Source organism: Modestobacter sp. VKM Ac-2984 (genome assembly GCF_026967985.1).
Taxonomy (GTDB): Bacteria; Actinomycetota; Actinomycetes; order Mycobacteriales; family Geodermatophilaceae; genus Modestobacter.
Genome location: NZ_JAPVBJ010000003.1, coordinates 359,507 through 416,179, shown reverse-complemented (window position 1 = coordinate 416,179; position 56,673 = coordinate 359,507). Strand labels below are relative to the sequence as shown.

Sequence of the window (56,673 nt, the reverse complement as noted above, 5' to 3'; positions counted from 1 at the left end):
GTCGTCCCAGGGCAGGAAGCCGACCTGGGGGATGAGCAGGAGTGCGGCGTCCAGCCCCTCCGAGCCGTAGAACTGCGTGAAGGTGCGGCGCTCGGGGTCGTAGCCGCGGGCGCACACGTCGTCGTGGATCCGCTGCCGCAGCTCCCGCCAGCGCTCGACCGGTCCGTCCAGCCCGTGCCGCTCCACCGCCTCGATCGCGCCGTTGACGCCGGCCCAGGCCAGCACCTTGGAGTGCACGAAGTGCCGGGGCTTGCCGCGCACCTCCCAGAGGCTGCTGTCCGGGGTCTCCCAGATGTCCTCCAGGTAGGCCAGCAGCTCCTTCTGCACCGCCCAGGCGTCCGCGGTGGGGCTGAGGCCGGACTCGCGGGCCAGGTGCAGCCCGTCCAGCAGCTCGCCCCAGACGTCGAGCTGGAACTGCCCGGCGGCGGCGTTGCCCACCCGCACCGGGGCCGAGCCCTCGTACCCGGGCAGCCACGGCAGCTCGTACTCCGGGATCCGCCGGGACCCGTCCAGCGCGTACATGATCCGCAGGTCGGCCGGGTCACCGGCGACGGCGCGCAGCAGCCACTCCCGCCAGGCGCGCGCCTCCTCGAGGTACCCCGTGCCCAGCAGCGCCTGCAGGGTGAAGGCGGCGTCGCGCAGCCAGCAGTACCGGTAGTCCCAGTTCCGGCTGCCGCCGAGCTCCTCGGGCAGGGAGGTGGTCGCCGCGGCGACGATGCCGCCGGTGGGCCGGTAGGTCAGCGCCTTCAGCGTGATCAGCGAACGGCGGACCGCCGGCCCCCACTCGCCGTCGTAGGTGCAGTGGCCGATCCACTCGGCCCAGAACGCCTCCGTGCTGACCAGCGCCTCCTCGGCGTCGACCGGGTCGGGCCGGGGGAGGTGCGAGGCGTGGTGGGTGAGCACGAACGGGATGCGCTCGCCGGCGGTGACCTCGAACTCGGCCGAGGTGGTGTGGTCCTCCCCGTGCAGTTCCACCGGTGTGGCCAGTGAGACCGCGTCCGGGCCGGCGACGGCGACCAGGTCGCCGTCCACCGAGCGCACCCAGGGCACGAGGTGGCCGTAGTCGAACCGGAGCACCAGGTCCAGCCGCATCGGCACCCGGCCCGACACGCCCTCCACGATCCGGACGACGTCCGGGCTCTCACCTCGTGGTGGCATGAAGTCGATGACCCGGACGGTGCCGGTCGGGGTCTCCCACTCGGTCTCCAGCACCAGTGAGTCACCCCGGTAGCGCCGGCTGGTGCAGCTGCTCCCGTCGGCCGGGGCCAGCCGCCACCGACCGTTGCGCTCGTCGCCGAGCAGGGCGGCGAAACAGGCAGCGGAGTCGAAGGACGGCAGGCACAGCCAGTCGATCGAGCCGTCCTTGCCGACCAGCGCAGCGGTCTGCAGGTCCCCGATCAGTCCGTAGTCTTCGATCCTGCTGGGCACGGGCGGTTCCTCTCGAGTGGGTCGGCCGGGGCTGGGCCGCGTCATGGCACGAAGGCGCCCAGCAGGCCCTACCGTCCTGCACCGCCCGGCAAACCCCCGCGACTGGGTGATGATCATCCGTTATCCCCAACAAACCACACTGATCAAAGAGAAGAAGAACAGAACAACAGCGCAAGTGACGGGGGACAAGGGCCCGGCTGGCCGTGGACGGTGCTAGGAACGACCGGTGGCTCCACGCCGCTCGGCGCGTCCGAAAGGGAGACGGTCCGTGGCCTACGACGCCGAACTCGCCGACCGCGTCCGCAGGGCTGTCCCGGGGGAGAGGACCGTTCGCGAGGTGCGGATGTTCGGTGGCCTCGCGTTCATGGTCGACGACGAGATGATCGCCTGCGTCTCGGCCGGTGGGGGAGCCCTGCTCGTGCGGGTGTCGCGAAGCCGAGACGCCGAGTACCTCTCGGTGACCGGGGCCCGCCGGGCGGAGATGGGCACGGGCCGCTCCATGGGCGAGGGTTGGATCGCCGTCGAGGAGGCAGCGCTCACGGACGACGGGGACCTGCAGTTCTGGATGCACGCCGTCCTGGAGCACAACGCCGAGCGGACAGCCGCGAAGGCGGCGAGGAGCTGATCGTCGTGGGTTTCCTGTCGGGGCTCCGGTCCAGCGTCCCCGCTGTCGCACCAGCCGCTGACCGCAGGAGACCGCCATGAGCACGCTGCCTGACCGACCGAACACCGCGCTCGTCGTCATCGACGTACAGCAGGGCGTGGTGGCCGAGGCGCCCCGCCGGGACGAGGTGGTGGGCCACATCAACGAGCTGGTCGAGCAGGCCCGGGACGACGGGGTGCCGGTGGTCTGGGTGCAGCACTCCGACGAGGAGCTGGCGCGGGGGAGCGACGCCTGGCAGTACGTCCCCGAACTGGTGCGAGCCGAGTCCGAGCCGCTGGTGCACAAGTCCTACGGCGACTCGTTCGAGGGCACCGACCTCGCGGACGTGCTGGCCGACCTCGCCGTGGGCCGCGTGGTGGTGGCCGGTGCCGAGTCAGATGCCTGCATCCGGTCGACCATCCACGGTGCATTCACCCGGGGCTACGACGTGACGCTGGTCGGCGACGCACACACCGCCGGCGACAAGACGGCCTGGGGTGCACCGCCGGCCGAGCAGGTCATCGCGCACACGAACCTCTACTGGCAGTTCCAGTCCGCGCCCGGGCGCACGGCCGCGGTGGTCGACACGAAGGACGTGACGTTCACCGGCTGAGCGGCCCAGTGGACATGGAGCGGCGTGAGCACCGTCCACGTGGGGGAGTCAGGTCACGACACGACTGTCGGTGAGTGGCTGCCCCACACGCGCACGGCGTGGTGCACGTCGTCTCCGGTCGTGACGTACAGCCGTGTCGGCGCACCCGGGAGCTCCTCGGCCGGGTAGCTCACCGAGGCACCTCCGCCGGAGCCGGCACACGGGACGGTGAACTGCATCTGCCACACGGATCGGTCGTCACCGATTCCGATCGTCACGGACTGTCCCGCATGCTCCTCACCGCAGTCACCTCCGACGTGCAGCACCGGGTGGTCGCCGGCGACGGGCAGTTCGACGACGTGCGAGCCGGTGTGCTCCTGCTCCAGCAGAGTGGTGGCGCCGGCATCGTCGGTCGCAGCCACGTAGGGGGCCTCGGTGTCAACAGCCATCGGCGTGGAGGGCTCCGGCGGGGACTCGGAGAGCCAGGAGCACCCTGACGTGCCGAGCAGGGAGATGGTGGCGACCAGGAGTGCCATCGACGGTCGTTGCATCGTCGCTCCTGTTCGGTGGCTGCCGCGTCAGCCTACGCACGCGAGCCTCTTCAGAACGAGCGTGCCGAGGGGGCTGCCGCCGAGAGCAGTGCACCGGTCTCTCCACTACTTGACATAATGTCGATTATCGGCGAACAGGATGAGGCTGATCAGAGCCCCTTCCGGCCGGCGACGGACCGCCGCTCGGCGCCGTGCACGTCGACCGTCGCATGTCCGTCCGTGACAGCTCGATGCGTCCGCAGTGACGTCCTGGTGTTCATCGAGTCACTGCGCCCGGCAACCACTCAGCGCGCTGCGCCCGGCACGCGCCCCAGTGCGTTGTGTCGCCGGTGCTGCCCACGACGACCGGCGGCGATCGTCTCGGCCGTCTCAGGAGACGATCTTGATGGCCCGTCGTGGTGACCGATCAGCACCGGCGGCCACCTCTCGCCGCAGGTCAGGGTCGCCCGCAGTCCTCGAGTGATCACCGGACCCGACTCCCCCTGGTCTCGCTGCACCGACCCAGAAACGTCACGTTGACGAAAAGGCACCTGTGCGCGGGGCTCGGACACTCACGGTCACCGGTTCGCGAGCTCGTTGTCGTGCGCGACTGGCGCCAGGCCGGCGCGACCACCCTCGTGGGCGACCATCGTGCGTCGGAGCTGAACGAGCTGAGCGCCGGACGCGACACAAGCCGGCGACCCCTTCGACCGCTCCCCGGAGGCCCACTTGCCCTGGTGAGATGCGTCACAGTGACGCATCCTCGGCCAGCATCGGGTGTCGGCCGCCCGTGGATCAGCCGGCGGTCTTGCCGGTCAGCCAGAGCCGGTCGAGCCGGCCGGTCGACCGGACCAGGTCGGCCAGGGACCGCTCGAGCTCGGCCTTGGTGGGCTTCTCGGTCAGCAGTGTCTGGACGTCCTCGATGGCGCAGCGCAGTTGGTACAGCCGGTCCTGCAGGCCGTCCAGCTCCGCCCGGGTCACCAGGACGACGTCCGCGGACAGACCCGCCTTGGCCGTCGCCGAGCGCTGCTCGTACGCCCGCTGCCGGCAGGCCTGGCCGCAGTAGAGCCGGGGCCGGCCCACCGACTCCTGCACCGGCAGGACGTTGCGGCACCAACCACACCGTCGCTCTTCACCCTCGGCCCGGCGTGTCCGAGGGGCCGGACGGGCCTCGACGCCCTGCTCTACAGCCACGGCAGGGACGGTAGACGCCCGGTCCGGCCGCCCGCCGCGGACACGCCCGAGCCGGTCCGCGAGAGCGGCTGCCCCGTGACCAGGACCTCCTCGGACGGGCCGTGGCGCACCGCACTAGCGTGGGGGCGTGCCGGGCTCGCGTTACGCCTTCCTCGATGGGCCGACCCCGGTGGCGATGGCCCACCGGGGTGGGGCCATCGAGCATCTCGAGAACACCCAGCCGGCCTTCGAGGCGTGCGTGGCGCTGGGCTACCGCTACCTCGAGACCGACGTCCGGGTGACCTACGACGGCGAGCTGGTGGTCTTCCACGACCCGACGCTGGACCGGGTCACCGACCAGACCGGTCGGGTCGACACCATGCACTGGCGGGACGTGCGCACGGCGCTGATCGGTGGCCGCGAACCGATCATGCGGCTGGAGGACCTGCTGGGCGCCTGGCCCGACGTCCGGTTCAACCTCGACATCAAGGCCGCCGGTGTGCTGGCGCCCCTGGCGCGCTCGATCCGCCGGCTGAACGTCGAGGACCGGATCTGCCTCGGCTCGTTCTCCGACGCCCGGATCGCTGCGGCGCGGCGCATCTTCGGCCCCGACGTCTGCACCTCCCTGGGGCCCAAGGGCGTCGCCGCGCTCCGGCTCTCCTCCTACTCACCGCGCGCCGCGGGGCTGGTGCGGATCCAGGCCGGCTGCGCGCAGGTGCCGTTGGCCCTGGGGGGCCGCCCGCTGGTCGACGAGCGGTTCATCGCCGCCGCGCACGCCCGCAGCCTGCAGGTGCACGTCTGGACCGTCGACAGCGAGGTGGAGGCCACCGAGATGCTCGACCTGGGCGTCGACGGCGTGATGACCGACCGGCCGTCGATGCTCCGCGACCTGCTGGTCTCCCGGGGGCAGTGGACCGGCGCGTGAGCGCGCTCGCCACGTGGCTCCACCCGGGCCGGCGGTGAACGGCACGGACGGCCAGCCGGACCGGTGCTGGACCGCCGCCCCCGGGACTGGCACCCTGCGCCGGTGAGCGCCGCCCCTCAGGTCGACCCCGCACCGCCGCCGCCCGACCGGGCGCTGCGCCGGGAGCGCGCCGGTTGGTACTCCTACGACTGGGCGATGTCGGTCTTCAACACCTCGGTGACGACCGTCTTCCTGGCTCCGTACCTGACGTCGATCGCCGAGGCGGCCGCCGACGCCGACGGCCGGATCCACCCGCTGGGCATCAGCGTCCCGCCCGGCAGCTGGTTCGGGTACGTGCTGTCGCTGTCGGTCGTGCTGCAGGTGCTGGTGCTGCCGATCACCGGGGCCATCGCCGATCGCAGCGGCGCCAAGCGGCAGCTGCTGGCCACCTTCGCCGGCCTCGGCTCGCTGTGCACCATGTCGCTGTTCTTCGTCGCCGGCGAGCGCTACCTGCTGGGCGCCGCGCTGTTCATCGCGGCGAACCTCTCCTTCGGTGCAGCGACCGTCGTCTACTACTCCTGGCTGCCCGACCTGGCCGGCCCGAACGAGCGGGACGCGGTGTCCAGTCGCGGCTGGGCCTTCGGCTACCTGGGCGGGGCGGTGCTGCTGGCCGGCAACCTGGCGCTGTTCTCCCAGTACGAGTCGCTCGGCCTGACCGAGGGCGAGGCGGTGCGGATCTGCCTCGCCTCGGCCGGCATCTGGTGGGCCGGGTTCACCGTGGTCAGCGTCTCGCTGCTGCGCAACCGGCGGCCGCGGGAGTCCGCCGTGGCGGTCTCCCCGGGGCAGGGGGCGCTCGCCGGGGGGTTCCGTCAGCTCGCCGCGACGTTGCGCGACCTGCGGCGGTACCGGCTGACCCTGTGGTTCCTCGGCGCCTACCTGCTGTTCAACGACGGCGTGCAGACCATCATCGGGGTGTCGGCGCAGTACGGCGCCGAGGAGCTGGACCTGGACCAGTCGACGCTGATCTCGGCGATCCTGCTGGTGCAGGTCGTCGCCTTCTTCGGCGCGATCGCGATGGGCCGGATCGCCATGGTGATCGGGGCCAAGCGGACGGTGCTGGGCAGCCTGGTGCTGTGGGTCGGCGTCCTGGTGGCCGCCTACTTCGTGCAGTCGGGCGCCGTCGTCCAGTTCTACCTGCTGGCCGTCTGCATCGGCTTCGTGCTCGGTGGCACCCAGGCGCTGTCCCGTTCGCTGTTCAGCCAGCTGATCCCGCCGGGCAAGGAGGCCGAGTACTTCGGCTTCTACGAGATCAGCGACCGTGGGACCAGCTGGCTCGGCCCGTTCCTGTTCGCCCTGACCTACCAGCTCACCGAGTCCTACCGGTACGCGATCTTCAGCCTCGTCTTCTTCTTCGTCGCCGGCGGCTGGCTGCTGGCCCGGCTGGACATGCGCCGCGCGATCGTCGAAGCCGGCAACACACCCCCGGAGCGTCTGTGACCCCCACTCCCCCCGTCGACCAGCTCGCCGCCCTCGACGCCTCGCTGGGCGTCGTCCCGGCCGCCGGTGACCGACGCCGGCATCCGGCCCCGGCCCACCTGGTCTTCTTCCACGGCCCGATGGACTGCGGGAAGTCCACCCTCGCCCTCCAGGTCGACCACAACCAGAGCCGGCAGGGCCGCCACGGGTTGCTGCTGACCCAGGGCGATCGGTCCGGCACCCCGCAGATCAGCTCCCGGGTCGGACTGCAGCGGGCGGCGGTCGAGCTGGACGCCGACACCGACGTCCGGCTGCTGGTGCGCGACCGCTGGGCCGCCGGGCACCGGGTCGACTACCTGATCGTCGACGAGGCGCAGTTCCTCACCGGCGAGCAGGCCGAGCAGCTGGCCGAGCTGGTCGACGAGTCGCACGTCGACGTCTACGCGTTCGGGCTGACCACCGACTTCCGCACCCGGCTGTTCCCCGGCACCCAGCGGCTGTTCGAGCTGGCCGACGACGTGCAGCGGGTGCAGGTCGAGGTGCTCTGCTGGTGCGGCCTGCCCGGTCTGCTCAACGCCCGGGTCGTCGGCGACGCAGTGGTCCGGGAGGGGGCCACCGTGGTCGTCGCCGACACTGCGCCGGCGCTGGAGCCCGCGGCGGCCGTGCCCCCTGCCGGGGAGGCCGCCGTCCGGTACCAGGTGCTGTGCCGGCGGCACTTCTCCCGCGGTCAGCTGGGGCCGACGCCGACCGGGCCGGGGCAGCTGGCCCTGCGCTGAACAGGCCGCCGGGCTCACCCGTCAGGGTGGTTGAGCGCTGATACATCACCCCGTGCGATGATGTGTTGCTGACGACGTGGAATCCATTTCCTTCATCTGTCGTTGACGTCTACGACACCCCGCACCGGATGCGTGAGCATGCGGCTGCCCGGGAAGTCCAGATCTGACCGACATCAGCACGAGAGGACGGTGTGCCATGGGCGAGCGTTCGCTACGCGGAAGCCGACTGGGCAGCGTGAGCTATGAGACCGAGCGCAACACCGCGCCCATCGAGCGGCAGTACGCCGAGTACCGGTGTGCCCAGGGGCACCTCGTCACGGTGCCCTTCGCCGATGACGCCGAGCTCCCCGACACCTGGGAGTGCAAGTACGACGGTTCGGCCGCCAAGCTGGTCGGGGGCGCGGAGCCGGCCCCCAAGAAGGTCAAGCCCCCGCGCACGCACTGGGACATGCTGCTGGAGCGTCGTTCGGTCGACGACCTCGAGGAGGTCCTCGCCGAGCGCCTCGAGGTGCTCCGCGGTCGCCGCACCCGCGCATCCTGAGCTGCTCTTCCAGCTGAGACGCCTCAGCTGAACGTGAACGGCCCCGGTGGGGATCCCCCACCGGGGCCGTTCCGTGTCCTGGGAGGGTCCCGGACCAGCTGATCAGGGGTCCGTGCGCTCCGCGGCGACCTCGCCCTCGATCACCGGGTGCTCCCCGCGGGTGGCCGGCCCGGCCCGGAACGGCTGGTCGGGGCCGGTGACCGGCTCGGTGCGCGTCGAGCGCACGTGCACCGGCCCGCGCAGCCGGTCCGGCAGTCGCCGGAGCAGCCCGCGGGTGATCAGGGCGCGGGGCAGCGCGCGGGTGACCGGCAGCAGGCAGAGCAACCCGAGCAGGTCGCCCAGGAAGCCGGGCAGCACCATCAGCAGCCCGCCCAGGGCGACCAGTCCGGCGTCGCCCAGGGCGCGGCCAGGTGCCCGGTGCTCCTCGGCGCGCATCCGGAGCTCCCCGAGGGCCTTGGTGCCCTGGCGGGCCAGCAGCGCCCCGCCCAGGACGGTGGTGGCCAGGGTGGCGAGGATCGTCCAGCCCAGCCCGATCCAGGAGACGACCAGGACGTAGACGACGACCTCGGCCAGCGCCCCCAGCCCGATCGCCATCCGCAGCTTCGACGTGCCTCGTGGCGCAGTGTGGCTGGTGGCCATGCGTTCTCCCTCCGCCCGCGGGGCGGTGGGTCCTCCCTACCGGAGGACCCTGGGCCGCCGCCCGTCCCGGGCTCGTGCTGGCACGGGACGGACCACCTGCCCCGGCAGCCGATCGGCCAGCCGGTCCAGGATGCCCCACCAGCTCACCCGTACCAGTGCTTCTCCAACGATCGAACCGCTCATCTTGCTCCGCCCGGTCGTGCGTTCGCTGAAGGCGATCGGCACCTCGACCACCTGGGCACCGGATCGGACCGCCCGCCAGGCCCAGTCGACCTGGAAGCAGTAGCCCTGGCTGGCGACCGCGTCGAACGGCAGCCGGGTGACGAGCTCCATCCGCGCCGCCCGGAAGCCGCCCGTGGCGTCGGCCAGCGGCAGCCGCAGCGCCCACCGGGTGTAGAGGTTGCCCAGCCGCGACAACGCCAGCCGGTGCGGCGGCCAGTCGAGCACCTCTCCCCCGGGCACGTACCGGGAGCCCAGCACCAGGTCGGCGTCGGCGAGGGCGGCCAGCAGCGCCGGGAGCCGTTCGGGTGGGTGCGAGCCGTCGGCGTCCATCTCGACCACCACGCCGTAGCCGTGCTCCTCGGCCCAGCGGAAACCGGCGACGTAGGCCGGCCCCAGCCCCGCCTTGGCGGTGCGGTGCAGCACGTGCACGCGTTCGTCGGCCGCGGCCCGGGCGTCGGCGAGCTCCCCGGTGCCGTCGGGCGAGGCGTCGTCGACGACCAGGGCGTGCGCCGTCGGCACCGCCGCGTGCAGCCGGTCCAGCACCGCAGCCAGGTTGCCGACCTCCTCGTAGGTCGGGATGACCACCAGGACCGGCCCGGGGACCTCCGGGCCGGTCACCGGCCGACGGCCCGTCGCCGGGCCAGCGCCAGGGACGCCGCGGCGAGGACGGCGCCCACGCCCAGCGCCGTCAGCACCCACTCCGGCGCCGCGCCCAGCCGCTCGGCGACGGTCGAGGAGTCCCGCTGGGCGATCTCCTCGACGAAGGTGTCGGCGGTGAACAGCTCGGAGCGCTGCACCAGCGAGCCGTCCGGGGCGACGACGGCGCTGATCCCGCTGGTCGCTGCGACCACGACGGTGCGGCCGTACTCCACGGCCCGCAGTCGGCTCATCGCCAGCTGCTGCGCGCTCTCGTCGGTGTACCCGAACGTCGCGTTGTTGGTCTGCACCACGATCATGCCGGCGCCGGCGTCGACCACGTCGGCGACCAGCCCGTCGTAGGCCACCTCGAAGCAGATGACGTCCCCGACGCGCGCCCCGCCGACGTCCAGGACGCCGACCTCGGTGCCGTGGACGAAGTCGGTGACCCGGTCGACCAGCGGGCTGAAGAAGCGGAAGAAGGCGCGGGCCGGCACGTACTCCGCCAGCGGCACGGGGTGCCGCTTGACGTAGGTGTCGCCGGGGCCGGTCACCGGGTCCCAGACGATGGCCGTGTTCGCCACGTACTCCCCCGGCAGCTGCACCACCGCGCCCACCAGAATCGGCGCGTCGATGGCGACCGCGGCGCGGGTGATCACCCGGGCGGCGTCGGCGTTGGTGTACGGGTCGATGTCGGAGCTGTTCTCCGGCCAGATGACCAGGTCGGGCTGCGCGGCCTCACCGCGCGCGACGGCGGCGGCCAACTCGAGCGTCTGGTCCGCGTGGTTGTCCAGCACCGCCCGCCGCTGGGCGTTGAAGTCCAGCCCGGCCCGGGGCACGTTGCCCTGGATGACCGCCACCGTGCGGGTGGGGCCGCCCTCGGTCAGCGACGCCCCGGCCAGCGGCAGCTCCGCCAGCACGCCCACCAGGGGGACGGCGAGCGCACCCACGAGCGCCAGGGCGGCCGCACGCCGTCCGTCCCGCCCGCGCCGAGCCCGGTGCAGGCCGACGACGGCGGCGGCCAGCAGGGTGCCGGTCAGCGCGACGGCGAAGCTCACCAGCGGGACGCCACCGTAGGCGGCCAGCGACGTGAACGGCCCGTCGGCCTGGCTGAACCCCAGCCGGCCCCAGGGGAACCCGCCCAGTGGCCAGCGGCCGCGCAGCGCCTCGGCGCCCACCCAGAGCGCGGCGGACCACAGCGGCCAGCCGGGCAGTCGCGAGGTGGCGGCCAGGGCACCGCCGAGGATCGCGAAGTACAGCGCCTCGACCACGGCCAGCGCCAGCCAGGGGAAGGAACCGACGTAGATCCCGGTCCAGGACAGCAGGGGCAGCAGGAAGACCAGGCCCAGCACCAGCCCCAGCCAGATGCCGCCGCGGACCCGCTCGCCGCGGACCGCGAGCGCGAGCGCCGCCGGGCCCAGCACGGCGAGCACGGACAGGTCGTGCCCGGGGAAGGCGAGGTACAGCGCCAGGCCCCCGGCTGCCGCCAGGACGGTGCGCCAGGGCCAGCGGCGCCGCGGGCCCGGGCGCTCCGCCGGGGTGCTCGGGGTGGCTGACTCCACCGTGCCGGTCGCCACCACTGCCGGCACCGCCGCCTTCCGCGCTGGCCCGGGTCGCTGCCCGGGACACCCTGGGCCCGGCGTGCTGCTCGGACCCGGTCGTGGCGCTGATGCCGTGACCACCTCCCAGCATCCCACTTCTGGCTGGGCGACCGCCGCAGCTGCATCCGAGCGGCGTCCGCACCGGGGCACCCCGCGCCTTCGGGCCGGGACACCGGCCGCTGGGTGCGGTCGCCGTTCCGTTGTCTGGTGACGCGGGGCCCCGCCGGAGCGGACGTCGGGAGTGGGACGTGCACCCTCGGGTCCGCGGTCCCCCCTCGGCCTGGCGGTGTGCGCAGGCAGCGACGCGAGGTGCGTCACCGGACTGCGTCACCGAGGGACGAGCGCGCGACTGTGCCGAGGGGGAAGCACACCCCGGTCTCCCGGGATGGGGCGACCCCGACCCTAGGCACCGATCGGACGCCGGGGAAGCCCTCGGGACCAGTGGTTTGCAAGCGTCACCGGAGCGGAACACCCGGTGGCGGGGCTGTGGCGGAGAGGCGACCTGCCGGGGTCAGCCCGGGGCGTCGGGGCCGGGGACGACGAGCGTCGCCATCGCCTCGACCACCCGCAGCGGCGGGTCGAGCAGCTGGGCGGCCGACGCGCCGCGGGAGGGGTCGGCGCGGGCCACGACGTCGGCCCAGCAGCGCAGCTCCCGGCTGCGGCGGCCGACCCGGACCACCTCGCAGGAGGCCTCCAGGACGTCGCCGGCCTGCACCGGGGCGAGGAAGGAGACCGCCGAGTACCCGGCGAGCAGCCCCTCGTCACCGTCGGTGCGGATCGCCACCTCGGTTGCGACGTCGCCGAACAGGCCGAGCGTGTACGCCCCGTCGACGAGCGCGCCGCCGTAGTGGGCGTGGGCGTAGGGCACGTAGCGGCGGTGGGTGACGATCAGTCCCAGGCGCGGGTCGGTCATGCGGGCTCCTCCTCGGGGACGAGTGCGTGCACCAGGTAGCTGGCGACCTCGCCGGGCGTCGTCCCCCGGCCGAAGACCTTGTCCACCCCGAGGTCGGCGGCCATCGCCGGGTCGAAGCGGGGGCCGCCGACCACCAGCAGCGGGCGGGACTCCCCCATCGCCTCGCGGAAGGCGGCGGCCAGCTCGCGGGTGTTGCGCAGGTGGGCGTCCTTCTGCGTCACCACCTGGGACACCAGGACGGCGTCGGCCTTGCGGTTGCGGGCGGCGTGCACCAGCTCCGGCACGCTGACCTGGGCGCCGAGGTTGGCCACCTGCAGCTCCCGGTAGTACTCCAGGCCCTTCTCCCCCGCGAACCCCTTGAGGTTGAGGATCGCGTCGATGCCCACGGTGTGCGCGTCGGTGCCGATGCAGGCCCCCAGGACGACGAGGCTGCGCCGGAGCCGGGTCTTCACCGCCGCGTTGACCTCACCCGGCGACAGCAGTGGGTACGCGCGCTCCTCGACCTGCACGGCGTCCAGGTCGACCAGGTGCCGCACGCTGCCGTAGACCACGAAGAAGGTGAATCCCTCCCCGATCGCGGCGCTGTGCACCACCATCGCCGGCTCGATGCCCATCTTCTGCGCCAGCTGCAGCGCCGCGCCCTCGGCCTTGGGCCCGGGCGGGACGGGCAACGTGAACGACGTCTGCACCATCCCGTCACCGGTGGTGTCCCCGTACGGCCGCACCACACTCCCAGCCCCCGAGGGGCCAAGATCGCGACTTTGGCCCTGCTCAGGCATGGGTTCGCTCCAGGAGCTCGGTGGCCGGGTCGAAGTGGTCGGCGGCCTTGACGACGACGCCGTCCAGGCCCTTGCCGCCGTCCGGGGCCCGCTTGGTGATGCCGAAGGTGCCGTCGGCGACCGCCTGGATCAGCCCCTGCGGGTGGGCCGCGATCCGCTCCAGCAGGTCGACGGCCTCGGTCAGCACGGTGTGCGCCCGGCGGTCGATGAACCCACCGGGCTGGGGCGCGAAGTCCTCGTGCAGGTTCCCGGCGGCCTCGAGCACGTAGCGGACGTTGCGCAGCGCCAGGTCGCGGTCGGAGAGCCACGGCGTGACCACGGCCTCGGTCATCATCCCGACCAGCAGGATCCCCTGGCCGGTGAGCGCCCCGGCCAGGTTGAAGAAGCCGTCGAGCAGGTAGCCGCGGAACACGTCGCCGGTCATGTGCTTGGTGGGTGGCATCCACTTCAGCGGCGCGTCCGGGAACAGCCCGCGGGCCAGCAGCGCGTGCGCCAGCTCCAGCCGGAAGGACTCCGGGACGGCCGGGTCGATCTCGAAGGCGTGCCCCAGGCCCAGCTGCCAGTCCGCGAGCCCGGCCTCGTGCGCCAGCCGCTCGTTGAGCAGCTGGCTGACGGTGACGGTGTGCGCCTCGTCGACGGCGTCGGCGGTGGTGAGGTAGTTGTCCTCGCCGGTGTTGATGATGATCCCGGCGCGGGCGTGCACCATCCGGCTGAACCGCTGGTCGACGAAGGTCCGGACCGGGTTGATGTCGCGGAAGAGGATCCCGTACATCGCGTCGTTGAGCATCATGTCCAGCCGCTCCAGCCCGGCCAGGACGGCGATCTCGGGCATGCACAGCCCGGAGGCGTAGTTGGTCAGCCGGACGTAGCGCCCGAGTTCGGCGCTGACGTCGTCCAGCGCGGCGCGCATCAGCCGGAAGTTCTCCTGCGTGGCGTACGTGCCGGCGTAGCCGGTGCGGGTGGCGCCCTCGGGCACGTAGTCCAGCAGCGACTGCCCGGTGGAGCGGATGACGGCGATGACGTCGGCGCCGGCGCGGGCGGCGGCCTGGGCCTGCGGGATGTCCTCGTGGATGTCGCCGGTGGCCACGATCAGGTAGATCCACGGACGGCGGGGCGGGTTGCCGTGCGTGGCGACCAGCTCCTCCCGGCGGGCCCGGTTGGTGTCGATCCGGGCGATCCCGGCGCCGACGGCGGCGCGGGCGGCCTCCCGGGCCCGGTCGGCGGCGCTCCCCTCGGGCACGGTGAACCGGGCGGTGCCGGCGCCGACCTGCTCGGCGAGCTCCTGCAACGTGCCGCCGGAGCCCAGCGCGTGCCAGACCGGCAACGCGACGCCGTGCTCCAGGCCCACCTGGTCGCGGACGGCGTCCACCACCCGGTTGACCCAGGGCACCTCACCATCGCCGAGGACCGGGTCGGTGCCGGTCAGCCCGGCCAGCCGCAGCTGAGCCCGCTCCACCGAGATCGTGGTGTGCGTGGCGGCCAGGTCGACCACCGGCGCCGCCGCCCGGGCGGCGAGCTCCCGTGCCCGCGCCACCAGTGCCTGGTCCAGCTGCAGCCTGCTCATCAGCCAACTCCTCCGTCCCGTGCCGGCGCCGGTGCCGACCGTCTCCCGCAGGTGCCACGGCTCCGCGGTCTCGCCCGGCGGCTGCTGGTCAGCACGGCCGGCCGGCGACGATCAGCTGGCGGCAGGCGGGGCGGGCGCGCCCGGCCAGGACGGCGGAGAGCGTCAACTCGGTCGCCCACAGCGCGAGGTCCGCCGGCGCGCCCACGGCCAGCGGCCCCTCCGGGTGCTCGGCTCGGGCCGCCACCCAGCCGCCGTGCGTGGCGGCGTCGAAGGCGTCGAAGGGTCGCATGCCGGATCCGGGGGTGGTGTGGTCGATCGCGGCGTGCACGCCGCCCCACGGGTCCAGCGGGGTGACCGGGGCGTCGCTGCCGATGGCCACGGTCACGTCGGCGTCGACGAGGTCGGCCAGCGGGTTGCAGCCGGCGGCCCGCTCGACGCCCAGCCGCTCGGCGTACATGCCGGCCGGTCCGCCCCAGGCGGCGTCGAAGGCAGGCTGGACGCTGGCGACCATCCCCCACCGGCGCAGCTGGGCGATCGCGGCGTCGCTGACCATCTCGACGTGCTCCAGCCGGTGCCGGCAGGCCCGGACGGCGTCCCGGCCGAGCTCGGCCACGACGATGCCGACCGCGGTGAGCACCTGGTCGACGGCGGCGTCCCCGATGCAGTGGAACCCGGCCTGCAGCCCGGCGGCAGTGCACGCGCGCACGTGCTCGACCAGGGCCGCGGTGTCGAAGCGCAGTGCCCCGGTGGTCTCCGGCCGGTCGGCGTAGGGGCTGCTCAGCGCGGCGGTGTGCGAGCCGAACGCGCCGTCGCAGAACAGGTCGCCGCCGGCGCCGGCCAGCCGCAGCTCCCGGACGACGTCCAGTCCGCCGCGCTCGGAGAGCTCGCCCCAGTAGCCGACCACCCGCGGCCCGGGCGCCTCGGCGGCCAGCGTGAGCAGCCCGGCGAGGTCCTCGGGGCTGGACACCTCCGGGCCGGCCATCTCGTGCACGCTGCCGATGCCCAGCGCGATCGCGGCGTCCAGCGTGGCCCGCTGCGCGCTGCGGCGCTGGCCCGGCGGCACCGACCCGTAGGCGGCCTGCCGGGCGGCGTGGTGGGCGTCGAGCCGGAGCCGGCCGTCGGGGCTGTACCCGGGGAGCGCGGTGATCCCGGGCACCCGGTCCAGCAGCGCGGTGGAGACGGTGGCCGAGTGCACGTCGACCCGGGCCAGGTAGGCCGGCCGCTCCCCCACCACCGCGTCCAGGTCGTGCCGGGTGAGCCCGCGGCCCTCGGGCCAGCCGGTCTCGTCCCACCCGGTGCCGAGCACCGTGCCGGTGGGGGCGGCGGTGGTCTGCGCGGTGACGTCGGTCAGCGCCGCCCGCAGGCTGTCGGCGCCGTGCAGGTCCAAACCGGTCAGCGCCAGCCCGGTGGCGGTGGCGTGCACGTGGGCGTCGACGAACGCGGGGGTCAGCAGCGCTCCCCCGCCGTCCAGCACCCGGCCGGCCGCCGGTGCGTCGGCCGCTGCACCCAGCCAGGCGATCCGCCCGTCGACGACGTGCACCGCCCGGCCGGGCCGGTCCCCGACCGTCACGTCCCGGATGAGCAGCTCGCTCATCAGGCGCGGACCCGCGGCTCGATCAGCGACCGCACCCCCGGCGAGTGCCGGTAGAGGTCCATCGCCAGGGCCGCATGCCCCGGCGTGTAGCCGTTGCCCACGAGCATCGTCACGTCCGCCGCCATCCCCTCAGCTCCCAGGGCCGCCGCCGAGAAGGACGTGGCCATGGAGAAGAAGACCACGGTGCCGCCGTCGGCCGTCGCGAGGACCGCCCCGTGCTCGGCGCCGGGGGTGTCGACACACACGACGGTGACGTCGACCGGCTGGCCGACCGCGGTCGCGACGGCGAGCGGGTCGGTGGCGTCGGCCACCACCACCTCGTCGGCCAGCCGGGCCGCCCGCAGTGCCGTGGCCTCTCCCTCGTCCCGGACCACGCCCACGAGACGGCCCGCCCGGGCATCGCGGGCGGCGGCCAGGCTCAGGCAGCCGGACTTGCCGGCCGCGCCCAGGACGGCGACCGAGGGCCGGTGGCCCGACCGGTGCACGACCCGCTCGGTGGTCGCCGGGGCCCCACAGACGTCCAGCACCGCCAGCGCCACCTCCTGGGGCAGGTCGTCGGGCAGGACGGCGGCGATGGAGCGGGCGAAGAGGACAGCCGTCCCGGCGGCCGGCACCTGCTCGCTGCGGCCGTCCCACTGCGCCAGCCCGTCGGTGATCCGCAGCGGGGTGAGGGTGAGGGAGACCAGGGTGGCCACCCGCTGGCCGGGTTCCAGGCCGAGCGGGGAGTCGTCGCCCACCTCGTCGACGACGCCGATGAGCATCCCGCCCGAGCCGGTGACCGGGTTGTGCATCTTGCCCCGGCGCTCGACGATCCCGAGGACGGCGGCGCGCACCCGGTCGCCGTCCCCGCCGTGCTCCTCGGCCAGCTGTCGGTAGGAGGCGGCGTCGAGGTTGAGCCGGTGCACGGCGATGCAGACCTCGTCCGGGCCTATCCGGGGATCCGCGTCCAGCCGGAGGGCGGCCTGGGGCAGCACGCCGGCCGGCTCGAGCACCCGGTGCACGCCGAGGCTGCGGTGCAGTACGTCCATCACCACCGTCGTCCCTTCGTCGTCCCCGGCTCGACACCGGAGAATCTATCGCCAATCCGCTCTAAGACCGAACTTCTTCCCGTAGGGTCGCGGTGTCGGAGTTGGAGACACCGCGCGGACAGGAGTTCCGGTGCTGGAGCAGCCCTACGAGTACACCGCCCGTGAGCTCGTCGAGCCCGACTGGCGTCGCCTGCCCGGCTTCGCCGGGGTCACCGAGCAGGACTGGCGGAGCGCCCAGTGGCAGCGTGCGCACTGCGTGAAGAACCTGCGCCAGCTGCGCGGGGTCTACGGCGATCTGCTGGACGAGTCCTTCTACGCCGACGTCGAGACCGACCAGGCCGGCCGGGCCACGATGTCGCTGCTGCTGCCGCCGCAGATGCTGAACACGATGGTCCCCGGCAGCGTCCCCGACGCCGCCGCGATGCTCGCCGACCCGGTGCGCCGCTACATGCTCCCGGTCGCCTCCGACCGGCTGCCCGGCGACGAGGCCAGCCACCCGCACGCGGCCCGGGACTCCCTCCACGAGCACGAGATGTGGGCGGTCGAGGGCCTCACCCACCGCTACCCCACCAAGGTGCTGGCCGAGCTGCTGTCCACCTGCCCGCAGTACTGCGGGCACTGCACCCGGATGGACCTGGTCGGCAACTCCACCCCGGCGGTGGACAAGCTGCGGTTCGACCTCAAGCCGATCGACCGGCAGGCCGAGATGCTGGCCTACCTGCGGCGCACCCCCGGGGTGCGGGACGTCGTCGTCTCCGGCGGGGACGTGGCCAACCTGCCGTTCAAGAACCTCGCCGCCTTTGTCGAGGGGCTGCTGGAGATCGACTCGATCCGCGACGTCCGGCTCGCCTCCAAGGCGCTGATGGGCCTCCCCCAGCACTGGCTGCAGCCGGAGGTCGTCGACGGGATGGGCCGGCTGGCCGCCGTCGCGCGGGAACGCGGCGTCTCGCTGGCCGTGCACACCCACGTCAACGCCGCCCAGTCGGTGACCCCGCTGGTCGCCGAGGCCACCCGGGCGCTGCTGGCCGCCGGGGTGCGCGACGTGCGCAACCAGGGCGTGCTGCTGGCCGGCGTGAACGCCACCGCGGGGCAGCTGCTGGACCTGTGCTTCGCGCTGCTCGACGGTGCCTCGATCACGCCCTACTACTTCTACATGTGCGACATGATCCCCAGCGCCGAGCACTGGCGGGTCCCGCTGGCCACCGCGCAGACCCTGCAGCACGACGTCATGGGCTACCTGCCCGGGTTCGCCACCCCGCGGATCGTCTGCGACGTGCCCTACGTCGGCAAGCGCTGGGTGCACCAGGTCGCCGAGTACGACCGCGAGCGCGGCATCTCCTACTGGACGAAGAACTACCGCACCGGCATCGAGCGCACCGACGCCGACGCCCTCGACCGGCGGTACGCCTACTACGACCCGATCGCCAGCCTCCCCGCCGAGGGCCGCGCCTGGTGGGCCGCCCACCGCGACCGCCAGCTCACCCCCGTCGGCTGAGGGAGGACCCCGCTGCCCGCGAGCCACACGTCTCGGGTGCCGACCTCACGCCCCAGCGTGAGGTCGGCACCCGGACCGCGAGGACGGCGACCCCGTGGAGGCGTTTCCCTCGCGGCGGACGGCGGTAGCTCCCCGTGGGTGGAACTGCTGTGCACCGACCGGCTGCGGCTGCGGGCCTGGACGGCGGGCGACGCCGACCTCGCCCGTCTCGCCGACCTGTACAGCCGGGACGAGGTCACCCGCTGGCTGGGCGGGGGCCCGACGGTGCCACCCGCCGAGCTGGTCGAGCGCTGGCGGCTGGTGCACGAGCTGAACCCGGCCCACGGGTGCTGGGCCATCGAGCCCCGGGGCGGGGGGCCACCGGCGGGCACGGTGCTGCTCAAGCCGCTCCCCCACGGGGTCGGTGAGGTGGAGGTCGGCTGGCACCTGCACCCGGACAGCTGGCGGCGGGGGTACGCCACCGAGGCGGCCCGGGGGGTCGTCGACCGGGCCTTCGACGACGGGCTGCTGGAGGTCTACGCCGTCGTCCGGCCGGGCAACGAGGCCTCGCTGCGGGTCTGCGAGAAGCTGGGGATGCAGCCGCTGGGGCGCACCACCCGCTGGTACGGCACCGAGCTGGAGGCCTTCCGGCTCGAGGCCCCGGCGGAGTGAGCCGAGGAGGGGCGTGGACTGGTTCGCCGACCCCGGTACCTGGGCGGGCCGCTGGGTCTTCACCCGGGGCCTCGCGCTGGTCTACCTGATCGCGTTCGTCGCCGCGCTGCGCCAGGGGCGGGCGCTGCTGGGCACCGACGGCCTGACCCCGGTCCCCCGGTACCTGGAGTGGGCCTCCTGGAAGCGGGCACCGAGCCTGTTCCACCTGCACTGGTCCGACCGGTTCTTCGCCGGCTGCTGCTGGACCGGCATCGGACTGTCGCTCGCCGCACTCGGTGGGCTGGCCGACCGCCTGCCCCTGGCGGGCTGGATGGCGCTGTGGGCGGTGCTCTGGGCGCTCTACCTGTCGATCGTGAACGTCGGCCAGATCTGGTACGGCTTCGGCTGGGAGTCACTGCTGCTGGAGGCCGGGTTCCTCGCCGTCTTCCTGGGTCCGGCGCACGTCGCCCCACCCACGCTGGGCATGTGGCTGCTGCGCTGGCTGCTCTTCCGGCTGGAGTTCGGGGCCGGGCTGATCAAGATGCGCGGCGACCGGTGCTGGCGCGACCTCACCTGCCTGTCCTGGCACCACGAGACCCAGCCGATGCCCAACCCGCTGAGCTGGTCGTTCCACCGGCTGAGCCCGCGACTGCACCGGGTGGAGACGCTGGCCAACCACGTCACCCAGCTGGTCGTCGTCTTCGGCCTGCTCGCGCCGCAGCCGATCGCCGGGGTGGCGGCGCTGGTCATCGTGGTCACCCAGGGGTACCTGCTGATCAGCGGCAACTTCGCCTGGCTCAACGCGCTCACCCTGGTGCTGGCGCTGTCGGTGGTCGACGGGCGCTGGCTGGCCGCCGTCCTGCCGCTCGACCGTCCCGACCAGCTCTCCTCCCCCACCTGGTTCGTGGCGGTCGTGATCGGGCTGACGGTGCTGGTCGCCGCGCTCAGCGTGGCGCCGGTGCGCAACCTGCTGTCGCCCGCGCAGCGGATGAACACCAGCTTCGACCCGCTCCGGTTGGTGAACAGCTACGGCGCCTTCGGCTCGGTGACCAAGGTGCGCCGGGAGCTGGTCGTGGAGGCCACCGACGCCCCGGGGCCGGATGCGGTGTGGCGGGAGTACGAGTTCCGCGGCAAGCCCGGCGACGTCCACCGCCGTCCACCCCAGTGGGCGCCGTACCACCTGCGCCTGGACTGGCTGATGTGGTTCGTGGCCCTCTCCCCCGCCTACGGCCGGGCCTGGCTGCTGCCGTTCCTGGGCAAGCTGCTGGCCGCTGACCCGGCCACGCTGCGGCTGCTGCGCTCGGTGCCCTTCGGCACCGACCGCCCGGCCGCGGTGCGCGTGCTGGTCTACCGCTACCGGTTCACCACCCGGCAGGAACGGCGGGAGACCCGTGCGTGGTGGCACCGCACGTACGAACGGGAGATGGTCGCCCCGCTCACCGCGGACGACGTCAGGACGCGGGTGCGCTGAGGGTCAGCGGCGGGCGCGGGCCAGCAGCCGCTTGGCCCGGGCCAGCGGGTGCGGTGCCTTGACCTTCGTCCGGTTGCCCGCGGCGTAGTCCGCGTCGTTGACGGCGGCGACCTCCGGGGTCGGCGCGGTGCCACCCAGGTGGGCCGGCTGCCACCAGCGGTCGTCGTCCCCGGCCGGCTGGTCCGGGTAGGTGCGCTGCGCCTCGTCCAGCAGCTCCACCATCGCCGCCTTGATCCGGCGCAGCAGGGCCTGCGGCTTCTCCCCCGGCTCCGGGAACAGCGGCTCGCCGATGATCACCGTCACCGGCACGTCGCGGCGCAGCACGAACTTGTGCGCCTTCGTGGCGACACGGTGTCCGCCCCACACCGCGGCGGGGAGGACCGGCACCCCGGCCTCGACCGCCATCCGGGCCGCGCCCGCCTTGACGTCCTTGACGGTGAACGACGTGCTGATCGTCGCCTCGGGGAAGATCCCGACGACGTTGCCGTCCTTCAGCGCCAGGACGGCGGCGTCGAACGCCGAGGCCCCGGCCTTGCGGTCGACCGGGATGTGGTGCATCGCGCGCATGAACGGCCCGGCGAACCAGTGGCCGAAGATGGCGGCCTTCGCCATGAACCGCACCAGCCGGTGCTGCGGCAGCGCCGCGAGCCCCAGGTAGGTGAAGTCGAAGTAGGAGACGTGGTTGCTGCAGATGACCGCCCCACCGGTGGCCGGGACGTGCTCCTGCCCGCGGAGGTCGAAGCGGAAGCGGAACAGCCGGAAGACGATGAGGACGACCCGGATGACCAACCGGTACGGGCGGTCCCGAGGGTCCGGCTTCGACCCGAACAGGTCCCGGCGGGCGACGTCGCCCCAGCTGGCCGTGTACATGAGCGGACCCTAACCAACCCGGATCCGAGAGCGGCGATCCGGTCTCAGTCGCCGTGGGTGGCGGCGACTGCGGCCCGGACGACGGCGGCCGGGTCGCCGGTCTCGCCGAAGACCGCGCGCTGCAGGGTCGCCCCGGTGCCACGGCGCAGGACGGCGGCCACGCCCTCCTCCACCCGTTCGGCGTCCCCACTGTCGCGCAGGGCCGGGCGGACGTGCTCGACCAGGGCGGTCACCACCTCGGCCGCCGGGGCCGGCTGGCCGGTCCGCGGGTCGACCAGGTCCCCGGTCAGGCCGGAGCGGCCGGCCCGCCAGCCGGCCACGCGGAGCACCTCGGTGCGGACCTCCGGGGCGGCGACGCCGGCCCGCCACTCCCGGGCCGCGGTCTCCACCAGACCGCGCACCAGCCCGGCCAGCAGGACGGCGTCCTCGACCCGCAGGGCGACGTCGGACACCCGGACCTCCACGGTCGGCCAGGTGGCCGAGAGGCGGGCGTCGAAGTAGACCATCCCCTCGTCGAGCACGGTGTCCGTGGCGACCAGGTCGGCGACCAGCTGGTGGTAGCGCGCCGGGGTGCCGAACACCGCGTTCGGGCCGGCCGAGGGCCACCGGTTCCAGACCTGGGAACGGAAGCTGGCGTAGCCGGTCTCGCGCCCGGACCAGAACGGCGAGTTGGTGGTCAGCGCGGTGAGCACGGGCAGCCACACCCGGATGCGGTCGAGGACGGCGACCCCCTCCTCGTCGCCGTCCACGGAGACGTGCACGTGGCAGCCGCAGGTGAGCACCTCCGCGGCGGTCAGGCCGAACACCTCGACCATCTGCGCGTACCGCTCCCCCGACGTCGTCTCCGGCTCCACCGCCACCGGCGAGCTGGCCAGGGCCGCCACCCGGGCGCCCACGGTGGAGGCGGCGGCATCGGCCCGGGAACGCCAGTGCCGGAGCTCGGCAGCCACCTCGTCGAGCCCCCGGCAGACCCGGGTCCCCAGCTCGATCTGCTGCTCTTTCAACTCGGGGACCAACCGTGGGCCCGCCGAGGCGCCGTCGGCGTCGGGCGGCTCGTCCGACTGTTCGGCCCGGTCGTGCTCCTGGACGGTCTCCCCCTCACCGCGGCGGGCGGCCACCTCGAGGGCCTCCGGAGCCAGTGGCACGGGCGTACCCGCCGGGTCCACGACGAGCAGCTCTTCCTCGACTCCCACGGTGCGCACCGACCCATGGTCACCGGGACCGAGGTGACCCTGCTGGCTGGGCCGGGCGGATTGCAGTTCAGATCACCCTGGTTGCGGATGCGCACCCGTAGGGTGCGTCTGCTGTCCAGGGCAGGTGACGACGACGATGAATCGCAACATCGTTGGGGATAACGGTAGTATCTCGTCATGTCAGGTGCATGGCAGCCACCGCTGCCGGAGATGCCGGCGCCACCCCCGGCCCGAGCGTGGGCCCGGTTGCCCGGGCCGCCGGGGTACGAGCCGCAGTGGCGGCGGCTGGTCGAGGCGGCCCTCGAACTGGGGCTGGGGCCCGAGGCCCTGGCCGAGACCGGGCTCGAGCCGCTGGCCGCGGCTCGCGAGTGGAAGCCGGCCACCATCGCCCTGTACAGCAAGGTCGCCCGCTACGGCGGGCTCGGGGTCCCCCGGGCCACCACCCCTGAGCCCGACCCGGTCACGCTCGACCTGCGGGAGCTGACCCGGGTGCGCAGCGAGGCACCGGAGCACCTGCGCTCGGTCGCCTGGTGTGCGCTCGCCCTGGGCTGGCCGGGGACGGTGGGGCAGTTCCGGGCGCTGCGCCGGGACCAGGTTCACGCGACCACCCGCCGTCTCCACGTGTCCACCGAGGACGGTGAGTGGGCCGTACCCGGAGCGCTCACCGCCTGGCACGCCTGGGAAGCCGTCCGCAGCCGGTTCCCCGGTCTGGCCGCGAGCCCCTGGGTGCTGCCGGCGCTGCGGCGGGGGCCGGGCCCGAGCTCGCACGTCGGCGGGCAGCTGTCCACCCAGGCCCTGCAGGTGACGTTCGCCAAGCACGCCGTCCGCACCGCCACGGCCATGCGCGCCACGGCTCCGCCGAGCCGCCGCGAGCAGGTCGAAGAGCTGGCAGCCGACTACCTCACGCTCTCCTACGACTCCTACCGTCGGCTGGCACTGGCCGGCGGGGCGCCGCCGGTGGGCCCGCGCGGGGCCGTGCGGGCACTGCGGACCGTCGGCCGTCGCGCCCGGCTGGCCGGCTGAGCGACACCCGGCTCCCGCTCAGCACAGCGAGAGCTGCTCGGGGGTCTCCTCGACCGCCGTCGGCGCCGGCCGACGGGTGGGCAGGCTGCCGGCGGGGAAGCCCGCCGACTCGTCCCCGGGCAGGCCGAGGCCGCTGCCGGTGTCGACGCCCCGTGCCACTCCCCCGCCCTGCCGGTCCAGGCCGTAGCGGGCGAGCACCGGGGCCACCCGGCCGGCGAGCCACGTGCGGTACTCGGCCGGCACGTAGGCGCCGCGGCCGTAGAGCTGGCGGTACCGGCCGACCAGCCCGGGGTGCTCCCGGGACAGCCAGGCGGTGAACCACTCCCGGGCACCCGGGCGCAGGTGCAGCGGCAACACGGTCACCCCGGTGGCCCCGGCCGCGGCGATGGCACCGATCGCCGCCTCCAGGTGGTCCATCCGGTCGGTGAGGCCGGGCAGTACGGGGGCCAGGAAGACCCCGCAGGGCAGCCCGGCGTCGGTGATCGCCCGCACCAGGTCCAGCCGCGCCCGGGGCGTGGGGGCGCCGGGTTCCAGGGCGGCGTGCAGGTCGTCGTCCCAGATCGCCATGGACACGCCCATCCCCACCGGGACGTCGCGCGCTGCGGCAGCGAGCCGGGGGACGTCGCGGCGGGCCAGCGTGCCCTTGGTCAGCACCGAGAACGGCGTGCCGGACCGGGCCAGCGCGTCGATGATCCCGGGCATCAGCCGGTAGCGGCCCTCGGCCCGCTGGTACGGGTCGGTGTTGGTGCCCAGCGCGACGTGCTCCCGCTGCCAGGACGGCCTGGCCAGCTCTCGCCGCAGCACGTCGACGACGTTGGTCTTGACCACGATCTGCTGGTCGAAGTCGGCTCCGCTGTCCAGCTCCAGCCACTCGTGCGTGCCCCGGGCGAAGCAGTTGTGGCTCACGACGCCGTTCGCGATGAAGTCGCCGGTGCCGGTGGTGATGTCGTACATCGGCATCTCCAGGCCCAGGTCCTCGATCATGGTCACCCGCAGATCAGCCGTGCTCTTGATGGCCGTGCCCTGGACCTGGCACTTCCGCCGGATGGCCGGGTCGACGAGGTGGATGAACCGTAGGTGCTCCTTCAGGCCGCCGCGCAGGCGGATGGTCCGAACCCGGTTGGCCAGCGACCGATCCTCCAGGACGCTGTCGAAGCCCAGCGCGGCGAAGGCGGCGCTCGTCCGCTCAAGCATCTCGTCATCGGCATTGGAGATCCGCAGGACGTGCTGGCTCCGGCTGCCCTCGGCGTCGAAGACGCCGGCCAGAAAGCCGCGCTGCCAGGCATCCGAAGGGTCATCCGGCCAGGCGACGACCTCTGAGATCCGGGCAACGGAGGCGGCTGACGACGTCCTGATGGCGCTCATCGCCCGGCGCTCCGGAGTGGCAGCGGAGAACTCGAACCAATCGGTCGAGATGCCCGCTTGCGTGAGGTACGCCTGTGATCGCCGGAGGCCGTCCAGGTCGGCCAACGCGAGTCGGAAACGGTGCACGTCACCGTGGAGCCGCCCGGCTCGTTGGTAGCGGTACACCTTGAAGTGCGCGTCTCCGCGAACCATGCCGGTCAGGTATCCCCGCCGGTAGTCCTCGCAGACGTCGACCGTCAGAGCTGACCGGCCGAAGCCGAGCAGTTCGTCGTTGGTCGTCAGGTGCGGGCGCTGACCCGCTCCGCGGCTCGCGCCGGTGACGTGCTTCCAGCCACGCCCGGTCAGGAACCGATGGTCACCGCTCGCGACGATCCTCGTGCCATCGGCGAGGGTCACCCGGTGGGCGGGCTTGACCGTCGACCAGTGCGCCAGCACCTCCGTCTCGACGTACCGGCGGTAGCGGTCTCTCTTCTCCGTCCCGATGATGCGGTCCCCCACCGTCAGGTCGGCGATGCCCCGCTGGGAGCCATCCGCCATCAGGACCTGGGTGTCGCCCGACAGGCAGTAAACGCACGCATGCGAGCAGCCCCGGTAGGGGTTGATCGTGTGGCCGAATGGCATCGCCGAGCCCTTGGGCACCGCGTTCAGCACGCTCTTGGCCCGCACCTCGTGGAAGGTCAGGCCCGGGAACTCCGGCACTTGCACGCTGCGCAGCAGGCCCCGGACGTCGGGCAGCCCGGGCAGGGTGGTGGGTTCGTCGAAGTCCAGCCGCTGGGCGTCCCACCGCATGCCGACCATCCGAACACATGTTCGATCCCCTGTCCATCGGCCCCCTCGCAGGGGCCCGCCGTGAGCCTGGCGAGTGGAGGGGGCGAGGGGGTCTTCCCTCAGACCGGCGGGCGGTCCTCGTAGAAGGTGGAGAGGACGACGGTGGTCCGGGTGGTGACGTTGGCCGCCGACCGGATCTCGTGCAGCAGCGCCTCGAGCGCATCGGGTGAGGCCACCCGGACCTTGAGGATGTAGCTCTCCACCCCGGCCACCGAGTGGCAGGCCTCGATGGCCGACAGGTGCGCCAGCCGGGTCGGTGCGTCGTCGGGCTGCGCGGCCTCGATCGGGGTGATGGAGACGAACGCGGTCAGCGGCAGCCCGAGCCCCTTGGCGTCCAACTGCGCCGCGTAGCCGGTGATCAGCCCGCGCTGTTCCAGTCGGCGGACCCGCTGGTGCACCGCGGACACCGACAGCCCGACCCGCTCGGCCAGGTCGGTGAAGCTGGCCCGTCCGTCGCGGGCCAGGGCGCTCAGCAGTTCCCGGTCGACGTCCTGGGCCGCCGGTGGCCCGCCCGGCTCAGCCGGGGAGTTCGACGAGTTCACGGGGACCGTTGTTGAGGTTGCGGACCCCGTCGTCGGTGCAGACGACGATGTCCTCGATCCGGGCGCCGTAGCGGCCGGGCAGGTAGATGCCGGGCTCGACCGAGAAGGCCATCCCCGGCTCCAGCGGCAGGTCGTTGCCGGCGACGACGTAGGGCGCCTCGTGGGTGTCCAGCCCGATGCCGTGCCCGGTGCGGTGGATGAAGTGCTCACCGAAGCCGGCCTTGGTGATGACGTCGCGTGCCACGGCGTCGACCTGGGCGCAGGTGACGCCGGGGCGCACCGCGGCGACGGCCGCCGCCTGAGCCCGCTGGAGGACGGAGAACCACTCGATCAGGCCGCGGGCGGCGTGCCCACCGACCAGGTAGGTGCGGGTGCAGTCGGAGCGGTAGCCGGTCGCCGTCTCCCCGCCGATGTCCACGACGACCATGTCCCCGGCCTCGACCACCCGGTCGGAGACCTCGTGGTGCGGGCTGGCCCCGTTGGGGCCCGAGCCGATGATGGTGAAGTCGACCCCGACGTGGCCCTCGGCCAGGATCCCCGCCGCGACGTCGGCCCCGACCTCGGCCTCCGTCCGCCCGACCCGCAACCACTCCCCCATCCGGGCGTGCACCCGGTCGATCGCCGCACCGGCGATGGCCAGCTCCTCGATCTCGGCCGGCGTCTTCACCATCCGCAGCCGGTCGATGACCGGGCTGGCCAGCTCCAGCGCGGAACCGGGCAGCGCCCGCTGGATGCCCAGCGCGTGCTCGGCCCAGGTGCGCGAGCCGACGGCCACCCGGGCCGGCGCGCTGCCCAGCCGGGCGGTGACCGCCTCGGCCAGCCGGGCGAAGGAGTCGTCGGTCTCGTCCCAGGCCAGCACCTCCAGCCCCAACGAACCGGTCGGGGAGGCGGCGACCATCGGCGCCTCCAGCCGAGGCACGACCAGCAGCGGCTCGCCCCGGCGAGGCACGGCCAGGGCGGTCAGCCGCTCCATGGCGTGCGCGTCGTAGCCGCACAGGTAGCGCAGGTCGGAGCCGGGCGTGACGACGACGACGTCGATGCCCAGCTCGTCGGCGACGGCGCGGGCCGCGTGCACCCGGTCGATGGACACCAGCGGGGAGGAGGGAGGAGGAGAGACGGCGACCACGTGCGCAGACTATCCACGGAGCACGACAGGTCCGACCGTCGTCATCGCACCGTTACCGTGCCCGGCGTGACGACGATGCTGCTGGACGCGGCGAGCCTGTACTTCCGCGCCTTCTACGGGGTGCCGACCAGCGTGACCGGGCCGCACGGCCGGCCGGTCAACGCCGTCCGCGGGTTCCTGGACATGACCGCCCGGCTGGTCGTCGCCCACTCCCCCGCCCGGCTGGTCGCCTGCTGGGACGACGACTGGCGCCCGGCGTTCCGGGTCGCGGCGCTGCCCAGCTACAAGGCGCACCGGGTCGCGCCGGCGGGCGGTGAGGAGGTGCCCGACGAGCTCGGGCCGCAGGTGCCGGTGCTGGTCGAGGTGCTCGCCGCCGCCGGGCTGACCCGGGTGGGCGCGCCGGGCTACGAGGCCGACGACGTGATCGGGACGCTCGCCACCCGGGCCCGCGGGCCGGTCGACGTGGTCACCGGCGACCGGGACCTCTTCCAGCTGGTCGACGACGCCCGGGACGTGCGGGTGCTCTACACCAACCGCGGCATCAACGACCTGGAGTTCGTCGACGAGGCGGCGGTCGCGGCCAAGTACGGCATCCCCGGCCGCTCCTACGCCGACTTCGCGGTCCTCCGCGGCGACCCCAGCGACGGGCTCCCCGGGGTGTCCGGCGTCGGGGCGAAGACGGCCGCTGCGCTGATCAACGAGTTCGGGTCCCTGGCCGGCATCCGGGAGGCGGCCGCCCGCACCACCGTCCCGAGGGCACCACTGACCGCCGCGGTGCTGAAGAAGCTGCACGCGGCTGCCGACTACCTCGACGCCGCCCCCGAGGTGGTCGCCGTCGTCACCACCATCGACCTGCCACCGGTGGACGGCGCACTCCCCCGCGAGCCGGCCGACGCCGAGGCGCTCGCGGCGCTGGCCGAGGCGCACGGACTGGAGTCCTCCGTCCGCCGGCTGGGGTCGGCGCTGGGGTGGGACCAGGGCTGAACCGCCCGGTCAGCCCTCGTCCCAGGTGTAGTCGCCCGCTTCGCCGCGCAGCGTGATCGTGACGGTGACCGGTTCGCCGTCGGCGGTGCGGCCGGCGCACGAGTAGGTGGCGCCGTCGACGACCGGGAGCTCCTCCGCGCAGCTGAGGTCCAGGGCGACGCCCTCCCGCTCCTGGAACTGGCCGGCGACGGCGCGCTCGACCGCCGCCGGGTCGAGCCGGGTGGAGCCGAACGGGGACGGCAGGGTGAGCGCGGCCGCCACCAGCAGGACCGCCAGGAGGCCCAGGCCCAGCAACCGCGGCCGCCGGGAGCGGGTCCGGGCCGGGGGCGCGGGCGGACCCCAGCCGCCGGGGAACCCCTGCTGCTCGGGGAACTGCCCCGACGGCGGACCCCAGCCACCCGACCGACCGGGACCCCCCGGCGGCGGACCCCAGTCGCCGGACTGCCCGTACCGGGGTGGCTGCCCGTACGGGGACGGTGACCCGTACTGAGGCGCGGGTCCGTACTGAGGCGCGGGTCCGTACTGAGGCGCGGGCCCGTACTGCGGTGGCTGCCCGTGGGAGTCCGGCTGGCCGTGCCGGGGAGGCGTGCCCCAGCCCGGGTGCTCCGCGGGCCGTCCGGAAGTGGCCGAGGGCGGCCCCCAGCCACTCCCTCCCGGTGCCGCCGTGCGGGAGTCGGGCGCAGCACCCGTCGACGGGTCCGGGCGAGCCCACGGGGACTGCGGGTCCTCGCCCTGCGGCGGCTGGCTCATCGTGGCTCCTCGATCAGGCCCGGCACCCCGGGGCGGGCCGATTGTGGCCCACCGGCCGCAGACCCCGGCTCAGTCGGTGACGGCGACCGCCACCACCCCGCGGCGGACCCGGCCCACGGCGGCGCGCGCCACCCCGGCCAGCGGGTCGTCGGCGACCTTGGCGAGCTGGTCGAGCAGGTCGACCAGCTGCCGGGCCCAGCGGACGAAGTCGCCGCCGGAGAGCTCGGTCCCGGCCTGCTCCGCCCCGGCCAGCACGCGGTCCAGGCTCTGCCCGTCGGCCCACCGGTAGGCGGCCCAGACGAAGCCCAGGTCCAGCTCGCGGGTGACCGGCACGGTGTGCTCCCGCTCCACGTCGGACAGCGCCGTGTGCACCCTGCGCATCTCGGCGAGGGCCCCGGCGACCTTCCCGGCGGGCACGGAGGGCTGGGCGGCGCTGTCCCGGCGGGCCTCGAACACCAGGGCGGAGACGCAGCCGGCGAGCTCGGCCGGGGTGAGCCCGCGGAAGGCCCCGGCCCGCAGGCACTCCGCGGTGAGCAGGTCGGTCTCCGACCAGATCCGGCTCAGCCGGCGGCCGGCCTCGGTGACCACGGTCGAGCCCGGTGCGGCGCCTTCGGCGTCCAGCGCCGTCACCGGCTGCAGGTAGCCCAGTTCGGTCAGGACGTCGCAGGTGCGGTCGAACTGCTGGGTCAGCGAGTTGGTGCGGTCGGCGATCTGCCGGCGCAGCCGCTCGGCGTCGCGCAGCTCGCGCAGCCAGCGGTCGGCGGCGCGCACCCGGTCCTCCCGGTCGGGCAGCCCGTGCACCGGGTGGACGCGCAGGGCGTGCCGGAGGTCGGCGAGCACCGGGTCGTCGTCGGCCGCGGACCTGCCCTTGGTGCGCCGGGCGCCCAGGCCGTTCTCGGCGCGGGCGTTGCGCAGCGTCGAGGCGAGGTCCCGGCGGGCGTGCGGGCTGCGGTGGTTGAAGTTCTTCGGCACCTTGACCCGGGCCAGGGCGCTCACCGGGGACGGGAAGTCGCCGGAGGCCAGCCGACCGGCCCACTTGTCCTCGGTCAGCACCAGGGGGCGGGGGTCGGTGAGCTCGGTGACCCCGGGGTCGAGCACCACGGCCAGCCCTTGGCGTCGTCCGCTCGGCACCCGGATGACGTCCCCGGCGCGTAGCGCGGCCAGGGACTCGGTGGCCTCCAGCCGGCGCTTGGCCTGCGTGTCCCGGGACAGCGCCTTCTCCCGCTCGGAGATCTCCATCCGCAGCCGGGCGTACCCGGCGACGTCCAGCACGGCCGCGCTGAGCCCGGCGTTCATCTCCTTGAGCAGCCGGGCGGCGTCCTCCTCGTGCCGGGCCGCCGAGCGGGCCAGGCCGACCACCGACCGGTCGGCCTGGAACTGCGCGAACGAGGCGGCGAGCAGCTCGCGGGCGCGATCCCGGCCGAAGGCCCCGACCAGGTTGACGGCCATGTTGTAGCTGGGCCGGAAGGAGGACCGCAGCGGGTAGGTGCGGGTGCTGGCCAGCCCGGCGACCGCCGCCGGGTCGACGCCCGGCGCCCACACGACGACGGCGTGGCCCTCGATGTCGATGCCGCGACGGCCGGCCCGGCCGGTCAGCTGGGTGTACTCCCCCGGGGTCACGTCGGCGTGGGCCTCGCCGTTCCACTTCACCAGCCGCTCGAGGACGACGGTGCGCGCCGGCATGTTGATGCCCAGCGCGAGGGTCTCGGTGGCGAACACCGCCTTGACCAGGCCGCGGACGAAGCACTCCTCGACGGTCTCCTTGAACGCCGGCACCAGCCCGGCGTGGTGGGCGGCGAAGCCGGCGAGCAGGCCCTCCCGCCACTCCCAGAACCCCAGGACGTGCAGGTCCTCCTCGGGCAGCGAACCGGTGCGCCGGTCGATGATCTCGGCGATCGCCCGGCGCTCGGTCTCGTCGGTCAGCCGCATCCCGGAGCCCAGGCACTGGTGCACCGCGGCGTCGCACCCGTTGCGGCTGAACACGAAGGTGATCGCCGGGAGCAGCCCGGCGCGGTCCAACCGTTCGATGACCTCCGGCCGGGACGGCGGCCGGTAGCGGGGTTTGTGGCTGAACCCGCCCCGGGTGCCGCCGCCTCCGCCGGACCAGCTGTCGAAGCGCCGCTCCTGCTCGTGCACGTAGCGCACCAGCTCCGGGTCGACGACCGCGCGGCCGCGCTCGCGGGTCGACAGCCCGCGCGGGGTCTGCTCCCACTCCGCCGCGTGCGCCGCGGGCCGCAGCGCGAACAGGTCGAACACCCGCCCGCCCACGAGCATGTGCTGCCACAGCGGGATCGGCCGCACCTCGCTGACCACCACCCGGGTGTCCCCGCGGACGGTGACCAGCCAGTCGGCGAACTCCTCGGCGTTGCTGACCGTGGCCGAGAGCGAGACCAGCCGGACGTGCTCGGGGAGGTGGATGATCACCTCTTCCCAGACCGCCCCGCGGAAGCGGTCGGCCAGGTAGTGCACCTCGTCCATCACGACGTAGCCGAGGTCGGTGAGCGCCGGGGAGTCGACGTAGAGCATGTTGCGCAGCACCTCGGTGGTCATCACGACCACCGGTGCGTCGCCGTTGATGGCGTTGTCCCCGGTCAGCAGCCCGACCTTCGCCGACCCGTACCGGTCGCAGAGGTCGCGGTACTTCTGGTTGCTCAGCGCCTTGATCGGCGTCGTGTAGAAGGCCTTGCGGCCCTCCTGCAGCGCCTTGTGGACGGCGAACTCCCCCACCACCGTCTTGCCGGCGCCGGTCGGGGCGCAGACCAGCACGCCGGAGCCCTCCTCCAGCGCCTCGCACGCCTCCACCTGGAACGGGTCCAGGGAGAAGCCGAGGTCGGCGGTGAAGTCCGAGAGGGTGGGGTGTGCGTTCCGCCGACGGGCAGCCGCGTAACGCTCAGCCGGGCTGGACATGCCCCCACGTTAGGCGCTCCCCCACCGCACCACCGGTCGTCCCCGCCGTACCACCAAAATGGCCATTATGGTGGGGTGGAGCCGCGCCGAGGACGGTGAGGGCGCCGGGGACACAGACCGTCGTGGCCGGGAGTGCGCCGATCGGCTCGCCGTCGGCCCAGGTGGTCAGGCCGGCACCGGCAAGGCCGATCTCCCGGCCACGCAGCACGGTGACGGCGGGGTGGCCGACGTGGCTGCCGTCGGCCAGCCGCGGGCGCGTGCGCACCAGCTCGCGGCGGCTGACCGGGCCGATGACGACGACCTCCAGCAGCCCGTCGGCCGGGTCGGCGCCGGGCGCGATCTTCAGCCCGCCGCCGTACCAGGGGGTGTTGCCGACCGCGACCAGGGTGACCTCCCGTTCACGGACGTCTCCGTCGACGGTGAGCGTCACCGCCCGGGGCCGCAGCCGGGCCAGCTCCAGCAGGATCGCCAGGTCGTAGCGGCGGGGGCCACGCGGCCAGCGCAGCCGGTTCGCCCGGTCGGTGACCGCCGAGTCGAAGCCGCAGCACAGCACGGTGCCCCACCACCGCTCCCCGGTGCGGGCGACGTCGATCCGCCTGCTGCGGCCGGCGTGCAGGTCCGCGGTGAGCGCGGAGGCGGCCCGCACCGGGTCGGCCGGTACGCCGAGGGCGGTGGCCAGGTCGTTGCCGCTGCCGGCGGGCAGCAGCGCCAGCGGGGTCGCGGTGCCGGCCACCGCCTGGAGGGCGGCGTGCGCCGCGCCGTCGCCACCGAGGGCGGCGACCGCGGCGACCCCGTCGGCCACCGCGGCCGCGGCCTGCTGTTCCGCCGCGGTCCGGGTGGCGGCCGCCAGGACCCGCGGACGCACGCCGCCGGCGGTCAGTGCCGCGAGGACCGCCGTCGTCGCCCGGGCGGCGCGGCCCCGCCCGGCGGCGGCGTTGACCAGGACGGCCACCTCGGGCCGCGTCACGCCGCGGTCGACCGGCTCAGCGCCGGAGGTGTTCCGGCTCGTCGATCGGGCTCGGGGTGGTGTCCAGCGGACTGGCCGCCTCGATCTCCGGCGAGGCCTCGTCGTCGTCCAGCCCGGCCAGGCCCTCCGCAGCCTCCCGCTTGGCCCGCCGCTTGTCCACGAACCGGGCGATCTGGATCGCGATCTCGAACAGCACGCACATCGGCGCGGCCATCAGCAACATGGTGAACGGGTCCTGCGTGGGGGTGATGAACGCGGCGAAGACGATGGTGAGGAAGTAGATCCACCGCCGGCTCTTGGACAGCGTCTTGTAGGAGAGGACGCCGATCAGGTTCAGCACGACCGCGATCAGCGGCAGTTCGAAGCTCACCCCGAAGGCGACCAGCAACGAGATGACGAAGCCGACGTACTCCTGGGCGGTCAGCGCGACGGTGACGCCGTCGCCGGCCAGGCCGATCAGCAGCTCGAGGCCCTTGGCCAGTGCGATGTAGGCCAGTGCCGCGCCGAGGGCGAACAGGCTGCTGGACGCCGCCACGAACGCGACGCCGTAGCGCTTCTCGCTCTTCTTCAGCCCCGGGGTGAGGAAGGCCCACACCTGGTACAGCCAGAACGGCGCGGACAGCACCACACCGACGATGAAGCTGATCTTCAGCCGGATCAGCGCACCGCCGAGGACGTCGATGACGAGCAGGTCGCAGTCGCCGTCGGCCTGGGTGGGCAGTCCGCGGTCGTCCGCCGCCAAACCGCAGTAGGGCGCCCGGATGAACTCCCCCAGGCCCTGCTCGTACCACCAGAACGCCACCGCCGTACCGATCAGCACGAAGAACAGCGCGATGCCCACGCGGTTGCGGAACTCACGGAGGTGGCCGATGAGGCTCATCGTCGCCGCGGCGTCCCGTTCGGGACGCCGCGGTCGGCGGTCACGCACTCGCCCTGCCAGGGTCACGGGCGGCAGCAGTCGGTGGTGCGGGTCAGCGCGTGCCGTCGGCGGATGCCGACGAACGCACCTGCTCCGCGCGCGCCCGCATCTCGGCGGCGCGGGTCTCGGCGGCGGCGGCCTCGGCCTCGTAGTCGACGGCGCCCGGGTTCACCGCGGGGGCCACGATCTCGCCGGTGACCGGGGAGGTGCGGGCCTCGTCCTTGGCGCGCACGTCGTCGTCCTTCATGCCCTTCATCTCGCTCTTGAAGATGCGCATCGAACGGCCCATCGAGCGGGAGGCGTCGGGCAGCTTCTTGTAACCGAAGAGCAGCAGGACGGCCAGGATGATGAGGCCGATCTCCATGGGGCCGAGGTTCATCGGACTCCTCCGAGTCGTGGGGGGCGTGCCAAGCTGACTCTACGCCCGGAACTCCGTGGGTCCAGGGCTGCGGACGGCTGTACCCACGCCGTCCACCTCCGGTTCAGTCGTCGGTCTCCGACCGGTCCGCGCGCTGGGCGGCGGCCTTCTCCGCGGCGGCCTGGACCTCGGCCAGCACGGGGCGGACGTCGCGCTCCAGCGCCCGCAGCTCGCCGTCCAGCCGCCCGGCGGCACCGAACAACCCGTACCCGAGCACGCCGAGCACCAGCAGGGCCAGCACCGGGACGACGATCCACACGGTCAGCAGCACGGGGCGGAGCCTAACCGGCGCGGCCCTCCCGGGCGCTGGGTGAGCTGCCGGTCAGTCCGCGTACCGGGCCAGTGCGGCGCGGGCCGCCTCGGCGACCTGGGTGGCGAGCTCGACCGGCTCGTCGACCGTGGCCGCCCCGCCCAGCGAGGCCACCAGGCGGCGGGCCCAGGACAGGTCCGACGTCCGGACCGTGACCGCCAGCCCACCCGGCGGGTCGGTCACCTCGGTCTGCTCCTCCACCGGGTAGTAGTCGGCGACCCAGCGGGCGGTGCGGGCCAGCCGCAGCCGGACCAGCGGCTCCGCCGCGCCGGGCTGGTAGAGCCCCTCGGCCAGGTCGCGCTCGTGCGCCTGGGGCGGCGGCGCGGCCGGCTCGTCGAGCACGGCGACGTCGTCGATCCGGTCCAGCCGGAACAGCCGGACGCCCTCGGCGTTCCGGCACCACGCCTCCAGGTACCAGTGGCCGTCGACCAGCAGCAGCCGCATCGGGTCGACGGTGCGCTCGGTGCGCTCGTCCCGGCTGGGCACGTAGTAGTGCAGGTGCAGGGCGCGGTGCCGCTCCACCCCCTCGCGGACGACGGCGAGGGACTGCGCGCGGGCGTCGACGCTGACCGCCACCGGCGCCCGCGCCTCCGCCGGGTGCCCGGCCGCGGCCGAGACCTTGGCCAGCGCCCGACTCACCGCCTCTCCCTCGGCCAGCCCGGGCAGCTCCAGCAGGGTGCGCAGCGCGACGATCAGCGCGACCGCCTCGTCGGTGGACAACCGCAGCGGGCGGACCATCCCGGCGGTGAAGGTGATCCGGACCCGGTCGCCCTCGAAGGCCAGGTCGATGAGGTCGCCCGGGCCGTGCCCGGGGAGGCCGCAGACCCAGAGCAGGTCCAGGTCCCGGCGCAGCTGGGCTTCGGTGACCCCGAAGTCGGCGGCCGCGTCGGCCAGCCGGACCCCGTCGGGGCGGGCGGTCAGGTAGGGCACCAGGGCGAGCAGCCGGGTCATCCGCTCGGCCGTGCTGGGGGCCGTCATGCCCGCTCCCCCACGGCGGCGAGCCGGCTGAGCCGTTCGACAACCGCCTCGCGCATCCCTTGCGGGGCCTCCACCAGCACGTCCGGCCCGTAGGCGGCCAGCTGGTCGGCCAGCGCCCAGGGCGTGGTGGTGCGCAGCTCCAGCCGGTCGTCCCCGTCGTCCGCGGGCCCCAGCGGCGTGGCGTGCCGGCGCAGGCCGATCGCGGTGCCCGGCCGGGCCCGGACGACGACGAGCTGCTCCTCCCGCCGCTCCGAGCCGGCCACCACCGAGGCGAGGTCGAGGTCGGCCGGCGGCTCGAACGCACCGGTCGGGCCGCTGGCCCGCGGCGTCCCGGTGACCCGGGACAGCCGGAACACCCGGGTCGCCTGCCGGTCCAGGTCGTGGCCGACCAGGTACCAGCGGCCGTGCCAGGCCACGAGCCCCCACGGCTGCACCCGGCGGCGGCTGGCGGTGTCCTCGTCGGGACGGCGGTAGTCGAAGGCGAGCGCCCGGCGGTCACGCGCCGCCGCGTAGCAGGGCTCGAAGGCCGGTTCACCGGCGTCCAGGCGCGGCTGGATGGACAGGCCGCGGGACTGGTCGACCTCGACCCCGGCGGCACGCAGCTTCACCAGGGCGCTCTGCGCGGCGCCGGCGAGCTGCGCGGACTGCCACAGCCGCAGCGCCAGCCCCACGGCAGCCGCCTCTTCCCCGGTCAGGGTGATCTCGGGCAGCTCGTAGTCGGCCCGGGCGATGCGGTAGCCGTCCTCGGTGTCGAAGGCGCTGGTGCGCCCGGTCTCCAGGGGCACGCCGATCTCCCGCAGCTCGGCCTTGTCCCGCTCGAACATCCGCTTGAACGCCTCGTCGGCGCGGTCGGTGCCGTCGTCGGGCTCGTAGCCGGGGACGATCGAGCGGATCTTCGCCGCCGAGACGTACTGCCTGGTCCCGAGCAGGGCGATGACCAGGTTGACCAGTCGTTCTGCCCGCTTGGCTGCCACGGGGACAGGCTAGTGCTCAGCGGCCAGGGGCCTCAGTGCACAGCGGCCGGCGCCCTCGCTGGTTAGCCTCCCCCGGTGACTGATGCACCGTCTCCCGCCCCCGGCTCCCGGATCCGCTGGCGCCGCGGCCGGGTCACCGCACTCGGCCGGTCGTGGCGGGACGCGCAGGAGCTGACCGTCGAGGTCCCCGAGGACGGCACGCTGAAGGCGCTGGCGCACCCCTCCCTGGTCGGGCTGCCCCAGGTGGACGACGAGGTGCTGCTGAACACCACCGCCTGGGCGCAGCGGCTGGGCACCGGCGGGTACGCGCTCGTCGTCGCCGTCCCCGACCGGCTGCCGCCGGACCCGACCGGCCCCGGGCACCTGGTGAAGGGCCGCTACTCGCCGCTGCAGGTGACCGTGCAAGGCGTCGACGAGCAGGAGACGCCGCACCACGAGACGATCGCCGGCGCCGAGGACCTCGACGGCATGCCGGTGGTCGTCGCCGACCTGCACTCCGCGCTGCCCGCGGTGCTGGCCGGCGTGCACGTCACCGACCCGGCGCTGCGCGTGGCCTACGTGATGACCGACGGGGGTGCGCTGCCCGCCGCGTTCTCCCGGACCCTGGACACCCTGGCCGGCTCGCTGGCCGGGGTGGTCACCGTCGGGCAGGCGTTCGGCGGCGACGTGGAGGCGGTCACGGTGCACACCGGGCTGCTGGCCGCCCGGCACGTGCTGCGGGCCGACGTCACGATCGTCACCCAGGGCCCCGGCAACCTGGGCACCGGGACGCCGTGGGGCTTCTCCGGGGTCGCCGCCGGCGAGGCCTGCAACGCGGTGCACGTGCTCGGCGGGCGGGCCGTCGGTGCGCTGCGCATCTCCGACGCCGACCCCCGCCCCCGGCACCGCGGCGTCTCCCACCACTCGCTGACCGCCTTCGGCCGGGTCGCGATGGGCGGGGTCACCCTCGTCGCACCCCGCGGGCTGGGCTCGGACCTGGGCACCCAGGTCGAGGAGGACCTGGCCGGGCAGCCGGAGCGCAACCCGGTGGAGTGGGTGGACTCGGTCGGCCTGGAAGACGCCCTGGCCGCCTCGCCGGTGCGGCTGTCGACGATGGGCCGCGGCCTGGCCGAGGACCGCGCCTACTTCCTGGCCGCAGCCGCGGCCGGACGGTTCGCCGCCCAGCTGCTCCTGTTCGGCCCGCCCCTCCCCTGAGAACGCACGCGTGGAGAGACCGCGCCCTTGGCGCGGGCAGTGGCCGTTGACCAGCGTGGTAGGCGCGTAGTTGGGGATAACGGTCACAAGACGGCGGTGACCCACCTGGTCACCGCCGGCGGTGACCGGCTCAGCCCGAGCGGCGGAACCCGCCCTCTGCGTCGATGGTCTGGCCGGTGACCGAGCGAGCGTCCGGGCCGGTGAGCCAGGCGACGACGGCGGCCGCCTCCGCTGCGGTGTTCCAGCGGCCCCGCGGCATCAGCCGGGTCACGGTCTCCTGCTCGCCCGGGTCGGCCCAGCCGGTGTCGGTCGGGCCCGGGTTCAGGCAGTTGACGGTGATGTCGACGTCGATCAGCTCGTCGGCCAGGGACAGCGTCATCTGCTGGATCGCGCCCTTGCTGATCGCGTACGGCAGCTCACGGGACATCGGTCCCCGGTGCTGGCCGGAGGTGAACAGGACGACGGCGCCCGGGCCGGCGGCGGGTTCGTGCTGGGCGGCGAAGGCCTGGGTGAGCAGCAGGCTGCCCCGGGTGTTCACCGCGAAGCAGAGGTCGACCTCGGCGGCGGTGACCTCGGCCAGCCGGCCGTTGGCGCTGCGGGCGTGCGCGGCGACCAGGGTGGTCAGCGGCCCGACGGCGTCCCGGGCGGCCGCGACCAGCTGCGCCGGGGCAGCCGGGTCGGCCAGGTCCGCGACCACGTTCGGCGGGTCCCCCAGCTCGGCCAGGACGGCGGCCAGGTCGTCGCCGCCCCAGGGCTGGTCGGCGTCGTGCGGCGCCCACGACTGGACGACGACCCGGTCGCCGCGGTCCAGCAGCCGCCGGGCGATCGCGAAGCCGATGGAGCTGCGGCGGCTGACGCCGGTGACGAGTGCGGTGCCCACCGCGGCAGTCTGGTCGCCGCGCTCAGAGCGGGCGACCGTCTTGTCGGTCCGGCGGTGCGCAGAGCTGTCCTGTGACGGCGGACCTGGTCGCTGGTGCTGTATTTCGTCTTTCTGTGATCGGCGCGCCCCAGTTGGGGATAACGGTCTGAGACGGCCCATGGGTGGCGGCGCGCCGGACCGTGTGGGAGCTACGGCGCCACCGACGTGGCTCCCGGTCAGGGACCCGCGCTGTGTGTCGCCTGGCCGTTCACCTGCAGGGTTGCCGCAGTGACACCGCTCGTCGAGCGCGTGCGCCGCTCCGGACCCGGCCGGGAGCGGGCATGACCGACCCCGCCCCGGCGGGTGGCCGAGGCGGGGTGGCCTGCCGCCTACATGGAGGCGATGAGCTTCTCGACCCGTTCGTCGACGGACTTGAACGGGTCCTTGCACAGCACCGTGCGCTGCGCCTGGTCGTTGAGCTTGAGGTGCACCCAGTCGACGGTGAAGTCCCGGCGCTTGTCCTGGGCGCGGCGGATGAACTCACCGCGCAGCTTGGCCCGGGTGGTCTGCGGGGGGACGTTCTTGGCCTCGAAGATCGCCGGGTCGTGGGCGACCCGCTCGACCTGGCCGGCCTTCTCCAGCAGGTAGTACAGGCCGCGGTTGCGGCGGATGTCGTGGTAGGCGAGGTCCATCTGGGCGACCCGGGAGCTGGACAGCGTCAGGTCGCGCTTGGCCATGTACCGGTGGAGCAGCTGGTGCTTGATGGCCCAGTCGATCTCCCGGTCGATCAGCGAGAGGTCACCGCTGTCGACGGCCTTGAGGGTGCGCCCCCACAGCTCGAGCATCTGCCGGTGCACCGGGCCGTAGCCCTCGCGGTCGACGAACTCGGCGGCGCGGTCGTGGTACTCCTGCTGGATCTCCAGGGCCGACATCTCCCGGCCGTTGGCCAGCCGGACCTTGCGCCGTCCGGTCAGGTCGTGGCTGATCTCCCGGATGGCCCGGATCGGGTTCTCCAGGGTCATGTCCCGCAGCACCACGCCCTGCTCGATCATCCGCAGCACCAGGTCGGTGATGGTGACCTTGAGCAGCGTCGTCGTCTCGCTCATGTTCGAGTCGCCGACGATGACGTGCAGCCGGCGGTACTTCTCGGCGTCGGCGTGCGGCTCGTCGCGGGTGTTGATGATCGGCCGCGACCGGGTGGTGGCGCTGGAGACGCCCTCCCAGATGTGCTCGGCCCGCTGGCTGACGCAGTAGACCGCGCCGCGCGGGGTCTGCAGCACCTTCCCTGCGCCGACCACCATCTGCCGGCTGACCAGGAACGGGATCAGCACGTCGGCCATCCGGCTGAACTCACCGTGCCGGCCGACCAGGTAGTTCTCGTGACAGCCGTAGCTGTTGCCGGCCGAGTCGGTGTTGTTCTTGAACAGGTAGATGTCGCCGGTGACGCCCTCTTCGTTCAGGCGCTGCTCCGCGTCGATCAGCAGCCCCTCGAGGATCCGCTCCCCCGCCTTGTCGTGGACGACGAGCTCGGTGACGTCGTCGCACTCGGCGGTGGCGTACTCGGGGTGGCTGCCCACGTCCAGGTACAGCCGGGAGCCGTTGCGCAGGAAGACGTTCGAGCTGCGGCCCCACGAGACCACCCGGCGGAACAGGTAGCGGGCGACCTCGTCAGGTGAGAGGCGGCGCTGCCCCTTGAAGGTGCACGTGACGCCGTACTCGGTCTCGATGCCGAAGATCCGTCGCTCCACCTCGCCGAGCGTAGGCGTCCGCGGCGCACTCGGCTCGTGTCCCGAGTGCGCCGCGCCGCTCACTGCTCGCGGTCCGGGGTCTCGCCGTCGGTGCCGCCGCCGACGCCGTCCTGCGTGCGGGGCTGTGCGGAGGCCTGCTCGGTGCCGCCGGCGGTGTCGACGGCCGCCGGGTCGCCCAGACCGGCGGGGGTGCCCGGCGCCGGCACGGTGGGAGCGTGGGTGGCGGCCGCCTCGGCCGGGCTCTCGGTGGGCTCGGTCGCCGTCTGCTGGTCCGACAGCAGGTTGGTCAGCGCGGCACCGACGACGCGACGGAACGCCCGCTTGGGACGCCGCCGGTCCAGGACCGCCACCTCGAGTTGCTCGGCGGGCAGCTGGTCGTGCGCCCCGCCGTTGGCCGCGGTGACCGGGCTGACCGCGGACAGCGCGCGGACGCCGACCCGCAGGGCCTGCTCCAGGCTCATGCCGGCGGTGTAGTGCTCGCGCAGGTGGTTGCTGACCGCCTCGGCCTGCCCGCCCATGACCACGAAAGACGCCTCGTCGACGATCGACCCGTCGAAGGTGAGCCGGTAGAGCTGGTCGGAGCTGGAGTCCTCCCCCACCTCGGCCACGCAGAGCTCGACCTCGAAGGGCTTCATCTGCTCGGTGAAGACCGCCCCGAGGGTCTGCGCGTAGGCGTTGGCGATGACCCGGCCGGTGACGTCCCGCCGGTTGTAGGAGTAGCCACGGACGTCGGCCAACCGGATGCCGGCCACCCGCAGGCTCTCGAACTCGGAGTAGCGGCCGACCGCGGCGAACCCGATCCGGTCGTAGAGCTCGCTGACCTTGTGCAGCGTGGCGCTGGGGTTCTCGGCGATGAACAGCACGCCGTCGGCATAGGTGAGGACGGCGACGCTGCGACCGCGGGAGATGCCCTTGCGGGCGTACTCCGAGCGGTCGCGCATGACCTGCTCGGCCGAGGCGTAGTACGGCATGGTCATGGCTCAGCCCTGCCCGTCTACGGCCGAGCGCTCGGCGACGATGGTGGTGGCGATGGCGGCGACCTCGTCGTCCGGGAGCCGGACGGCGCCCTCGGCGTCGACCCGGTAGACGATCGGGTACAGCCGGCGCACGGTGTCGGGGCCGCCGGTGGCGGAGTCGTCGTCGGCGGCGTCGTAGAGGGCTTCGACGAGCGTGCGGGTGGCGGCGTCGGCGGCGAGGCCGGGGCGCCAGGTCTTCTTCAGCGAGTTGCGGGCGAACAGCGAGCCGGAGCCGACCGAGGCGTAGCCGCGCTCCTCGTAGTTCCCGCCGGTGACGTCGTAGCTGAAGATCCGGCCGGGGCTGACCCCCTCGGCTGCGTCGAGGTCGTAGCCGGCGAACAGCGGGACGACGGCGAGGCCCTGCATGGCGGCGCCGAGGTTGCCCCGGATCATCGCGGCGAGGCGGTTGGCCTTGCCGTCGAGGGACATCGTCATCCCCTCGATCTTCTCGTAGTGCTCGAGCTCGACCTGGTAGAGCCGGACCATCTCGATCGCGATGCCCGCGGCGCCGGCGATGCCGATCACCGACCAGGAGTCGGCGGCGTAGACCTTCTCGATGTCCCGGCTGGAGATCAGGTTGCCCATGGTCGCCCGGCGGTCGCCGCCCATCAGCACCCCGCCGTCGAAGGTGGCGGCGACGATCGTGGTGGCGTGCGGGGCCAGGTCAGCCACGGACACCGTCGGGACGGTGCGCCGGCCGGGCAGCAGGTCGGGGGCGGTGGTGCCCAGGAAGTCGGTGAACGAGGAGCCCACCCGGTCCAGGTACGCGGGCGGGAACCCGCTCCGACCAGCTGACGTCTCGGTCACCCATCCGCCTCTCCTGCCGTCGTCCGACGGCGGTCCGTGCTGCTGTCTCTGCTGCGCCGGGCGGCCGCGGAGCTGCCGGGCCGACGCCCCGCCGACCCTACCGGCGGGCCGGTCAGTCGGTCGGCCACCACTGCTGGCCCGGCGGCGGGCCGACCAGCTGGCCGGCGTGATCCGACTCGACGTATCGGGCCGCCACCCGGAGCAGCGCGGGGTCGTCCTTGAACTGCCCCAGCCCGCCGTTGCAGTTGAAACACAGGAGGGACCGGACAGCGCCGCTGTCGTGGTCGTGGTCGACGTGCGCCGCCGGCGCCTTGGCGCAGATGGCGCAGAGGCCGCCCTGGTCGGCCAGCATGGCGTCCGCCTCGACGGCCGTGATGCCGTACCGCCGCTGGAGATGGTATGTCCGCGATCCGCCGACCTTCTCCTTCGAGGCCTTGCCCCGGGCGTTGTGACACGGCTTGCAGTAGGCCGAACGGCCGGAAGATTGGCTGGAATTGCGGACGAAGTCACTGATCGGCTTCACCAGTGAGCAGTCCGGACACCACTTCTCCCCCTCGCCGACCACCGTCTCGCGCCGGTGTCTGGAGCGTGGCGGTCCTCGTCGAGCGTCCTTGGCGGCGAGGTGGCGTCGGCGAGCATGGACCTTGCAGTAGAAGCTCAAGCCGTCAGCCCTCCGGCGGTCGGACGTGAACTCTCCTGCTGGTCGGACCTCACCACAGTCCTTACAGTATTTCGAGTCAACCATTCTTTAATGGCCAATAGAATGGCTATTGGCCTCCTTTTTGTACATAGCTCCTAACAAATTCCTCAGCATTCTCCTCGAGGACGCCGTCGATTTCGTCGAGAATCGAGTCGACGTCGTCGGTCATCTCCTGGCGCCGCTCGGCGGCCTCGGTGTCGACCGACGCCTCGACCTCCTCGGTCTCCTCCCGCGTGCGCGTGGCCTTCTGCTGCCCGCCGGTGTCCCTCGTGGCCATCTCGCCCTCCAGAGCTCGCTGCTGGGTCGTGCTGAGGCAGAAGCTACCCGCGCCGTGTGACAGTCCGCCGCTCGCGCGGCCGCGCCGTCGCAGGGCGGCCGCGGGTCAGCGGGCGGTGAGCCGGTCGACCAGCTCGGCGGCGGTGGAGGTGGCGTCGAACAGCGCGCCGACGTGCTCCCGGGTGCCCCGCAGCGGCTCCATGGTCGGGATGCGCACCAGGTTCTCCCGGCCGACGTCGAAGACCACCGAGTCCCACGACGCCGCAGCGACCTGACCCGGGTAGCGGCGCAGGCACTCGCCGCGGAAGTAGGCCCGGGTGTCCGACGGGGGGTGGGTCATCGCCTCGGTCACCTCGGCGTCGGTGAGCAGCCGCTGCATCGAGCCGCGGGCCACCAGCCGGTGGTAGAGCCCCTTGTCCGGGCGGACGTCGGAGTACTGCAGGTCGACCAACTTGAGCCGGGCGTCGCCCCAGCTGAGGCCGTCGCGCTGCCGGTACCCCTCCAGCAGCCGGAGCTTGGCCGGCCAGTCCAGCCGGTCGGCCAGCCGCATCGGGTCGACGGCCAGCTCGTCGAGCACCTCGGCCCACCGGGCCAGCACGTCGGCGGTCTGCTCGTCGTCGTCCCCGTTGTCGGCCACGAACTTCTGCGCCTGGGCCAGGTACTCCCGCTGCACCTCGATCGCGGTCAGCCGGCGGCCGTCGCGCAGCCGCACCCGGTGGGTCAGCGAGGGGTCGTGGCTGATCGCCTGCAACGCCTCGACCGGCTCCTCGATGGTGAGGTCCTGGCTGAGCGCCTTCGCCTCGATCATGGCGAGGACCAGCGAGGTCGTCCCGACCTTGAGGTAGGTCGACAGCTCGGCGAGGTTCGCGTCGCCGATGATCACGTGCAGCCGGCGGTAGTCGTCGGGGTTGGCGTGCGGCTCGTCCCGGGTGTTGATGATCGGCCGCTTGAGCGTCGTCTCCAGGCCCACCTCGACCTCGAAGAAGTCGGCGCGCTGGGACAGCTGGAAGCCGTCGGTGCGGCCCTCGGGGCCGATCCCGACCCGGCCGGCGCCGGCGAACACCTGGCGGGTCACGAAGAACGGGATCAAGCCGCGGATGATGTCGATGAACGGCGTCGACCGGCTCATCAGGTAGTTCTCGTGCGCCCCGTAGGAGGCACCCTTGCCGTCGGTGTTGTTCTTGTAGAGCTGGATTGGCTGGGTGCCGGGCACGCGGGCGGCGCGGCGGGCCGCCTCGGCCATCACCTGCTCCCCCGCCTTGTCCCACAGCACGATGTCGCGCGGGCTGGTGACCTCCGGCGTGGAGTACTCCGGGTGGGCGTGGTCGACGTAGAGCCGGGCCCCGTTGGTGAGGATGACGTTCGCCATCCCCGAGTCGTCGTCCAGGTCGTTGTGGTCCAGCGCCTGCGCCGGGGACAGGTCGAAGCCGCGGGCGTCCCGCAGTGGCGACTCCTCCTCGAAGTCCCAGCGCGGCCGGCGCGGCGTCGGCGCCTCGGCCACCGCCCAGGCGTTCACCACCTGGCTCGACAGCGTCGTCGGGTTCGCCCCTGGCTGCCCCGGCACCGAGATGCCGTACTCGAGCTCCGTGCCCATGACCCGACGCACGCTCATGCCCCAACCCTAGGCCGCGGCCGCTCGTCGGCAGGATGGGCCGGTGAGCACGCCACCGCTGGGACTCCTGCTGGACGTCGACGGCCCCCTCGCCAGTCCGGAGACGCGCGCCGTCGACCCGTTCCTGCTGGCGGACCTGCGGCGGCTGCTGGCCGCCGGCGTCCCCGTCGTGCTGAACACCGGCCGGTCGGTGGACTTCGTCGGCGAGCGGCTGCTGGACCCGCTCGTCGCCGCAGGGCTGCCGGACGACGCCCGCCTGCACGCCGTCTGCGAGAAGGGCGGCCTGTGGACCACGGCCGGCGTCGGGGAGGTCCACGTCGACCCGGGGCTCGCCGTCCCCGAGGTCTGCCACGCCGTCCTGGCCGAGCTGGTCGGCGGCGAGTACGGCGAGGCGATGTTCGTCGACACGAGCAAGCGGACGATGGCAACCGTCGAGGCCCGGACAGACGTCTCCGCCGCCTGCTTCGCCGAGTGGCAGCAGCGCTTCGACGCCGAACTCGCCGCACGGCTGTCGGCGGCCGGGTTGGGCATCCGGCTGGGCGACCAGCTCCGACCCGACGCGGACGGCCGGACGCCGTGGCGGATCGACCCCTCGGTGATCGCCACCGACGTGGAGTCGGTCCGGGCGGGCAAGGCGCTCGGCGCCAGCCGCGCCCTGGACCTGCTCCGGGAGGACGGCCCGCTGCCCGCCGGCTGGCACACCGTCGGGGACTCCCGCTCCGACTACGCGATGGCCGACCACCTTCACGGGCTCGGCGCCGACGTCACGCACGTCGACGTCGGCCCACGGGCGCCACTCGACCGCCCCTACCCGGTGCGCACCGTCCCCGGGGCCAGCTACGCGGCCGCGGGCGGCGCGCACCTGCGCGGACTCGTCGCGCGCCTGACCTGACGCCGGCGGACCGGGCCCGTCTCCGGGTCCGGTCCGCCGGTGCAGCGTCGTTACAGGTACTGGCCGGTGTTGGTCGCCGTGTCGATCGCGCGGCCGCTGTCGGCGCCCTTGCCGCTGATGAGCGTGCGGATGTAGACGATCCGCTCGCCCTTCTTGCCCGAGATCCGCGCCCAGTCGTCGGGGTTGGTCGTGTTGGGCAGGTCCTCGTTCTCCTTGAACTCGTCGACGCAGGCGTTCATCAGGTGCCCGACCCGCAGGCCGCCGACGCCGGTCTCCAGGCGGTCCTTGATCGCCATCTTCTTCGCCCGGTCGACGATGTTCTGCAGCATCGCCCCGGAGTTGAAGTCCTTGAAGTACAGGACCTCCTTGTCACCGTTGGCGTAGGTGACCTCCAGGAAGCGGTTCTCCTCCGTCTCGGTGTACATCCGCTCGACGGTGCTCTGGATCATCCCGGCGATGGTCGCCTCGCGGCTGCCGCCGTGCTCGGCCAGGTCGTCGGCGTGGATGGGCAGCGTCGTCGTCAGGTACTTGGTGAAGATGTCCCGCGCGGCCTCGGCGTCCGGCCGCTCGATCTTGATCTTCACGTCCAGACGGCCCGGGCGGAGGATCGCCGGGTCGATCATGTCCTCGCGGTTGGAGGCGCCGATGACGATGACGTTCTCCAGGCCCTCGACGCCGTCGATCTCGCTGAGCAGCTGGGGCACGATCGTGCTCTCCACGTCGGAGGAGACCCCCGACCCGCGGGTGCGGAAGATCGAGTCCATCTCGTCGAAGAAGACGATGACCGGCGTGCCCTCGCTGGCCTTCTCCCGGGCCCGCTGGAACACCAGGCGGATGTGCCGCTCGGTCTCCCCCACGTACTTGTTCAGCAGCTCGGGGCCCTTGATGTTGAGGAAGAAGGACTTCCCCTGGCTCCGGTCGGAGTCGCCGTTGAGCTCGGCGACCTTCTTGGCCAGCGAGTTGGCCACCGCCTTGGCGATGAGCGTCTTCCCGCAGCCGGGCGGGCCGTAGAGCAGGATGCCCTTCGGCGGGCGCAGCTCGTACTCCCGGAACAGGTCGGCGTGCAGGAAGGGCAGCTCGACGGCGTCCCGGATCTGCTCGATCTGCCGGGAGAGCCCACCGATGTCGGAGTAGTCGATGTCGGGGACCTCTTCGAGGATGAGCTCCTCGACCTCGCTCTTCGGGATGCGCTCGTAGACGTAGCCCGAGCGGGACTCCAGCAGCAGGGAGTCACCGCTGCGCAGCGGCTGCCCCTCCAGGGAGTCGGCGAGGTGGACGACCCGCTCCTCGTCGGTGTGCCCGATGACCAGGGCACGGCGCGGCATGCCGGGCAGCGGCTCCAGCAGCTCCTTGAGCATCACCACGTCACCGGCCCGCTCGAACCCGCGGGCGGCGACGACGTTCATCGCCTCGTTGAGCATGACCTCCTGGCCGTGCATCAACTCGGTGACCTCGACGGCCGGCGACACCGACACCCGCAGCTTGCGGCCGCTGGTGAACACGTCGACGGTGCCGTCCTCGAACCGCTCCAGGAAGACGCCGTAGCCGGACGGGGGCTGCCCCAGCCGCTCGACCTCCTCCTTGAGCGTGACCAGCTGCTCGCGCGCGTCGCGCAGCGTGCCGGCCAGCTTGTCGTTGCGCTCGGAGAGGAAGGCCGCACGGCCCTCCGCCTCGGCGAGCCGTTCCTCCAGCGCGCGCACCTGGCGCGGGCTGTCGGTGACCTTGCGTCGAAGGAGGCTGATCTCCTCCTCGAGGTAGGAGATCTGACTGACCAGGGAGGCGACGTCACGCTCACGCCGCGCTCGGAACTCGTCGGGGCCAGTGCCAGTACCGGGGCCCATCGCGCACCTCCACACACATCGGGGGGAGCCAGGACGCCAATCTATACACGCGGGAGGTGACGGCGCCGCACGCTCGGAACGGGTGCGCGGCGTGGGCCCGGACGTCATCCCCCCGACACGTACCGGCCGCGTCGGCCGAGGTGTCAGGTGGGGTGTCAGGTGGGGCGTCAGGCGAGCTTCTTGCGCCGCTGCCGCATCGGCGCGACGGCCCCCTCGGCCAGCCGGCGGGCGGTGACCAGGAAGGCGGTGTGGGCGACCATCCGGTGCTCCGGGCGGACCGCCAGGCCCTCGGCGTGCCAGGGCCGCAGCATGGTCTCCCAGGCGTAGGGCTCGGTCCACACGCCCTGGGCGCGCAGCGCCTCCACGTAGGTCGACAGCTGGGTGGTGGTGGCCACGTAGCCGATCAGCACGCCGCCGGGGCGCAGTGCGGCGGCGACGGTGGGCAGCACGGCCCACGGCTCGAGCATGTCCAGGACGACGCGGTCCACGACCTCCGCGGCCGGGTGGTCGGCCAGGTCGCCCAGCCGCAGCGACCAGTTCTCGGGCACCTCGCCGAAGAACGCGCCCACGTTGCCGCGGGCGACGTCGGCGAAGTCCTCGCGCCGCTCGTAGCTGGTGAGGCTGCCGGTCGACCCGACGGCGCGCAGCAGCGAGCAGCTCAGCGCACCGGAGCCGGCGCCGGCCTCCAGCACGCGCATGCCGGGGCCGACGTCGCCGAAGCCGACGATCTGGGCGGCGTCCTTGGGGTAGATCACCTGTGCGCCGCGCGGCATGGAGAGGACGAAGTCGGCCAGCAGCGGGCGCAGCGCCAGGTAGCCGGTGTTCGCCGAGGAGTGGACGACGGAGCCCTCGGGAGCACCGATCAGCTCGTCGTGGCTGATCGCGCCGCGGTGGGTGTGGAACTCCTTGCCCGGCTCGAGGACGACGGTGTGGTGCCGGCCCTTGGGGTCGGTCAGCTGCACCCGGTCCCCGACCCGGAAGGCGCCGTCGACCGGCTCGGGGCTCTCGGTCGGGGCCGGCTCGCCCTCGACCACCACGGGCTCGAGCGGCACGTCGGCGAGCACCTCGGTCGCGGTCGGAGTCTCGTCGGCGGGTTGCTGCTGCTGTACGTCCACGTGGGACGAGGGTACGGACGGCGGCGTGCGCCCTCGGCGCGCGCACTCGGAACTGTCGGGGGCACGACCTAACCTCGGGGCCATGTCACTGACGGCCGAGACGGCAGCGCCCGGGACGGACGGGTCCGCCGAGGCCACCCCGGGTGCCGCACCAGCACGGACGACGGCCGCGGACTCCGCCCCCCGGCGGCCGTCCCTGTCGCCCTCCCGGGCCGCGGACTTCAAGTCCTGCCCGCTGCTGTACCGCTTCCGCACCATCGACCGGCTGCCGGAGAAGAAGTCCCGGGCCGCGGTCCGGGGCACCCTCGTGCACTCGGTGCTGGAGAAGCTCTACGACCTGCCGGCCGCCGAACGCACCGTCGCGGCCGCCCAGACGCTGGTGGCGCCGGCCTGGGACGAGCTGCGCGAGGAGCCGGGTGTCGCCGAGCTGTTCGAGGTCGCCGCGGAGGGGCAGCCGGCGGAGAAGGAGAGCCTGGAGGCGTGGCTCGCGTCGGCCGGTGAGCTGGTGGAGACCTACTTCCGGCTCGAGGACCCGACCCGCATCCAGCCGCACGGCCGCGAGGAGCTAGTCGAGGTCACGTTGCCCGACGGGCTGCTGCTGCGCGGCTACGTCGACCGGCTCGACGTGGCCCCCACCGGTGCACTGCGGGTGGTCGACTACAAGACCGGCGGGATGCCGCGGGAGGCCTTCGAGGCCAAGGCGCTGTTCCAGATGAAGTTCTACGCGCTGGTCCTCTGGCGCACCCGGGGCGTGGTGGCCGCACAGCTCAAGCTGCTGTACCTGAAGGACGGCGACGCGCTCACCTACGCCCCCGACGAGGCGGAGCTGCTGCGCTTCGAGCGCACCCTGCAGGCGATCTGGGCCGCCATCGAGCGCGCGGTCGCGACCGGTGACTTCCGGGCGAACAAGAGCCGGCTGTGCAGCTGGTGCGACCACCAGGCGCTCTGTCCGGCCTTCGGTGGCACTCCCCCGCCCTTCCCGGCCGACGCTGCGGCCGCCGCAGGCTGGCGCACGGCCCTGCCGCTCGCCGCCAGCGACTGACCGAGCGTCCCGGGCCTGGTTCGATGCGGTCGCTGTAATGACCGGCATCGAGCCAGTCAGGCCGTCGTGGGCGCCAGGTCCCGCAGCTCGACCAGTCGACGCAGCTCGGCGACGGTCAGGTCGACGAGAGACGACCGCAGGGTCAGTCCCGGCAGTGGTTCCAGTGACTGCAACGAGGGCACGCCGAGCACCGTGGCACCCGAGGCCAGCCCGGCGGTGACCCCGACCTGGGAGTCCTCGATGACGACCGAACCAGCCGGGTCCACGCCCAGTGACCGCATCGCCTGCAGGTAGGGCGCGGGGTCGGGCTTGCGGGCGGGCGCCTCGTCCCCGCAGACGGTCAGGTCGAACGGCGAGCTCCCCAGGTCCCCGGCGATCTGGTCGATCACCAGGGTGGCGATCCGGCGCGGCGTCGTCGTGACCAGTGCGGTGGCCAGGCCGGCGTCCCGCACCGCGACGAGCAGGTCCCGGGCGCCGGGGCGCCACGGCATCCCGCGGCTGGTCATCAGCACGGCGGTCTGCTCCTCGACCCAGCCGGCGTCGGTGCGGCGCTGCTCCTCGCTGCGCTCGATGCCCAGGTCGGCGTAGAGCACGCCCATGGCCACCCGCATCGACGTGCCGACGGTCTGCTCCCGCGCGGCGGCGGAGAACACGCCGCCCAGCTGGACGGCGAGGGCGGCCATCGCCTCGCCCCACAGCTCCTCGGTCTCCACCAGCGTGCCGTCCATGTCGAACAGCACCGCCTGCAGTGACTGCATCGATCCGGACGGGTCGTGCTCCGAGGTCACCGACACCCCTCGAGTCTAGGGAGGAGGGGGTGTCGGGACCGATCAGGCCGGCTCGGTGCGGACCAGGGTCGCGAAGGCGATGACGTTGTCCTCGTAGCTGCGGGCCGAGGAGTCGAAGTCGCCACCGCAGGTGATCAGCCGCAGCTGCGCGTCGGGGGTGTTCCCGTAGGCGGCGATGGTCGGGAAGTCGTCCTTGGGGTGGCGCTCCACCCGGTCGACGGCGAACACGGCGACCGTGCCGTCGGCGCGGGCCACCTCCACCTCGTCGCCGGGCTGCAGCGCACCGAGGTCGAAGAAGACCCCGGGCCCGTGTTCGGCCGAGTCGACGTGCCCGAGGAGGACCGCCGGGCCGGTGGCGCCGGGAGCCGGGCCACGCTCGTACCAGCCGGCCTGGTCGTCCGGGCCCAGCGGCGGCACCTCGACGGTGCCGTCGTCGTTGAGGCCCAGGCGCAGCAGGTCGCTGCTCACCTCGATGCTCGGGATGCTGACCGACACCGGCTGGGCCACCTGCTCGTCGGAGGCCGGGACCGCGGGCTCAGCAGGTGCAGCCACCGAATCGGACGTCGACGGGGCGGGGGTCCCCGTGGCCGTCGAGCTCTCCCCCTGGCTGGGAGCGGCAGCCGGCTGCGGGGCCTGCTGCTGTCCGCTCACCGCCACCACGACGGCGACGACGGCGACCACGACGAGCGCGACGGCCAGCGCCGTCCACGTCCGTGGGCCGGGCCGACGGCTGCTCTGCTCGCTCACCGGGGGTCCTTCCGAGTGGGTGGGTGGGGGCCGGGTCGCGCGGGGAGGTCAGCCCTCCCCGCGCGACCCGGAGCCGGATCAGGCCTGCTCGGCCTGACGACGGCGGTAGGCGATCGCACCGGCACCCGCGGCACCGGCGGCGGCCAGGACGCCGACGCCGATCACGGCGGTGTTCTCGGTACCGGAGGTGCTGCCGGCACCGGTCTCGGCGCCACCGGCCGGCGTGGCACCCATCTGCGCCACCTCGAGCGCGCCACAGGCGGCGGGGGCGGTGGCCTCCATCGGCAGCGACGGGTCGAGGTCGCTCATGACGTCACCGTCGTAGGCACCCGAGCCGTCCTTGTCGATGCCGTGCACGACCAGGACGGCCGTGCCCGCCTCGAACGCCGCGTGGACGTCGTCGGTGACCTCGAAGGTCCGCTCGTAGCTGATCGTGCCGTCGTCCGCGGTCGGGAAGCGGTCGATGGCCAGGCCGCTGTCCGGGCTGGTGTCGCCGGTGGTGGTCAGCGAGGTGCCGATGGCGCCGTAGTACTTGGCGGCCTCGGTGACGCTCACGAAGCCGTCGCCGTCCGCGTCGTCCGCCAGGTCGTTGGTCGGGCACTCGCCCAGGGCGCCGATGTGGAAGTGCTGGGCGTGCGGCGAACCGGCGAGCAGCCCGGATGCCTCGACCATCACCGTGGCCGTGTTGCCGTCCAGCGTGACCATGCCGGTGCCGCTGACGCCGGACTGGTTCACCGCGCCGAGGTCGGCCTGGTAGCTGGTGGCCCCCTCGTGGGCGAAGGCGGTGCTCATGGTGAGCAGCGGGAACGCTGCGGCGGCGATGGCGATGGCCGGGAATGCGTGTGCCTTGCGCAAGGTGTGCTCCTCGTGATCGGAGTGCCGCACCCACCGTGAGGTGGAGCAGCGGACGGCGGCTGACACCGCTCGTCCGGTCTGTCGGCGGGCGCATCGTCGCCCCCGCCGCGGAACAGGTCTGTCGACCCCGGACAGCCGGCGGATCCCCCAGCGGGGATCACCCCGCTGTCGCGCTGACCACCCTGCATTCGGAGGGTGGTGCCGGATCGGTTCACTGCGCCCCGAGAAACTTCCTGAGGCCGGGCTCTGCAGCGGGTGGGAGTCCGGGCCTCGTCCGCGCGGGGACAGGGCCGGACCAACCGGAAGAGCGGTCGCGGACGAAGTACGGGCATGACTGTTCTGCGCGCCCTCCCGATCGCCGGTCCGCGTCCCGGGCCGGTGCTGCTGGTGGGGGTGCTGACCGTGCTGCTCCTGGGCGTCGGGGCGCCTCCCGCCCGGGCACACGACGCGCTCGTGCGCAGCAGCCCGTCGGCCGGCGCCGCCGTGCCCACGGCCCCGTCCTCGGTGGAGCTGGAGTTCAGCGGGACGCCGCTGCCGCTGGGCACCGAGGTGCTGGTGCTCGGCCCGGACCGCGCCGTGGTGTCCACCGGCGCCGCCGGGATCCAGGACACGACCGTCACTCAGTCGCTGACCGCCGAGCTTCCCGCGGGGGGCTACACCGTGCAGTGGCGCAGCACCTCCTCCGACGGGCACCCGCTCACCGGCACCTGGGACTTCACCGTCGCCGCGGGGAGCACGCCCGCGCCGGGACCCGTACCCGCAGCGGTGGCAGCCGCGCCGGCCGACCCCGCGCTCCCGGTCGGCTGGCTGGTCGGTGGCGTGCTGGCCCTCGGGGCGGCGGCTGCGCTGGTCCTCGGTCGGCTGCGCAGCCGGCGGTGACCAGCACCGTGGTCCGCCCGGACCAGGAACTGAGCGCGCCGGAGCGGCCTCGGTCGCGGGTGCCGGCGGCCACGGCTGCGGTGGTCGGCCTGGTCGCGGTCCTGGGCTGGGCGATCGTCGTGGGCAGCGGCCCGGCGGCTCCGGCTGCCTCCGGGCTGCGCGAGGCAGGGCTGCTGGTGGAGTGGGGTGGGCCGGTGGTCACGCTGGCCGGCCGGATCGCCGCGGTCGGCACGGTGGGCACCCTGCTGTTCGCCGCCGTCCTGCTGCCCGCGGGGGCCGGTCACCCGACCCCACAGGCGGGGCGCGCCGTGGCGTCGGCATCGGCGTGGGCACTGGCCTGGGCGGTGGCGACCCTGCTCGGCGGCCTGCTCACCGTCAGCCGGCTGGTGGGCGTGGCCCCGACCGCGCTGGACGGTTCCTCGGTCCGGGTGTTCCTCCTCGACACCGGCGCCGGCCGTGCCGTGCTGCTGGTCACCGGGATCACCGGAGTGCTCGCGGTGGCGGCCCGGACCGGCACCGGCCGCGGGGGTGCGCGGCTGCTGCTGGCCGGTGCGCTGGCCGCGCTGGTCGTCCCGGTGGTGCTCAGCGGGCACTCCTCCGCCGCCGAGGACCACCTGGTCGCGGTGACCACGCTGGCCGTGCACGTGGTCGCGGCGAGCCTGTGGGTCGGCGGGCTGGGCGCCCTGCTGCGGTACGGCCGGGGCGCGCCGGCGGCCGCCGGGCGGTACAGCGCGGTCGCGCTGGGGTGCTTCGGGGCCACCGCGGTCTCCGGGGTGCTGGCGGCCGGCGTCGTCCTGGGCGGAGCCGGGGCCGTGGTCGCCGCCCTGGGCACCGGTTACGGCGTGCTGTTGCTCGGCAAGACGCTGGGGCTGACCGTCGTGGGCCTGCTGGGCTGGCAGCACCGGCGGCGCACCCTGCCGCAGCTGCGGGCGGGGCGGCCGGGCGCCTTCCGGCGGCTGGCCGTCGTGGAGACGGCCGTGCTGCTGGCGACCGTCGCGCTGGCGGTCGCGCTCGCGGCGTCCCCTCCCCCGGTCGCCGCTGCGGTGCCGTCAGCCACTGCGGCACCGGCGGCCGCGGACCCGATGGCCGGGCACGACCACGGCGAGCTCTCCGTCGGCGTCCTGGTCGACGAGGACCGCTTCCACGTGGCCGGCCCGGTCGCCGCCGGGTCGCGGGTGACCGTGCACAACGCCAGCGGTCAGCCGGTGACGATCACCGCGGACGACGGCTCGTTCGACGTCGCCGTCCCCGCCGGCACGCTGCTCACCTTCCCCGCACCCGACCAGCCGGGCGAGTACCGGTTCACCAGTGCCCACGCAATGACGTACACCGACGTCCTCGTCGTCGAGTGACCCCGGCCCCGGCGCCAGCACCGGGGCCGGGGTCCTTCACTCGTCCTCGGTGCGGTAGCCGAGGTTGGGCGAGAGCCACCGCTCCGCCTCGGCCACGGTCCAGCCCTTGCGCCGGGCGTAGTCCTCGACCTGGTCGCGGCCGATCCGACCGAGCACGAAGTACCGGGACTCCGGGTGGGCGAAGTACAGGCCGCTGACCGCCGCCCCCGGCCACATCGCCATGCTCTCGGTGAGCTGGATGCCGGTGGCGGCCTCGACGTCGAGCAGCTCCCAGATCGTCTGCTTCTCGGTGTGCTCGGGGCAGGCCGGGTAGCCCGGCGCGGGGCGGATGCCGGCGTACTTCTCCGCGATCAGCCCGTCGGCGTCCAGGTGCTCGTCGGGGGCGTAGGCCCAGAACTCGGTGCGCACCCGCTCGTGCAGCCGCTCGGCGAACGCCTCGGCCAGCCGGTCGGCCAGCGACTCCAGCAAGATCGCGTTGTAGTCGTCGTTGGCCTTCTTGAACTCGGCCACCTTCTCGGCCGACCCCAGGCCGGCGGTGACGGCGAAGGCGCCCACGTGGTCGCGCAGCCCGGTCGCCCGGGGCGCGACGAAGTCGGCCAGCGACTTGCGCGGCGACCCGTCCCGGCCCTCGGTCTGCTGCCGCAGCTGGTGCAGGGTCGCCCGGACGGCGGTGCGCGACTCGTCGGTGTAGATCTCGATGGAGTCGCCGTCCACCTGGCTGGCCGGGAACAGCCCGAACACACCGCTGGCGCGCAGCCAGCGCTCGGCGACGACCTGGTCGAGCATCGCCTGGGCGTCCTCGTACAGCCGGCGCGCCGCCTCACCGGTGGTCGGGTTGTGCAGGATGTCGGGGAACCGGCCGCGCATCTCCCAGGCGTTGAAGAACGGCTGCCAGTCGATGTACTCGCGCAGCTCGGCGAGCGGGTAGTCGGCGAAGCTCCGCACGAACTGGGTGGCCACCCCGTGCCGGTGGTCGCAGCTCGGCCCGGCGCAGACGTCCTTGGTCTGCTGCAGCAGCATCCGGGGCCGCGGCGGGTGGTGGGCGCTCCAGTCGATCGGGGTCGCCGCCGCGCGGGCGGTGGCCAGCGGGAGCAGCTTCCGGGTGTCCTGCCGGGCCGCGTGCCGTTCCCGCAGCGCGGCGTAGTCGGCGTCGGTCTGGGCGAGCAGCGCCGGGCGCTGCTCGTGCGACAGCAGCGCGGCGACCACCGGCACCGACCGGGAGGCGTCCTTCACCCAGATCACCGGGCCGGAGTACTTCTGCGCGACCTTCACCGCGGTGTGCGCGCGGGAGGTGGTGGCCCCGCCGATCAGCAGCGGGATGGTGAAGCCCTGCCGCTCCATCTCGGTGGCCAGGTTCACCATCTCGTCCAGCGACGGGGTGATCAGCCCGGAGAGCCCGATGACGTCGGCGCCCTCGGCCTTGGCGGCGTCCAGGATCCGCTGGCCCGGCACCATGACGCCCAGGTCGACGACGTCGTAGTTGTTGCACTGCAGGACGACGCCGACGATGTTCTTCCCGATGTCGTGGACGTCGCCCTTCACGGTGGCCATCACGACCTTGCCGTTGCTGCGCTCGACGTCGCCGGGCTGCTTCTCCGCCTCGATGAACGGGATCAGGTAGGCCACGGCCTTCTTCATCACCCGCGCGGACTTCACGACCTGGGGCAGGAACATCTTCCCCTGCCCGAACAGGTCGCCGACGACGTTCATGCCGGCCATCAGCGGCCCCTCGATCACCTCGATGGGCCGGCCACCGCGGGCGCTGATCTCAGCGCGCAGCTCCTCGGTGTCGCCCTCGACGAACTCGTCCATCCCCTTCACCAGGGCGTGGGTGATCCGCTCCCCCACTGGCAGGGACCGCCACTCCTCGGTGGCGACCTCCTTGGCCGCCCCGTCGCCGGCGAAGTCGGCCGCGATCTCCAGCAACCGCTCGGTGCTGTCCGGGCGGCGGTTGAGGACGACGTCCTCGATCCGCTCGCGCAGCAGCTCCGGCACCTCGTCGTAGACCTCCAGGGCGCCGGCGTTGACGATCCCCATGTCCATGCCGGCGGCGATGGCGTGGAACAGGAAGACCGCGTGGATCGCCTCGCGGACGGGGTTGTTGCCGCGGAAGGAGAAGGAGACGTTCGAGACGCCACCGGAGACCAGCGCGCCGGGCAGG

53 protein-coding genes (2 of these 53 only partly in view) are annotated in these 56,673 nt (G+C 73.5%); 16 read left to right on the top strand and 37 right to left on the bottom strand.

Going from position 1 to position 56,673, the window contains the following annotated elements:
• Positions 1-1,428: the 5' portion of a glycoside hydrolase family 15 protein gene (locus O2W16_RS09090; protein WP_269158494.1), read on the bottom strand. It extends 363 nt beyond the left edge of the window; the window shows 1,428 of its 1,791 coding nt (coding positions 1-1,428); it begins with the start codon at positions 1,426-1,428; its stop codon lies beyond the left edge, outside the window.
• A gap of 268 nt (positions 1,429-1,696) precedes the next feature.
• On the opposite strand from O2W16_RS09090, the gene O2W16_RS09085 reads away from it, so the two are divergent.
• Both O2W16_RS09085 and O2W16_RS09080 read left to right on the top strand, forming a co-directional pair.
• Positions 1,697-2,053, top strand: a complete 357-nt coding sequence (locus tag O2W16_RS09085) for a TfoX/Sxy family protein (RefSeq protein ID WP_269158493.1) — start codon at positions 1,697-1,699, stop codon at positions 2,051-2,053.
• A gap of 76 nt (positions 2,054-2,129) precedes the next feature.
• On the top strand, positions 2,130-2,684 hold the full coding sequence (locus O2W16_RS09080) for an isochorismatase family protein (RefSeq protein WP_269158492.1): 555 nt from the start codon (positions 2,130-2,132) through the stop codon (positions 2,682-2,684).
• Positions 2,685-2,737: 53 nt separating this feature from the next.
• On the opposite strand, the gene O2W16_RS09075 is transcribed toward O2W16_RS09080, so the two are convergent.
• Both O2W16_RS09075 and O2W16_RS09070 read right to left on the bottom strand, forming a co-directional pair.
• Entirely contained in the window at positions 2,738-3,214 is a 477-nt protein-coding gene (locus O2W16_RS09075) for a hypothetical protein (protein ID WP_269158491.1), read from the bottom strand.
• A 774-nt stretch (positions 3,215-3,988) separates the two neighbouring features.
• The gene (locus O2W16_RS09070) at positions 3,989-4,288 is read right to left on the bottom strand and encodes a hypothetical protein (protein WP_269158490.1); all 300 of its coding nucleotides are present in this window, start codon (positions 4,286-4,288) and stop codon (positions 3,989-3,991) included.
• A 226-nt stretch (positions 4,289-4,514) separates the two neighbouring features.
• On the opposite strand from O2W16_RS09070, the gene O2W16_RS09065 reads away from it, so the two are divergent.
• The 4 genes from O2W16_RS09065 (at position 4,515) to O2W16_RS09050 (ending at position 8,063) form a co-directional block, all read left to right on the top strand.
• Positions 4,515-5,291 carry a glycerophosphodiester phosphodiesterase gene (locus O2W16_RS09065; RefSeq protein ID WP_269158489.1) on the top strand — a complete coding sequence of 259 codons (777 nt, stop codon included), beginning with the start codon at positions 4,515-4,517 and terminating at the stop codon, positions 5,289-5,291.
• A gap of 102 nt (positions 5,292-5,393) precedes the next feature.
• Positions 5,394-6,767 (top strand): MFS transporter, encoded by a 1,374-nt coding sequence (locus tag O2W16_RS09060; RefSeq protein WP_269158488.1) that lies wholly within the window; start codon positions 5,394-5,396, stop codon positions 6,765-6,767.
• The gene (locus O2W16_RS09055) at positions 6,764-7,522 is read left to right on the top strand and encodes a thymidine kinase (protein WP_269158487.1); all 759 of its coding nucleotides are present in this window, start codon (positions 6,764-6,766) and stop codon (positions 7,520-7,522) included. Before O2W16_RS09060 ends, O2W16_RS09055 begins: the two co-directional genes overlap by 4 nt.
• A 196-nt stretch (positions 7,523-7,718) precedes the next feature.
• Positions 7,719-8,063 carry an RNA polymerase-binding protein RbpA gene (locus O2W16_RS09050; RefSeq protein ID WP_036332628.1) on the top strand — a complete coding sequence of 115 codons (345 nt, stop codon included), beginning with the start codon at positions 7,719-7,721 and terminating at the stop codon, positions 8,061-8,063.
• A 102-nt stretch (positions 8,064-8,165) separates the two neighbouring features.
• Here the strand turns inward: O2W16_RS09050 and O2W16_RS09045 are convergent, their stop codons facing one another.
• The 8 genes from O2W16_RS09045 to O2W16_RS09010 form a co-directional block, all read right to left on the bottom strand.
• Complete coding sequence (locus O2W16_RS09045) at positions 8,166-8,702, bottom strand: FxsA family protein (protein WP_269158486.1); 537 nt, start codon at positions 8,700-8,702, stop codon at positions 8,166-8,168.
• A 36-nt stretch (positions 8,703-8,738) separates the two neighbouring features.
• Complete coding sequence (locus O2W16_RS09040) at positions 8,739-9,542, bottom strand: polyprenol monophosphomannose synthase (RefSeq protein WP_269158485.1); 804 nt, start codon at positions 9,540-9,542, stop codon at positions 8,739-8,741.
• A complete protein-coding gene (gene lnt, locus O2W16_RS09035; RefSeq protein WP_269158484.1) occupies positions 9,539-11,149 on the bottom strand; it encodes an apolipoprotein N-acyltransferase in 1,611 nt (536 codons plus the stop codon). Before lnt ends, O2W16_RS09040 begins: the two co-directional genes overlap by 4 nt.
• Before the next feature lie 523 nt (positions 11,150-11,672).
• Entirely contained in the window at positions 11,673-12,074 is a 402-nt protein-coding gene (locus O2W16_RS09030; RefSeq protein WP_269158483.1) for a hotdog fold domain-containing protein, read from the bottom strand.
• On the bottom strand, positions 12,071-12,802 hold the full coding sequence (locus O2W16_RS09025; protein ID WP_269158482.1) for an OAM dimerization domain-containing protein: 732 nt from the start codon (positions 12,800-12,802) through the stop codon (positions 12,071-12,073). The genes O2W16_RS09030 and O2W16_RS09025 overlap by 4 nt, the downstream gene beginning before the upstream one ends.
• Positions 12,803-12,845: 43 nt before the next feature.
• Positions 12,846-14,417, bottom strand: a complete 1,572-nt coding sequence (locus O2W16_RS09020; RefSeq protein WP_269158481.1) for a lysine 5,6-aminomutase subunit alpha — start codon at positions 14,415-14,417, stop codon at positions 12,846-12,848.
• Positions 14,418-14,505: 88 nt separating this feature from the next.
• A complete protein-coding gene (locus O2W16_RS09015; protein ID WP_269158480.1) occupies positions 14,506-16,011 on the bottom strand; it encodes an amidohydrolase in 1,506 nt (501 codons plus the stop codon).
• Positions 16,011-17,039: an L-erythro-3,5-diaminohexanoate dehydrogenase gene (locus tag O2W16_RS09010; protein ID WP_269158479.1), complete on the bottom strand. Its 1,029-nt coding sequence runs from the start codon at positions 17,037-17,039 to the stop codon at positions 16,011-16,013. Before O2W16_RS09010 ends, O2W16_RS09015 begins: the two co-directional genes overlap by 1 nt.
• A gap of 130 nt (positions 17,040-17,169) precedes the next feature.
• Between O2W16_RS09010 and O2W16_RS09005 the strand changes: the two genes are divergently transcribed.
• The 3 genes from O2W16_RS09005 (at position 17,170) to O2W16_RS08995 (ending at position 20,635) form a co-directional block, all read left to right on the top strand.
• Entirely contained in the window at positions 17,170-18,534 is a 1,365-nt protein-coding gene (locus tag O2W16_RS09005) for a KamA family radical SAM protein (protein WP_269158478.1), read from the top strand.
• Between the two features lie 138 nt (positions 18,535-18,672).
• Complete coding sequence (locus O2W16_RS09000) at positions 18,673-19,185, top strand: GNAT family N-acetyltransferase (RefSeq protein ID WP_269158477.1); 513 nt, start codon at positions 18,673-18,675, stop codon at positions 19,183-19,185.
• A gap of 13 nt (positions 19,186-19,198) precedes the next feature.
• The gene (locus O2W16_RS08995; protein WP_269158476.1) at positions 19,199-20,635 is read left to right on the top strand and encodes a lipase maturation factor family protein; all 1,437 of its coding nucleotides are present in this window, start codon (positions 19,199-19,201) and stop codon (positions 20,633-20,635) included.
• Between the two features lie 3 nt (positions 20,636-20,638).
• Here the strand turns inward: O2W16_RS08995 and O2W16_RS08990 are convergent, their stop codons facing one another.
• Both O2W16_RS08990 and O2W16_RS08985 read right to left on the bottom strand, forming a co-directional pair.
• Complete coding sequence (locus O2W16_RS08990) at positions 20,639-21,505, bottom strand: lysophospholipid acyltransferase family protein (protein WP_269158475.1); 867 nt, start codon at positions 21,503-21,505, stop codon at positions 20,639-20,641.
• A 44-nt stretch (positions 21,506-21,549) separates the two neighbouring features.
• Complete coding sequence (locus O2W16_RS08985) at positions 21,550-22,707, bottom strand: carboxylate-amine ligase (RefSeq protein ID WP_269158474.1); 1,158 nt, start codon at positions 22,705-22,707, stop codon at positions 21,550-21,552.
• A gap of 168 nt (positions 22,708-22,875) precedes the next feature.
• Here O2W16_RS08985 and O2W16_RS08980 point away from each other — a divergent pair, with 168 nt between their 5' ends.
• A complete protein-coding gene (locus O2W16_RS08980) occupies positions 22,876-23,721 on the top strand; it encodes a hypothetical protein (protein WP_269158473.1) in 846 nt (281 codons plus the stop codon).
• A gap of 18 nt (positions 23,722-23,739) precedes the next feature.
• Here the strand turns inward: O2W16_RS08980 and O2W16_RS08975 are convergent, their stop codons facing one another.
• The 3 genes from O2W16_RS08975 to O2W16_RS08965 all read right to left on the bottom strand — a co-directional run bounded on the left by O2W16_RS08975 (position 23,740) and on the right by O2W16_RS08965 (position 27,582).
• On the bottom strand, positions 23,740-25,884 hold the full coding sequence (locus O2W16_RS08975; protein WP_269158472.1) for an intein-containing Rv2578c family radical SAM protein: 2,145 nt from the start codon (positions 25,882-25,884) through the stop codon (positions 23,740-23,742).
• An 89-nt stretch (positions 25,885-25,973) separates the two neighbouring features.
• Entirely contained in the window at positions 25,974-26,456 is a 483-nt protein-coding gene (locus tag O2W16_RS08970) for an Lrp/AsnC family transcriptional regulator (protein ID WP_269158471.1), read from the bottom strand.
• Entirely contained in the window at positions 26,431-27,582 is a 1,152-nt protein-coding gene (locus O2W16_RS08965; RefSeq protein ID WP_269158470.1) for a M24 family metallopeptidase, read from the bottom strand. The genes O2W16_RS08970 and O2W16_RS08965 overlap by 26 nt, the downstream gene beginning before the upstream one ends.
• 75 nt (positions 27,583-27,657) lie before the next feature.
• On the opposite strand from O2W16_RS08965, the gene O2W16_RS08960 reads away from it, so the two are divergent.
• The gene (locus tag O2W16_RS08960; RefSeq protein ID WP_269158631.1) at positions 27,658-28,566 is read left to right on the top strand and encodes a 5'-3' exonuclease; all 909 of its coding nucleotides are present in this window, start codon (positions 27,658-27,660) and stop codon (positions 28,564-28,566) included.
• Between the two features lie 9 nt (positions 28,567-28,575).
• On the opposite strand, the gene O2W16_RS08955 is transcribed toward O2W16_RS08960, so the two are convergent.
• From O2W16_RS08955 to O2W16_RS08920, 8 genes are all read right to left on the bottom strand, one after another.
• The gene (locus O2W16_RS08955) at positions 28,576-28,827 is read right to left on the bottom strand and encodes a DUF4333 domain-containing protein (RefSeq protein ID WP_269158469.1); all 252 of its coding nucleotides are present in this window, start codon (positions 28,825-28,827) and stop codon (positions 28,576-28,578) included.
• A gap of 558 nt (positions 28,828-29,385) precedes the next feature.
• The gene (locus O2W16_RS08950) at positions 29,386-32,223 is read right to left on the bottom strand and encodes a DEAD/DEAH box helicase (protein ID WP_269158468.1); all 2,838 of its coding nucleotides are present in this window, start codon (positions 32,221-32,223) and stop codon (positions 29,386-29,388) included.
• Positions 32,207-33,190, bottom strand: coding sequence for a diacylglycerol kinase family protein (locus O2W16_RS08945; RefSeq protein WP_269158467.1), 984 nt, complete (start codon positions 33,188-33,190; stop codon positions 32,207-32,209). Before O2W16_RS08945 ends, O2W16_RS08950 begins: the two co-directional genes overlap by 17 nt.
• 16 nt (positions 33,191-33,206) lie before the next feature.
• Positions 33,207-34,118 (bottom strand): twin-arginine translocase subunit TatC, encoded by a 912-nt coding sequence (gene tatC, locus O2W16_RS08940; RefSeq protein ID WP_269158466.1) that lies wholly within the window; start codon positions 34,116-34,118, stop codon positions 33,207-33,209.
• Between the two features lie 43 nt (positions 34,119-34,161).
• Positions 34,162-34,488, bottom strand: coding sequence for a Sec-independent protein translocase subunit TatA (tatA, locus tag O2W16_RS08935; RefSeq protein WP_269158465.1), 327 nt, complete (start codon positions 34,486-34,488; stop codon positions 34,162-34,164).
• Positions 34,489-34,591: 103 nt separating this feature from the next.
• On the bottom strand, positions 34,592-34,798 hold the full coding sequence (locus O2W16_RS08930; RefSeq protein ID WP_269158464.1) for a hypothetical protein: 207 nt from the start codon (positions 34,796-34,798) through the stop codon (positions 34,592-34,594).
• 51 nt (positions 34,799-34,849) lie between these two features.
• Positions 34,850-35,815: a helix-turn-helix transcriptional regulator gene (locus O2W16_RS08925; protein ID WP_269158463.1), complete on the bottom strand. Its 966-nt coding sequence runs from the start codon at positions 35,813-35,815 to the stop codon at positions 34,850-34,852.
• On the bottom strand, positions 35,812-36,789 hold the full coding sequence (locus tag O2W16_RS08920) for a helix-turn-helix transcriptional regulator (RefSeq protein ID WP_269158462.1): 978 nt from the start codon (positions 36,787-36,789) through the stop codon (positions 35,812-35,814). Before O2W16_RS08920 ends, O2W16_RS08925 begins: the two co-directional genes overlap by 4 nt.
• Positions 36,790-36,864: 75 nt before the next feature.
• Here O2W16_RS08920 and O2W16_RS08915 point away from each other — a divergent pair, with 75 nt between their 5' ends.
• Positions 36,865-37,983 (top strand): DUF3866 family protein, encoded by a 1,119-nt coding sequence (locus O2W16_RS08915; RefSeq protein ID WP_269158461.1) that lies wholly within the window; start codon positions 36,865-36,867, stop codon positions 37,981-37,983.
• Between the two features lie 130 nt (positions 37,984-38,113).
• Here O2W16_RS08915 and O2W16_RS08910 read toward each other — a convergent pair whose 3' ends face one another.
• The 7 genes from O2W16_RS08910 to dop all read right to left on the bottom strand — a co-directional run bounded on the left by O2W16_RS08910 (position 38,114) and on the right by dop (position 45,001).
• A complete protein-coding gene (locus O2W16_RS08910) occupies positions 38,114-38,863 on the bottom strand; it encodes an SDR family oxidoreductase (protein ID WP_269158460.1) in 750 nt (249 codons plus the stop codon).
• A gap of 368 nt (positions 38,864-39,231) precedes the next feature.
• Positions 39,232-40,590 carry a Pup--protein ligase gene (gene pafA / locus O2W16_RS08905; protein WP_269158459.1) on the bottom strand — a complete coding sequence of 453 codons (1,359 nt, stop codon included), beginning with the start codon at positions 40,588-40,590 and terminating at the stop codon, positions 39,232-39,234.
• Between the two features lie 59 nt (positions 40,591-40,649).
• Positions 40,650-41,567, bottom strand: coding sequence for a proteasome subunit alpha (gene prcA, locus O2W16_RS08900; RefSeq protein WP_269158458.1), 918 nt, complete (start codon positions 41,565-41,567; stop codon positions 40,650-40,652).
• A gap of 3 nt (positions 41,568-41,570) precedes the next feature.
• Entirely contained in the window at positions 41,571-42,413 is an 843-nt protein-coding gene (prcB, locus tag O2W16_RS08895) for a proteasome subunit beta (protein WP_269158457.1), read from the bottom strand.
• 112 nt (positions 42,414-42,525) lie between these two features.
• Complete coding sequence (locus tag O2W16_RS08890; protein WP_269158456.1) at positions 42,526-43,074, bottom strand: endonuclease VII domain-containing protein; 549 nt, start codon at positions 43,072-43,074, stop codon at positions 42,526-42,528.
• A gap of 106 nt (positions 43,075-43,180) precedes the next feature.
• A complete protein-coding gene (locus tag O2W16_RS08885) occupies positions 43,181-43,390 on the bottom strand; it encodes a ubiquitin-like protein Pup (RefSeq protein ID WP_269158455.1) in 210 nt (69 codons plus the stop codon).
• A gap of 105 nt (positions 43,391-43,495) precedes the next feature.
• Complete coding sequence (gene dop, locus O2W16_RS08880) at positions 43,496-45,001, bottom strand: depupylase/deamidase Dop (RefSeq protein ID WP_269158454.1); 1,506 nt, start codon at positions 44,999-45,001, stop codon at positions 43,496-43,498.
• 43 nt (positions 45,002-45,044) lie between these two features.
• On the opposite strand from dop, the gene O2W16_RS08875 reads away from it, so the two are divergent.
• Complete coding sequence (locus tag O2W16_RS08875; protein ID WP_269158453.1) at positions 45,045-45,893, top strand: hypothetical protein; 849 nt, start codon at positions 45,045-45,047, stop codon at positions 45,891-45,893.
• Positions 45,894-45,943: 50 nt separating this feature from the next.
• Here O2W16_RS08875 and arc read toward each other — a convergent pair whose 3' ends face one another.
• Both arc and O2W16_RS08865 read right to left on the bottom strand, forming a co-directional pair.
• Entirely contained in the window at positions 45,944-47,734 is a 1,791-nt protein-coding gene (gene arc, locus O2W16_RS08870; RefSeq protein WP_269158452.1) for a proteasome ATPase, read from the bottom strand.
• A 167-nt stretch (positions 47,735-47,901) separates the two neighbouring features.
• Positions 47,902-48,849: a tRNA (adenine-N1)-methyltransferase gene (locus O2W16_RS08865; protein WP_269158451.1), complete on the bottom strand. Its 948-nt coding sequence runs from the start codon at positions 48,847-48,849 to the stop codon at positions 47,902-47,904.
• An 82-nt stretch (positions 48,850-48,931) separates the two neighbouring features.
• On the opposite strand from O2W16_RS08865, the gene O2W16_RS08860 reads away from it, so the two are divergent.
• Complete coding sequence (locus O2W16_RS08860) at positions 48,932-49,891, top strand: RecB family exonuclease (protein WP_269158450.1); 960 nt, start codon at positions 48,932-48,934, stop codon at positions 49,889-49,891.
• 56 nt (positions 49,892-49,947) lie between these two features.
• Here the strand turns inward: O2W16_RS08860 and O2W16_RS08855 are convergent, their stop codons facing one another.
• From O2W16_RS08855 to O2W16_RS08845, 3 genes are all read right to left on the bottom strand, one after another.
• On the bottom strand, positions 49,948-50,685 hold the full coding sequence (locus tag O2W16_RS08855) for an HAD family hydrolase (RefSeq protein WP_269158449.1): 738 nt from the start codon (positions 50,683-50,685) through the stop codon (positions 49,948-49,950).
• Between the two features lie 36 nt (positions 50,686-50,721).
• Positions 50,722-51,426, bottom strand: a complete 705-nt coding sequence (locus tag O2W16_RS08850; protein ID WP_269158448.1) for a class F sortase — start codon at positions 51,424-51,426, stop codon at positions 50,722-50,724.
• Between the two features lie 78 nt (positions 51,427-51,504).
• Positions 51,505-52,281, bottom strand: a complete 777-nt coding sequence (locus O2W16_RS08845) for a hypothetical protein (protein ID WP_269158447.1) — start codon at positions 52,279-52,281, stop codon at positions 51,505-51,507.
• A 330-nt stretch (positions 52,282-52,611) separates the two neighbouring features.
• Here O2W16_RS08845 and O2W16_RS08840 point away from each other — a divergent pair, with 330 nt between their 5' ends.
• Positions 52,612-53,160: a copper resistance CopC family protein gene (locus O2W16_RS08840; protein ID WP_269158446.1), complete on the top strand. Its 549-nt coding sequence runs from the start codon at positions 52,612-52,614 to the stop codon at positions 53,158-53,160.
• Positions 53,157-54,512, top strand: coding sequence for a CopD family protein (locus tag O2W16_RS08835; protein ID WP_269158445.1), 1,356 nt, complete (start codon positions 53,157-53,159; stop codon positions 54,510-54,512). Before O2W16_RS08840 ends, O2W16_RS08835 begins: the two co-directional genes overlap by 4 nt.
• A gap of 36 nt (positions 54,513-54,548) precedes the next feature.
• Here O2W16_RS08835 and metH read toward each other — a convergent pair whose 3' ends face one another.
• A protein-coding gene (metH, locus tag O2W16_RS08830; RefSeq protein WP_269158444.1) for a methionine synthase crosses the window boundary here: on the bottom strand, positions 54,549-56,673 show its 3' portion. 1,670 nt of this gene lie beyond the right edge of the window; the window shows 2,125 of its 3,795 coding nt (coding positions 1,671-3,795); its start codon lies beyond the right edge, outside the window; it ends in the stop codon at positions 54,549-54,551.

What these genes read in the sequence shown, in the direction of transcription:
- O2W16_RS09080 (WP_269158492.1), top strand. Translation starts at nt 2,130, where the DNA reads ATGAGCACGCTGCCTGACCGACCGAACACCGCGCTCGTCGTCATCGAC.
- dop (WP_269158454.1), bottom strand. Translation starts at nt 45,001, where the DNA reads ATGAGCGTGCGTCGGGTCATGGGCACGGAGCTCGAGTACGGCATCTCG.
- O2W16_RS08950 (WP_269158468.1), bottom strand. Translation starts at nt 32,223, where the DNA reads ATGTCCAGCCCGGCTGAGCGTTACGCGGCTGCCCGTCGGCGGAACGCA.
- O2W16_RS09015 (WP_269158480.1), bottom strand. Translation starts at nt 16,011, where the DNA reads ATGAGCGAGCTGCTCATCCGGGACGTGACGGTCGGGGACCGGCCCGGC.
- O2W16_RS08860 (WP_269158450.1), top strand. Translation starts at nt 48,932, where the DNA reads ATGTCACTGACGGCCGAGACGGCAGCGCCCGGGACGGACGGGTCCGCC.
- tatA (WP_269158465.1), bottom strand. Translation starts at nt 34,488, where the DNA reads ATGAACCTCGGCCCCATGGAGATCGGCCTCATCATCCTGGCCGTCCTG.
- O2W16_RS08885 (WP_269158455.1), bottom strand. Translation starts at nt 43,390, where the DNA reads ATGGCCACGAGGGACACCGGCGGGCAGCAGAAGGCCACGCGCACGCGG.
- O2W16_RS08980 (WP_269158473.1), top strand. Translation starts at nt 22,876, where the DNA reads ATGTCAGGTGCATGGCAGCCACCGCTGCCGGAGATGCCGGCGCCACCC.
- prcA (WP_269158458.1), bottom strand. Translation starts at nt 41,567, where the DNA reads ATGACCATGCCGTACTACGCCTCGGCCGAGCAGGTCATGCGCGACCGC.
- arc (WP_269158452.1), bottom strand. Translation starts at nt 47,734, where the DNA reads ATGGGCCCCGGTACTGGCACTGGCCCCGACGAGTTCCGAGCGCGGCGT.
- O2W16_RS09050 (WP_036332628.1), top strand. Translation starts at nt 7,719, where the DNA reads ATGGGCGAGCGTTCGCTACGCGGAAGCCGACTGGGCAGCGTGAGCTAT.
- O2W16_RS08960 (WP_269158631.1), top strand. Translation starts at nt 27,658, where the DNA reads ATGCTGCTGGACGCGGCGAGCCTGTACTTCCGCGCCTTCTACGGGGTG.
- O2W16_RS09030 (WP_269158483.1), bottom strand. Translation starts at nt 12,074, where the DNA reads ATGACCGACCCGCGCCTGGGACTGATCGTCACCCACCGCCGCTACGTG.
- O2W16_RS08975 (WP_269158472.1), bottom strand. Translation starts at nt 25,884, where the DNA reads ATGGTCGGCATGCGGTGGGACGCCCAGCGGCTGGACTTCGACGAACCC.
- O2W16_RS08925 (WP_269158463.1), bottom strand. Translation starts at nt 35,815, where the DNA reads ATGACGGCCCCCAGCACGGCCGAGCGGATGACCCGGCTGCTCGCCCTG.
- O2W16_RS08840 (WP_269158446.1), top strand. Translation starts at nt 52,612, where the DNA reads ATGACTGTTCTGCGCGCCCTCCCGATCGCCGGTCCGCGTCCCGGGCCG.
- O2W16_RS09020 (WP_269158481.1), bottom strand. Translation starts at nt 14,417, where the DNA reads ATGAGCAGGCTGCAGCTGGACCAGGCACTGGTGGCGCGGGCACGGGAG.
- O2W16_RS09075 (WP_269158491.1), bottom strand. Translation starts at nt 3,214, where the DNA reads ATGCAACGACCGTCGATGGCACTCCTGGTCGCCACCATCTCCCTGCTC.
- O2W16_RS08990 (WP_269158475.1), bottom strand. Translation starts at nt 21,505, where the DNA reads ATGTACACGGCCAGCTGGGGCGACGTCGCCCGCCGGGACCTGTTCGGG.
- O2W16_RS09010 (WP_269158479.1), bottom strand. Translation starts at nt 17,039, where the DNA reads ATGGACGTACTGCACCGCAGCCTCGGCGTGCACCGGGTGCTCGAGCCG.
- O2W16_RS09045 (WP_269158486.1), bottom strand. Translation starts at nt 8,702, where the DNA reads ATGGCCACCAGCCACACTGCGCCACGAGGCACGTCGAAGCTGCGGATG.